Genomic DNA, 41,558 nt, shown 5'->3' on the forward strand with positions numbered 1-41,558 from the left:
CGCCAGCGCGTGGTTGACGGCCGCTTTCACCCTCGCCCCCACCTCTTGGGGTAAGTCTGCCTTGGGGCGGGGGCGGGCACCCCCGGTTGGGGGCCCGGCGCCCGGGGCCGCCGCCCGGGTCGGGGATGATGGTGCCCGTGACCTCACCCGGCCCCTTCTCCGCGCTGCCCCCGCAGGTCGACCTCCCCGCCCTGGAGCGCGGCATCCTGGAGCGCTGGGAGAGCGAGAAGGTCTTCGACCGGTCGCTGGAGGCCTCGCAGGGCCGCCCGCAGTGGAACTTCTACGAGGGCCCGCCGACGGCGAACGGCCGCCCCGGCACCCACCACATCGAGGCGCGCGCGTTCAAGGACGTCTTCCCGCGGTTCAAGACGATGCAGGGCTGGCACGTGCCCCGCCGGGCCGGGTGGGACTGCCACGGCCTGCCCGTGGAGATCGCGGTGGAGCAGGAGCTGGGCTTCGCCGGCAAGCCGGACATCGAGCGGTTCGGCATCGCCGAGTTCAACGCCCGCTGCCGGGCCTCGGTGGAGCGGCACGTCGACGCCTTCACCGAGCTGACCCGGCGCATGGGCTACTGGGTCGACATGTCCACCGCCTACTGGACGATGGACCCGGCGTACGTCCAGAGCGTCTGGTGGTCGCTCAAGCAGGTCTTCGAGAAGGGCCTGCTGGTCGAGGACCACCGGGTGGCCCCGTACTGCCCGCGCTGCGGCACCGGCCTCTCCGACCACGAGGTCGCCCAGGGGTACGAGACCATCACCGACCCGTCGGTGTACGTGCGGCTGCCGGTCCTCGACGGCGAGTGGGCCGGCCGGGCCGACCTGCTGATCTGGACGACGACGCCGTGGACGCTCCCCAGCAACACCGCCGTCGCCGTGCACCCGGAGGTCACCTACGTCGTCGCCCGCGCCGCCGGTAGCGACGACGTGCCGGTCGTCGTGGCCGAGCCGCTGGTGGCCGCCGTCCTCGGTGAGGACGTCGAGGTGCTCGGTAGCGCCCCCGGCCGCGACTGGGAGCGCACGCACTACCGGCGACCGTTCGAGCTGGTGGAGTTCCCCGACGGGGACGCCCACTACGTGGTGCTCGCCGACTACGTGACCACCGACGACGGCACCGGCCTGGTGCACCAGTCCCCCGCCTTCGGCGCCGACGACCTCGCGGTCTGCCGCGGCTACGGGCTGCCGGTGGTCAACCCGATCGACGCGACCGGGCACTTCCTGGCCGAGATCCCGCTGGTCGGCGGGCACTTCTTCAAGGCGGCCGACGCGGCGCTGGTCGAGGACCTGCAGGCCCGCGGCGTGCTGTTCCGGGAGATCCGGTACGAGCACAGCTATCCGCACTGCTGGCGCTGCCACACGCCGCTGATGTACTACGCCCAGCCGTCCTGGTACATCCGCACCAGCGCGATCAAGGACCAGCTGCTCGCCGAGAACGAGAAGACCCGCTGGTACCCCGAGAACATCAAGACCGGCCGCTACGGCGACTGGCTGAACAACAACGTCGACTGGGCGCTGTCGCGCGACCGGTACTGGGGCACCCCGCTGCCGGTGTGGCGCAACGACGAGGACCCGTCGCGCATCGTCGTCGTCGAGTCCCTGGCCGAGCTGTCGGAGCTGACCGGCCGTGACCTCTCCGACCTCGACCCGCACCGGCCGTTCATCGACGAGATCACCTTCACGCGGGAGGGCGAGGCGGGCACCTACCGGCGGGTGCCGCAGGTCATCGACGCCTGGTACGACTCCGGCTCGATGCCCTTCGCCCAGTGGGGGGCACCGCACCGCAACCAGGAGCGCTTCGAGGCCGCCTACCCGGCGCAGTTCATCGCCGAGGCCATCGACCAGACCCGCGGCTGGTTCTACTCGCTCATGGCCGTCGGCACGCTGGTGTTCGGGCAGAGCTCGTACGAGAACGTGCTGTGCCTGGGCCACATCCTGGCCGAGGACGGCCGCAAGATGAGCAAGCACCTGGGCAACATCCTCGAGCCGATCCCGCTGATGGACCGGCACGGCGCCGACGCCGTCCGCTGGTTCATGCTGGCCGGCGGCTCGCCCTGGTCCGCCCGCCGGGTCGGCCACGAGACGCTGTCCGAGGTGGTCCGCAAGGTGCTGCTCACCTACTGGAACACCGCCAGCTTCTTCACGCTCTACGCCGAGACCAACGGCTGGGACCCCGCCACCGCGCCCGCGCCCGCCCGCGCCGAGCGCCCGCTGCTGGACCGGTGGGCCCTCGCGGAGCTGGCCGCGGTGACCCGCGACGTGACGGCGGCCCTGGAGGACTTCGACACCCAGGGCGCCGGCCGGCTCCTCGCCCAGTTCGTCGACGACCTCTCCAACTGGTACGTGCGGCGGTCGCGGCGCCGCTTCTGGGACGGCGACGCCTCCGCCCTGGGCACGCTGCACGAGGTGCTCGACGGCCTGACCCGCCTCATGGCCCCCTTCACGCCGTTCGTCACCGACGAGGTGTGGACCCGCGCCGTCGTCCCGGGCCTGGGCGGCTCGGAGGCGCCGGACTCGGTGCACCTGGCCTCCTGGCCGGCCGTCGACGAGGACGCGCTGGACGGCGCCCTGGTCGAGCAGATGGCACTGGTGCGCCGCCTGGTGGAGCAAGGGCGCTCGGCCCGGACCTCCGCCAGGGTTCGCACCCGGCAGCCGCTGGCCCGCGCCGTCGTGGCCGCGCCGGGGTGGGGGGCGCTCCCCCGCGACCTGGTCGCCGAGGTGGCCGACGAGCTCAACGTGGCGGAGGTGCTCGAGCTCGCCGCGGTCGGCGGCGACCTGGTCGACGTCAACGTCAAGATCGACTTCCGCGCCGTGGGGCGCCGCCTGGGCAAGCAGGTGCAGGCGGTGGCCAAGGCGGTCGCCGCTGCCGACGCCCCCAGCCTGGTGGCGGCCTACCGGGCCGGCACCGCGAGCGTGGAGGTCGACGGCTCCCCCGTGCCGCTCGAGGAGGGCGACCTGGTGGTCACCGAGACCCCGCGCGAGGGCTGGACCGTCGCCAGCGCCGGGGGTCTGACGGTGGCGCTGGACCTCACGCTCACCCCCGAGCTGGAGCGGGCCGGGCTGTTCCGTGAGGCGGTGCGGCTGGTGCAGGAGGCGCGCAAGGCCGGTGGGCTGGAGGTCAGCGACCGGATCGAGCTCTTCTGGACCGCCGACGGCGCCATGGCGCAGGCGCTCACCGAGCACGAGGAGCAGCTGGCCGGCGAGGTGCTCGCCGTCGCCGTGCACGCCGGCACCGCCGGGGCGGGCGAGGGCGTCGAAGGTCCGGAGGGCTCGCGCTTCTGGGTGGCCAGGGCCGGCTCGTAGCTGTCCGCCCCGCTCGCCGGGGAGCGGGCGGGGCAGCGGCTCAGGCGCCGCTGCCCCTGCGGGCGCGGGCCCGGTCGGCGAGCGTGCGGTCCGGGCGGCACGCCCCGCACGGGGTGAACCCGTCGGTGCGCGCCTCGTCCAACGGCAGCGGGATGGGCTCGTGGCCCTGGAGGTGGAGACAGCCGGGGACGTGGTACCGCGGGTGCTCGTCGACCACCAGGACGTCGTCGGTGAGGTCCACGACGATCAGCAGATCGGTGACCTCGACCTCCTCGACCGGCGGCTCCCCGGCCTCGGGTGCGGCACCCCGGGCGCGGCCCGCTCCCGACGGGGGCCGCTCGCTCCCCCCCGCCGGCTGCTCCCCGCCCGCCACCGGCTCGGCGACGGCCGACGGGTCCGCGGGCGGGACGGCGGTCGCGCCGGTCGAGAGGTCGGGCCCGGTCGCCGCCGGGGCGGCGTCGGCGGCGGCCGTGGTCGTGGGAGCCGTGGTCGTGGGAGCCGTGGTCGTGGGAGCCGTGGTCGTGGGAGCCGTGGTCGTGGGAGCCGTGGTCGTGGGAGCCGTGGTCGTGGGAGCCGTGGTCGTGGGAGCCGTGGTCGTGGGAGCCGTCCGCTCCGCGATCTGCCGCCGGGCCACGACCAGGACGCCCGCGGCCACGACGCAGGCGGCCACGCAGCCCCAGTACAGGGCGGTGGTGCCGGTGAGCAGCCCGCCGATGAAGAGCCCGAGGCCCAGCAGCAGGAGCACTGCGGCGATCACGATCACAGCTGGACTGTAGGGCGCGCCGTCCGACGGGCGCCCGCCGCGCGCCGTGCCGCGGGGGTCAGCCGGGGGCCTGGGTGACCCGCAGCCCGGTCTGTGCGGAGAAGAGGTGCGCCTCTCCCGGGCGGATCGCCACGTGCACGACGTCGCCCTTCTGCGGCGGGCGGCGGGGGTCGGCCCGGAGCACCACCTGCTCGTCGTCGCCGCCGGTCTGCCCCGTGGCGAGCCGGCCGTACGCGAAGGCGTCCGAGCCGAGCTCCTCCACGATGAGGACCTCGACCGGGATGCCCTCCCCGGCGCCCACGAACTCGACCGACTCCGGCCGGAAGCCCAGGGTGGCGGTGGTGCCGCCCTCGTGGGCGAGCGCCGACAGCGCCTCCCGGGGCAGCGGCACCGGGTGCTCGCCCACGCGGGCGCCGCCCTCGGTCAGCGTCACGGGCACGAGGTTCATGGCCGGTGAGCCGATGAAGCCCGCGACGAACACGTTGGCCGGCGCGTCGTACAGGTTGCGGGGGGTGTCGACCTGCTGGAGCACCCCCGCGTTGAGCACCGCGACCCGGTCGCCCATCGTCATGGCCTCGACCTGGTCGTGGGTGACGTAGACCGTGGTGACGCCGAGCCGGCGCTGGAGCGCGGCGATCTCGGTACGGGTCTGCACGCGCAGCTTGGCGTCGAGGTTGGACAGCGGCTCGTCCATGAGGAACACCTGCGGCTGGCGCACGATCGCCCGCCCCATCGCCACCCGCTGCCGCTGCCCGCCCGACAGCGCCTTGGGCTTCCGGTCGAGGTAGGGCTCGAGGTCGAGGATGCGCGCGGCCTCCTGGACCCGGGTCTGCCGCTCCTCCTTGGAGACGCCGGCGATCTTCAGGGCGAAGCCCATGTTCTCGGCGACCGTCATGTGCGGGTACAGCGCGTAGTTCTGGAACACCATCGCGATGTCCCGGTCCTTCGGCGGCAGGTGCGTGACGTCGCGGTCGCCGACCAGGATCCTGCCGTCGGTGACCTCCTCCAGCCCGGCCAGCATCCGCAGCGACGTCGACTTGCCGCAGCCCGACGGGCCGACCAGGACCAGGAACTCGCCGTCGGCGATCTGGAGGTCCAGCGCATCGACCGACGGGTGCTCCGCCCCGGGGTAGACGAGCGTGGCGTGGTCGTACGTGATGGCGGCCATGGGTCCCTTCCTGCGCCGAGCGGTGTCGTCACTCTGGCACGCCGGGGGCCGGTACGACCACCAGGCCCGCGCCGTCGTCCCCGTCCGGGTCACCCCCGGGGTCGCGATTCCTCCCCCGATCGTGCGCTGACGACGGGACAGCGTGGGAGCGCTCCCATATGCTCCCGGACACAGCACCGACGAACGGGCCACTACCGCTCGGAGGTTGCGCAACCGTTACGGGACCGTGGCCGCCGGGGGCTTGCCGCGCGGCTAGGGTCGCCGACGGATGTGAGCGGCCGCACCCGCCAGCGGGTGCCGGGCACGGAGTCACACGATGCGGCGACGAAGCCGCAGGAGTCTGGAGGGGACCACATGACCAAGCGTGCGAGAGGCCGCGGCGCAGCAGCCCTGGCCGGCGGGGTGGGGCTGACGCTCCTGCTCACCGGGTGCGGCGCCGACGAGACGTCCGGCGGAGGTGGCGGCGGCGGCAGCCAGGCCGCGGCCGACCTGGAGATCGACTGCGCGCCCTACGAGGAGTTCGGCGACCTGGAGGGTGAGACCGTCAGCGTCTACAGCTCCATCGTCGCCCCCGAGGACCAGCCGCACATCGACTCCTACGTGCCGTTCGAGGAGTGCACGGGCGTCGACGTGCAGTACGAGGGCTCGCGCGAGTTCGAGGCGCAGCTCGTCGTCCGCACCCAGAGCGGCAACGCCCCCGACCTGGCCTTCATCCCGCAGCCCGGCCTGCTGGCGAACCTGGTCGACTCCGGTGACGTGGTCGAGCCCCCGGCCCAGGTGGGGCAGAACGTCGACGAGTACTGGGACGAGAGCTGGAAGGAGTACGGCACCGTCGACGACACCTTCTACGCCGCTCCGCTCGGCGCCAACGCCAAGTCCTTCGTCTGGTACTCCCCCTCGATGTTCGAGGAGGCCGGGTACGAGATCCCCGAGACCTGGGACGAGATGATCACCCTCTCCGAGGAGATCGCCGCCACCGGCGCGAAGCCGTGGTGCGCGGGCATCGGCTCCGGCGAGGCCACCGGCTGGCCGGCCACCGACTGGTTGGAGGACGTCCTCCTCCGCACGGCCGGCCCCGAGGTCTACGACCAGTGGGTCAACCACGAGATCCCGTTCAACGACCCCGCGGTCGTCGAGGCGCTGGACACCGTCGGCGACATCCTGAAGAACGAGGAGTTCGTCAACGGCGGCTTCGGCGGGGTGCAGTCGATCGCCTCCACCGAGTGGACCGATGCGGGCAACCCGATCCTCGAGGGCACCTGCTGGATGCACCGCGCGGCGTCGTTCTACCAGGCCAACTGGCCCGAGGGCACCGAGATCGGTGAGGACGGCGACGTCTTCGCCTTCCCGCTGCCGCCCATCGACGGGGACTCGGCCCCGGTCCTGGGCGGTGGCGAGTTCGTCGCGGCCTTCAACGACCGCCCGGCCACCCAGGCCCTGCAGACCTACCTGTCGACGGCCGACTGGGCCAACGTCAAGGCCCAGGTCTCCGGTCCCGGCTGGGTCAGCGCCAACACCGGTCTGGAGATCGACAACCTGGAGTCGCCGATCGACCAGCTGTCGGCGGAGCTGTTCCAGGACCCCGAGTCGGTGTTCCGCTTCGACGGCTCGGACCTGCTGCCCGGCGAGATCGGTGCCGGCCGGCTCTGGACGGAGCTGACCAACTGGATCTCCAACGACAAGCCCACCGAGGCCGTCCTGACCGACGTCGAGAACGCCTGGCCGGCGTCCTGACGCACTCCACCACGGGGGCCGGTCGGCCGCACGGCTGACCGGCCCCCACCACCCCGGACGCCGGGGGATCGCAGTGCCCTGCGGTCCCCCGGCCTCCGCCGTCGCGGGAGAGGTCGCGCGCAGTGCAGTGGTTCCTCGACGCCACCACCACGGGGCACAAGTTCGCCCTGATGGCGGTCGCCATCGTCCTGTTCGTGCTCGTGATGGGCGGCATCCTCCTCGCCGTCGACCGGCCGAAGCGGGTGCCCACCTGGGTGGTCGTCGCCGGCTTCCTCGGCCCGACGCTCCTCATGCTCCTGGTCGGCCTCGTGTACCCGGCGGTGGAGACGATCCGCGCCTCCTTCTACAACCGGGACACCTCGCAGTTCGTCGGCTGGGACAACTACGTCACCGTCTTCACCGAGGACAACTTCCAGACGGTGCTGCGCAACACCGTCCTGTGGGTGGTCCTGGTGCCGCTGCTCACCACCGGCCTCGGGCTGGTCTACGCCTATCTGGTCGACCGCACCCGCTTCGAGTCGCTGGCCAAGGCGCTGGTCTTCCTGCCCATGGCGATCTCCATGGTCGGCGCCGGGGTGATCTGGAAGTTCATGTACGAGTTCCGCCCCGACCAGCCGGGGGTGAACCAGATCGGCCTGCTCAACCAGCTGCTGACGCTCGTGGGCATCGAACCGCAGCAGTTCCTGCTCAACCAGCCGTCCAACACCTTCTACCTGATCGCCGTCATGGTGTGGATCCAGGCCGGCTTCGCGATGACGGTGCTGTCGGCGGCGATCAAGGCCATCCCCGACGACGTGGTCGAGGCCGCGCGACTGGACGGGGTGACCGGGCTGCAGATGTTCCGTCACATCACGGTGCCGAGCATCCGGCCGGCGCTCGTCGTGGTGCTGACCACCGTCGCGATCGTCTCGCTCAAGGTCTTCGACGTGGTGCGCACGATGACCGGCGGCAACTTCGGCACCAGCGTGGTGGCCAACGAGTTCTACACGCAGTCCTTCCGCCAGTTCAACTTCGGCCTCGGGGCCGCGCTGGCGGTGCTGCTGTTCATCCTCGTGATCCCGATCATCGCCTACAACGTCCGCCAGCTGCGGCTGGCCGAGGAGATCCGATGACCACCACCGTGCCGGTGATGGCGCCCGCTCCGCCCGAGGACCGCAAGCTCGGCCGCCCGGGACGGCGCTCGGCCGCCGCGAAGAAGAAGCTGAGCTCCCCGGCGGCCTCGATCATCGCGATCGTGATCGCAGTGCTCTGGACGGTGCCGACGCTCGGGCTGCTGATCACCTCGTTCCGCCCGGAGATCGACATCCGCCGCTCCGGCTGGTGGACGGCGTTCAGCAACCCCGAGTTCACCCTCGACAACTACAACGAGGTCCTCTACGGGGGTAGCACCAACTTCGCCCAGCTCTTCGTCAACTCGGTCGTCATCACGCTGCCCGCCGTGGTGATCCCCATCAGCCTGGCGCTGCTGGCGTCCTACGCCTTCGCGTGGATCCCGTTCCGCGGCAGCAACATGCTCTTCGTCGCGGTGTTCGCCCTGCAGGTGGTTCCGCTGCAGGTGACCCTCATCCCGCTGCTGCGGCTCTTCGTCGACGCGGACATCGCCGGCTCGTTCTGGACCGTGTGGCTCGCCCACTCGATCTTCGCGCTCCCCCTGGCGATCTTCCTGCTGCACAACTTCATGAAGGAGATCCCGGCGTCGCTCGTCGAGGCGGCCCGGATGGACGGCGCCGGGCACGTGAAGATCTTCTTCCAGGTGCTGCTGCCGCTGCTCACGCCGGCCATCGCCGCGTTCGGCGTCTTCCAGTTCCTGTGGGTGTGGAACGACCTGCTGGTCGGCCTCACCTTCGCCGGCGGCAGCTCGGACGTGGCGCCGCTGACGGTGCGGGTGGCGGAGCTGGCGGGCTCCCGCGGCTCGGACTGGTTCCTGCTCGCGGCGGGCGCGTTCGTCTCGATGATCGTCCCGCTCATCGTGTTCCTCGCCCTGCAGCGCTACTTCGTCCGCGGCCTGCTGGCCGGGAGCGTCAAGGGCTGAGCCCCTCTCCCCCGCTGCACCGAGGGCCCCGGACCGGATCGGTCCGGGGCCCTCGCCGTGGGGCGAGGGCGACCGCGCGCTGCCGGCCGCGCGCCCCCGGACATGACGAAGGCCCCGGACCGTGGGGTCCGGGGCCTTCGACCCCCTCCCGGGTCCCGCCCCGAGCGTGCGAGGGGTGGGGAGGAGGGGGCCTTTCTCAGGCGCTGGCGTGCTGGTTCTGCCGGCCCGCGCTGGCGGGCTCAGCGGAGCCGCGGCTGTCGAGGTCGCGCAGGTGCGACTCGAGGTAGGACCGCAGCCGGGTGCGGTACTCGCGCTCGAACGTGCGCAGCTCCTCGATCTTGCGCTCCAGGCTGCTGCGCTTCTCCTCGAGGCTGCCCATGACCTCGATGTGCCGGCGCTCGGCGTCCTGGTCGAGCGCGGCGGCCTTGGCGCGGGCCTCCCGCTCGACCGTCTCCGCGCGGGTCCGCGCGTCGCCGATCATGGAGTCGGCGCGGTGCTTGGCCTCGGCGACCATCTGCTCGCTCTTGGCGCGCGCGTCGCTCATCAGCCGTTCGCTGTTGGTCTTGGCGCCGCTGAGCATCTGCTCGGCCTGGGTCTTGGCCTCGTTGACGTAGCGGTCAGCGGTCTCGGTGGCCAGCGCGAGCATGCGCGAGGCCCGGGCGCTGTCGTCCTCCCGGGGCTGCTGGACCGGCGGCGGCGCCGGGGCGGCCGGCGGTGCGGGGGCGGGAGCCGGCGGCTCGGGCCGCTCCTCCGCGCGGGCGCCGGCACGGCCCACGCTGGAGCGCAGCTCGTTGTTCTCCTCGATCAGGCGGGCCAGCTCGGCCTCCACGACGTCGAGGAACGCGTCGACCTCGTCCTCGTCGTAGCCCCGCTTGCCGATGGGCGGCTTCTTGAAGACGACGTTGTGCACGTCGGCAGGCGTGAGTGGCATCGCAGGTCACCTCAGGTCGGACGGCGGGAACAGGTACGTGGTGGGACCGGCGGCGGAGCGCCACCGTCCGACGGCACTGACCCGGGGGGTTTCAGCGGTCATGCGAGTGCGAGCGTGACGTTCCGGAGAACCACCACGGCGATCAGCAGCACCATAAACCCGAGGTCCAGTCGGATGGACCCCAGGTTCAGCGGCGGGATCACCTTCCGCACCGCCCGCAACGGCGGGTCGGTGGTGGAGTAGACGATCTCGAGTCCGGCCGCGACGGCGCCCGAGGGCCGCCAGCTGCGCGCCAGCACCATCACCCAGTCGACGACGAAGCGCGCGAAGAGCAGGATGAGGAAGACGAGCAGCACCGACGAGACGATCTGCCAGAAAAGAGACACGGGCCCCGCTCGATCAGGGCACCCCCGGGTGCCGACTCCACTCCACGCCGCTCAGGACTTGTCGGAGAACCCGCCCTCGCGGATCTTCGCCTTGTCCTCAGCGGTGACGGCGACATCCTGCGGACTGAGCAGGAAGACCTTCGCCGTGACGCGCTCGATACTACCGCGCAGTCCGAAGCTCAGGCCCGCAGCGAAGTCGACGAGCCGCTTGGCGTCGGCGTCGTCCATCTCGGTCAGGTTCATGATGACCGGCATGCCGTCGCGGAAGCGCTCCCCGATGGTGCGCGCCTCGTTGTACGTGCGCGGGTGCAGCGTGACGACCTGGTAGCTCTTGGCCGCGGGTGCGGGCGCCGCCTCCGGCTCGGGCTCGGGGGCCGCCACCGGCTCGCGGACGGCCAGGCCGGCCGCGGCGACGGGGCCGCTGGTGGTGCTCAGCGCGCGGGCGCCGGTCGACCCGGACCCGGCGCCGACCGGCGCGAGGCCGAGCGGGCGGGCCTGGATGCGGCGCACCGAGATGGGCTCGGGGTCGCGGGCCGCGGGGACCTCGGCGGGAGCGGGCTCGTCGTCGGCGTACCCGTCGGCGTAGTCGTCGTCATCGGCGTAGCCGCGATCGGCGTAGCCCTCGCCGTAGCGGTCCTCCTCGTAGCGGCCGTAGCGACGGTCGCGGTCGAGCTCGTCCGACGGGCGGGCGTCGTACCGGCCGTAGCCGCGGGGGTCGTCGTCCTCGACGAGCCCCAGGTAGATCCCCATCCTCCGCATGGTTCCGGCCATCGGACCTCCCCCTCTGCTGGTGTCCTCAGCGTCGCGTCTGCACGGTCGTCGTCACATCGTCCCCGTCCGCCCGGTGCTCGAGCGGCTCGTGTGACTGCTGTGACTCGCGTGGCTGGTGTTCCTCGAACTCACCGCAGGGTAGGGGGCGGGCACCGAACAAGGCGGTTCCGACACGCACGATCGTCGCGCCCGCCGCGACCGCCTCCTCCAGGTCGGCGCTCATGCCCGCGGAGACCTCCACCGCCTGCGGGTGGTCGGCGCGCAGGCGGTCGGCCAGGGCGGCCAGCCGGGCGAACGCGGGGGCCGGTCGCTCGCCCCGGGGAGCCACGGCCATGAGCCCGCGCAGCCGCAGCCCCGGCGCCGACGCGACGAGGTCGGCGAGCGCGGGGACCTCCTCCGGGCGCGCCCCGCCACGCGCGGCGAGCCGGCCCTCGGGCCCGCCGAGGTCCACCTGCACGAGCACGTCCACCGGCCGGCCGGTCTCCTGGCCGGCGCGGTCCAGCGTCGCGGCCAGGGCGGCTCGGTCCAGCGAGTGGACGACCGCCCCGGTCCGGGCCACCGCGGCGGCCTTGTTGCGCTGCAGCTGGCCGACGACGTGCCACCGCAGCTCCACGTCGGCGAGCGCCGCGGCCTTCCCCAGCAGCTCCTGCACGCGGTTCTCGCCGAAGTCCCGCTGGCCGAGCGCGGCCAGCGCGCGCACGTCGTCCGCGGGCCAGGTCTTGCTCACCGCGAGGAGGGAGACGGTCGCGGGGTCGCGCCCGGCGGCCCGGGCGGCGCGGTCGATGCGGGCGCGCACCGCGCGCAGGTTCTCAGCGAGCGAGCTCACGTCCTGGAGTGTCCTCCCAGCGACCGGCCCCCGCGCAGGGGCCCGCCGCGAGCCGGCGAGCGACGGGGGGCACGGGGGTCCTCATGCCAGCCAGACCAGCCCGGCCTGGCGGCCGGTGACGCCGTCGCGCCGGTGGGAGAAGAGGGTGGGGTCCTCGACGGTGCAGCGCGGGTCCTGCACCACCTCCGGGATTCCGGCGCGGCGGAGGACCTCCTCCACCCCGGCCCGGAGATCGAGCCCGGGGGTGCCCGAGCGGGTGCGGACCGCGGCCGCCGGTGCGACCCGCGCGACGTCGGCCTGCATCGCCTCGGGCACCTCGTAGCAGGCACCGCAGACCGCGGGGCCGAGCAGGGCGGTCACGTGCCGGGCACGGGCGCCCAGGCTCGCCATCGCCGACAGCGCCGCGGGCAGCACCCCCTGCCGGACGCCCTCGCGGCCGGCGTGCACGGCCGCGACGACACCCGTCTCGTGGTCGGCCAGCAGCACGGGCACGCAGTCGGCGGCCAGCACGGCGAGCACCAGCCCCGGGGTGGCGGTGACCAGGGCGTCGGTGGCGGCGACCGGCCGGTCCTGCGGCCCGTCGACGACGGCCACGCCGCTGCCGTGGACCTGGTCCATCCACACCAGGTGGCCCTGCGGCACGCCGAGTTCCCGGGCCACGCGGGCCCGGTTGGCCGCGACGTCCCCGGGATCGTCACCGACGTGGGACCCCAGGTTGAAGGAGTCGTACGGAGAACGGGAACGGCCGCCCCGCCGGTCGGTGACGACCCTGCGGGGTCGCACCGCCGACGGAGCGGCCGGATTCGTATCCATGTAGGCGAAGCCTACGAGGTGACGCGCCGGAACGGCCCCCCTGTCGGGGGGGGCCGGGGGGGTCCTTCAGCCCTTGAGGAACTCCGGGATGTCCAGCTCCTCCTCGAAGTCCTCGTTGGACAGCGGCCGACGGCCGTTCGCGGCCGGCCCCGGGATGGGCGGCAGCGGCGGCACGGTCAGCCCGCCCCCCGCAGCCGGCCGGCCCGCGGAGCCCGACGGCGCCTGCTGGGCGAGCCGCTCACCGGTGGCCGGCGGGGCGGCCGGGGCCGGGGCGGGTGCCGGCGCCGCGGCGGGCGGCGGGGCGCTGGCGACCGGCGGGGCAGCCACCGGCCGACGGGGCGCCGCGAACGGCGAGGCGCCGCCGGTGGACACCGGTGCCTGGACCGCACTGGTCACCGCGGCCCCGTCCGAGCGCGTGTTGGGCCGGCCGCCGTCGAAGCCCGCGGCGATCACGGTGACCCGGACCTCGTCCCCGAGCGCGTCGTCGATGACCGCGCCGAAGATGATGTTGGCGTCCGGGTGCGCGGCATCGGAGACCAGCGAGGCGGCCTCGTTGATCTCGAACAGACCGAGGTCCGACCCGCCCGAGATCGACAGCAGGACGCCGTGGGCGCCCTCCATCGACGCCTCCAGCAGCGGCGAGGCGATCGCCTGTTCCGCCGCCAGCAGGGCGCGGTTGTCACCGCGTGCGCTGCCGATCCCCATGAGCGCCGAGCCCGCGCCGGACATGACCGACTTGACGTCGGCGAAGTCCAGGTTGATCAGGCCGGGCGTGGTGATCAGGTCGGTGATGCCCTGGACACCGGAGAGCAGCACCTGGTCGGCGGTGCGGAAGGCGTCCATGACGCTCACGTTCCGGTCGCCCAGCTGCAGCAGCCGGTCGTTCGGGATGACGATGAGCGTGTCGCACTCGTTGCGCAGCTCCTCGATGCCCGACTCGGCCTGCACGGCGCGACGCTTGCCCTCGAACGCGAAGGGACGGGTCACGACGCCGATCGTCAGCGCACCGAGCTTGCGGGCGATCGAGGCGACGACGGGCGCGCCACCGGTGCCGGTGCCGCCGCCCTCCCCCGCGGTCACGAAGACCATGTCGGCGCCCTTGAGGACCTCCTCGATCTCCTCGCGGTGGTCCTCGGCGGCCTGCCGGCCGACGTCGGGCTGCGCGCCCGCGCCGAGCCCGCGGGTGAGCTCGCGGCCGACGTCGAGCTTGACGTCGGCGTCGCTCATCAGCAGCGCCTGCGCATCGGTGTTGATCGCGATGAATTCGACCCCCTTGAGGCCGACTTCGATCATGCGATTGACCGCGTTCACCCCGCCGCCGCCGATGCCGACGACCTTGATGACCGCTAGATAGTTGTGCGGAGGTGTCATGCGGCGCTCCCCAACTGGACCCTCATCCTCAAGTTCAGCCTTACAGTTATGTCAACTCGGTCGACGGGGATGAAGTTAGGTGTGTGCCGAACGGCGCTACAAGCACCCTCTCCGGGTCGGCGTGTCGGCGGTGCCGAATCGCACCGAACCCTCGGGACTCACTGGTCACATTCTCACCACGAGGTGTGACGACTCGCCCCGGATCCGTCTCATCCCGGGCTGCAGGCCCCACCGGCCGGGGTGAGCAGAAAGATCCGGGGCCGGAGCGCGTGTCGGGCGTGTCGCACCGACCGGCGTGTCGCCCGGACGGCTCAGCCGAGCCGCTGCGCAGCCACCTGGCGACGGTCCGCCACGGGCGGCCGCACGGTCAGCGCAGGACGACGGCGTCCGGCGCGCTGACGTCGATCAGCTCCGCCGGTGGGAGCTCGCCGTCAGCGATCCGGTCCAGCAGCGCGACGAGCACCTCGCCCTTGGTCGCCGACTCCTCGGCACCGCCCCAGGCCACCACCGTGCCGTCGGTCAGCGCGAGGCTGATCGACTCCGCGTCGGGGGCGGCGACCTCGACGACGTCCTCGCGCAGCCGGCCGGGCAGCGCGCCGATCGCGGCCAGCCCGGCCCGGGTCGCGGCGTCGTCCGGTCCCGGATCGGTCACGACCAGCGGCACCACCCCGCGCGGCGCGGGGCCGGTGAGGCTGTCGAACAGGACCCCGTCCGCGTCGACCAGCGACCGCCGGCCGGGCGGGCCGACGACGGCCACCGGCACCCGCTCGGCGACGGTGACGACGATCCGGTCGGGCCATCCGCGCGCCGCCTGGACGTCGCGGACCTGCGGCAGCCGGGACACGCGGTCCTCGACGGCGCCCAGGTCGACCCGCAGCAGCGGTACGCCGTCGGGCACCCGCGCCACCTCGCGTACCTGGTCGGCCGACAGCGTCGCCGTCCCGTCCACCTGCACCGTGCGGACCGCCAGCACCGGGCCCAGCCACAGCAGCCAGCAGAGCCCGGCCACGACCGTCACCGCCGTCGCGACCTGCAGGGAACGCCGCCGGCGGGTGCTCCGCCGCGACGGACGCCGATCGGGCAGCGGGGTGACCCGGGCGCCGCGGCGGTCGGCAGGCCTGCGGTCGGCCGGCGGGCGGTCGGCCCGGCCACGGCTGCGCCGCGTCCGATCGCGGGTGGTGCTGCCGGTCCTGTTCACCGACCGGTGTCCGCCGTGTCGCCCTCCCCGGCCGTCCCCTCCGCGGCGCGCAGCGCGTCGAGCACCTCGGGCCCCACCATGGAGACGTCCCCGGCGCCCATCGTCATGACCAGGTCCCCGGGACGGGCCCGGGCCGCCAGCGCCGGCCCGGCGGCCGACCAGGACGGTTCGAAGTGCACCTGCTCGGCCGGCAGCGGCACGGCGTCGGCCACCATCGCCCCGGTCACGCCCGGCACCGGGTCCTCCCGGGCGCCGTAGACGTCCATGACCACGACCTCGTCGGCGAGGCCCAGCGCCGCGCCGAAGCCCTCGGCGAACTCCTGGGTCCGGCTGTAGAGGTGCGGCTGGAAGGCCACCACCAGGCGCCCCTCCCCCGCCACCGCCCGGGCGGCGCGGAGCTGCGCGGCGACCTCGGTCGGGTGGTGGGCGTAGTCGTCATAGACCCGCACGCCCCCGGCGGTCCCCTTGAGCTCGAACCTGCGGTGCACGCCGCCGAACCGGCCCAGCCCCTCGATCAGGCCCTCCGCCGGCAGCCCCAGCTCCAGGCCGGCGAGCAGCGCCGCCGCGCTGTTGCGCGCCATGTGCTCGCCGGGGACCCGGATCCGCACCCGGCCGAGCTCGGTGCCGCCCAGGAGCGCCGTGTACGTGGTGTGCTCGCGGCCGACCGCAAGGTCGACCAGCCGCAGGTCGGCGTCCTCGGCCGTGCCGTAGGTGCGCACCCGCGCCGGGGCGGGCACCGTCCGCAACCGCGCGGCGCCCGGGTCGTCGGCGCAGAGCACCACGAAACCGCCGGGGTCGACCGTCTGCAGGAACTGGTCGAACGCGGTCTCCACGGCCGCCAGGTCGCCGTAGTTGTCCAGGTGGTCGGCCTCGACGTTGGTGACGATCGCGGCGAAGGGCGACAGGAGGAGGAACGAGCGGTCGCTCTCGTCGGCCTCGGCGACGAAGACGTCGCCCTCCCCCGCGTGCGCGTTGCTGCCCGACTCGTTCAGGTTGCCGCCGATCGCGAAGGAGGCGTCGACCCCGCAGGCCTGGGCGGCGACGGTGAGCATCGAGGTGGTCGAGGTCTTCCCGTGCGTGCCGGCGACGGCGACGCTGCGCCGCCCGGCCATCACCGCGGCCAGGGCGACCGCCCGGGGGAGGATGCGCAGGCCCTGCTCCCGGGCGGCGGCGAGCTCGGGGTTGTCCGCCCGGATCGCCGTGGAGACGACGACCGTGTCGGCCTCGCCGACGTGCGCGCCGTCGTGCCCCAGCTCCACCCGCGCACCGAGGGCCCGCAGCGCCAGGAGGGTGGGGCTGTCCCGCCGGTCGGAGCCGGAGACCGGGACCCCGCGGGCGAGCAGGATCCGGGCGATCCCGCTCATGCCGGCCCCTCCGATCCCGATGAAGTGCACGGCCCCCAGCTCGGGGAGGGACGGGACCGGCCCGGTCCAGGCCGCGACGGAGTGGGCAGTCATGCGCTCGCCACCTCGCAGACGATGTCGGCCAGCCGCTCGTCGGCGTCGGGCACGCCGGCCGCGGCGGCGTGCCGGGCGAGCCCGGCCAGGGCGGTCGGGTCGGTGAGCAGCGGCAGCAGGGTGCCGGTGATCCACTCGGGGCCGAGGTCGGCGTCCTCCACCAGGAGCCCGCCGCCGGCCTCGATCACCGGCAGCGCGTTGCGCCGCTGCTCGCCGTTGCCGATGGGCAGCGGGACGAACGCCGCGGGCAGCCCGACGGCCGAGAGTTCGGCCACGGTGACCGCGCCGGAGCGGCACAGCGCCAGGTCGGCGGCGGCGTAGGCGAGGTCCATGCGCTCCAGGTAGTCGACGACGACGTACGGCGCCTGCCCCACAGCGCGGGCGGGGACGGTGACGTCGGTGTTCTTGGGCCCGCGGGCGTGCAGTACCTGCACCCCTGCGCCGGTCAGCGCGTCGGCCGCGGCGACTGCGGCGCGGTTGAGCGACGCGGCGCCCTGCGAGCCGCCGAACACCAGCAGGGTCGGCCGGTCGGGGTCCAGCCCGAACTCCGCCCGCGCCTCCGCCCGGAGGGCGGCCCGGTCGAGCGAGGAGATGGCCCGGCGCAGGGGCATGCCGACGTGCTCGCCCCGGTGCAGCGGCGTGCCGGGCACCGTGACCGCCACGCGGGCGGCGATGCGGGCTCCGACGCGGTTGGCCAGCCCCGGCAGGGCGTTCTGCTCGTGCACGACCACCGGCACCTTGCCCCGGCGGGCGGCCAGGTAGGCCGGGAGGGCCACGTAGCCGCCGAAGCCCACCACCACGTCGGCGGCCAGCTCGTCGAGCAGCGCACGGGTCTGCGACACCGACCGGACCACCCGGCCCGGCACGCGCAGCAGGTCGGGCGTGGGCTTGCGCGGCAGCGGCACGGGCGGGATGAGGCGCAGATCGTAACCGCGGGCGGGCACCAGCCGGGTCTCCATCCCGCGCGCCGTGCCGAGGCAGGTGAGGCGCAGGCCGCCGTCCCGCCGCCGGAGCGCGTCGGCGAGGGCCAGCATCGGCTCGATGTGCCCGCCAGTGCCGCCCCCCGCCAGGACGACCGACCGGACCGCGGTCATCGGTCGCTTCCCGGGCGGCCGCCGCGCGGCGCGACCGGTCGCTGCCGCGGGGCGGCGGCGCGCACGGGCTCCCGCGCCGCTGCCGGGGTGCGCACCGCGGCACGCGGGCGCCCCGCCGCACCGGGACGCCCGGCCGGCGCCGGCGACCGCCGGGGCTCGGCCCCGCGCGCGTGCAGGAGCGTGCGGGCGCCGCCCACCACCGGCCGCTCGGGGAGGTCGCCCGCGGCGGAGCGCCGCGGGCGCACCTGGTCCACGGCCACGGTCGGGGCGGGCGCGAGCAGGCGGGCCAGGCGGCCGCGCTCGGCGGTCCGCAGGGCCTCGATGGCGGCCGGCTCGGACCGGGCGAACCGGGCGAGCAGGCCGACGATGAAGAGGGTCAGGATCAAGGAGGTGCCGCCCGCCGAGATCAGCGGGAGCGTCACCCCGGTCACCGGCAGGAGTCCGACCACGTACCCCATGTTCATGGTCGCCTGCCCGATGAGCCACACGGTGATCGCGACGCAGGCCAGCTGGACGAACCGATCGGCCGAGCGCCGGGCGATGCGGAAACCGGCGTAGGCCAGGACCCCGTAGAGCGTCACGACCACCAGGCACCCGAGGAAGCCCAGCTCCTCGCCGATGATCGCGAAGATGTAGTCGGACTCGGCCTCCGGGAGGATGTTCCACTTCATCGCGCTGTTGCCCAGGCCGACGCCCCAGAGGCCGCCGGTCGCCAGCGCGTACATGCCGCGGATCGCCTGGAAGCCGGTGTGGTCGGGATCGGCGAACGGGTCGAGGAACGCGGTGATGCGGGCCATGCGGTACGGCGCCGCCTTCACCATGACCACGATCGCCACCAGCGCGACGCCGGCGAATGCGGCGAACCAGCGCATCGGCATCCCGCCGGCCCACAGCAGGCCGACGAGCACCAGGCCCAGGCTCACCACCCCGCCGAAGTCGGGCTCGAGGATGAGCAGGAAGGCCAGCAGGGCGAACACCGGGACCACCGGGACGAGGAGCGACTTCGTCGTCAGGTAGCGCTCGCGGAGCGCGATCACGTGCGCGCCCCACAGCGCGAAGACCAGCTTGCCCGCCTCCGACGGCTGGAAGTCGGTGACGCCCAGCGGGATCCACTGCCGGGCCCCGTTGCGCTCCAGCCCGATGCCCGGGATCAGCACGAGGACCAGCAGGCCGATCACCACGAGCAGCGCGATGGGTGACCAGCGGCGCACCAGTCCCACGGGCAGCCGCATCGCGACCACCATCGCGCCCAGGCCGATGCACGCCAGCACCAGTTGCTTGACGCCGGGCGCCCACGCCGGCTGGTCCGCCAGCGCCGCCTCGATCGCGGAGGCGGAGAAGACCATGACCAGGCCGATGAGCAGGAGCAGCCCGGCGGCGCCCAGCACGAGGTGGCAGCTGGTCAGCGGACCGTCGAGCCAGGCGGGGCCGGTCCAGCGACGCGGCGGGGTGCGGGGCGCCGAGGCTCGGGCGCGACCGCGGGCCGGCCGCGGGGTCCGCACCGGGCGTTCGGTCGTCGTCATCGCCCGGCCGCCAGCCCGCGCACCGCGTCGGCGAAGGCGCGCCCGCGGTGGCCGTAGTCCCGGAAGACGTCCATGGAGGCGGCGGCCGGGGCCAGCAGCACGGTGTCCCCCGGCTGCGCCAGCCCGCGGGCCGCGGCGACGACGCGGGCCATCGTCGCCTCTGCCGTCACACCAGTCCCACCCACCCCGTCATCGTCGCCGCTCGGGACCTCGACGACGGGGACCGACGGGGCGTGTCGCGCCAGCGAGGTGGCCACCTGCGCGCGGTCGCGGCCCAGCAGGACCACTCCCGCGAGCCGGGGCGCGACCGCCGCGACGAGCGGGTCGACGTCGGCGCCCTTGAGCAGGCCGCCGGCGACCCAGACCACCCGGGGGTAGGCCGCCAGCGATGCTCCGGCGGCGTGCGGGTTGGTCGCCTTGCTGTCGTCGACGTAGTCGACGCCGTCGACGGTGGCGACCAGCACGTTGCGGTGCGCGCCGCCCCGGAAGCGGGCGAGCCCTCGGGCGACCGCCTCGGCCGGCACCCCGATCGCGCGGGCCAGCGCCGCGGCGGCCAGGGCGTTGACCGTGTTGTGCGGCCCCGGTACCGGTAGGTCCCCGCGCGTGAGCAGGTGCTCCCCCGCCGCGTCGACGGCGAACGCCCGGTCGACCAGCGCGCCGGCGCGCACGCCGAGCTGGCCCGGCGCCGGCTCGCCCAGGGTCACGGTGACCGGGCGGGGATGGGCGGCCACGAGTGCGGCGGCCACCGCGTTGCCGGCGTCGGCGACGGCGACCGGGGCGCGCTCGAGGATGCGGGCCTTCGCGTCGCGGTAGGCGGCGAAGGAGCCGTGCCAGTCGGTGTGGTCGTCGGCGACGTTGAGCACGGCAGCGGCGGCGGGTGCGAGCGACGAGGACCAGTGCAGCTGGAAGCTGGAGAGCTCCACGGCGATGACGTCGTAGGCGGGGGCGCCGTCGGCGTCCCGCGCGGTGACCACCTCGACCAGCGGACGCCCGACGTTGCCGGCCGCCACGGCGCGGTGGCCGGCGGCGATGAGGATCGCCTCCAGCATGGTGACCGTCGTCGTCTTGCCGTTGGTGCCGGTGACGGCGAGCCACGGTGCCGGTTCCCCGCCCGGGCCGGCGATGCGCAGCCGCCAGGCCAGCTCCGGCTCGCCGATCACCTCGACCCCGCGAGCCGCGGCGTCGACCAGCAGCGGGGCGTCCGGCCGCCAGCCCGGGGAGGTGACGACGAGGTCGACGCCCCCGGGCAGCGCCTCGGTGGCGCCGAGCCACTCCGCGCCGGCGCCGGTCAGCTCGTCGACCACCTCCGGCCGGGCGGCGTCGGCGAGCAGCACCCGGGTGCCGGAGCGCAGCAGCACCCGCGCGGCTGCGGCGCCCGAGACGCCCAGCCCGGCGACGAGGACGGTGCGGCCGGCAACCGCCGGGGCAGCCACGCTCACAGGCCCACGAAGTTCAGCCAGTCGGCGTAGAACAGCCCGAGACCGAAGGCGACCGCCATGCCGGTGACCAGCCAGAACCGCACGATCACGGTGTTCTCGGTCCAGCCGGCGAGCTCGAAGTGGTGGTGCAGCGGTGCCATGCGGAAGACCCGCCGCCGGGTGGCCCGGAAGAAGGCCACCTGGATGATCACCGACAGCGTCACCGCGACGAACAGCCCGCCGAGGACGACGAGGAGCAGCTCGGTGCGGGTGACGATCGCCAGGCCCGAGAGGAGCCCACCGAGGGCGAGCGAGCCGGTGTCGCCCATGAAGATGCGGGCCGGGCTGGTGTTCCACCACAGGAAGCCCAGGCACGCCCCCATGCCCGCCGCGGCCACGAGGGTCACGTCGAGCGGATCCCGGACGGTGTAGCAGCCCTCGATCAGCTCGTTGGCGCAGTCGTGGGTGAACTGCCAGAACGAGATGACGATGTAGGACGCCAGCACCATCGCCGAGGCGCCGGCGGCCAGCCCGTCCAGCCCGTCGGTCAGGTTCACCGCGTTGGAGAACCCGGCGATGAACAGGTAGGCCAGGATCACGAACGCGATCGGCCCGAGGGCCAGCGGCGCGATGTCGCGGACGTAGGAGACGACCGTCGACGCCGGGGTGACGTCGTTCCCGTCCGGGAAGTTGATCGCCAGCACCGCGAAGGTGACACCGACGACGAGCTGCCCCACCAGCTTGGCCGTCTTGTTCAGCCCCAGGCTGCGCCGGTGCCGGATCTTCAGGTAGTCGTCGAGGAATCCGACGGTGCCCATGCCGACCATGAGGAACAGCAGCAGCAGCCCGGTGGCGCTGAAGCCCCAGCCGGACTCGCCGACGAACACCAGGTGGGCGGCGACGTAGCCGACCACGGTGGCACCCACGATGACGGTGCCGCCCATCGTGGGCGTGCCCTTCTTCGACAGGTGGCTCTCGGGGCCGTCGTCGCGGATCTCCTGACCCAGGCCCTGCCGGCGGAAGGCCCGGATGGCCAGCGGCGTCAGGAGGATCGAGATGATCAGACCGACGGCCGCGGCGATGAGGACGCTCCTCACTGCGCGGCACCGCCCAGCAGATCGGCCGCGAGCAGCTCCAGGCCGTAGGAGCGACTGGCCTTCACGAGGACGACGTCCCCCGGGCGCAGCACCTCCGTGAGCCACGCGAGGGCAGCGCCCCGGTCCGGCACGTGCACCGACTCCTCCCCTGCGCGCCGCCCTGCGGCGGCCGCGCCTTCCGCTATGCCTACCGCATCGGCGCCGACGGCAACGACCAGGTCGACCCCTGCCGCGGCCGCGTCGCGGCCCAGCCGCTCGTGCTCGGCGGCGGCGTCCGGCCCCAGCTCGGCCATGCCCCCCAGGACGGCGATGCGCCGCTCCCCCGGCAGCCCGGTCAGCGCCGCCAGCGCCGCGCGCATCGACTCGGGGTTGGCGTTGTAGGCGTCGTTGACGACGGTGACGCCGTCGGCCCGCCGGTCGACCTCCATGCGCCATCGGCTGCGGCTCTCCGCTGCCGACAGCGCCGCGGCGACGGCGGCCGGGGCGAGGCCCACGGCCAGCGCGGCGCCGGCCGCCGACAGCGCGTTGGCGACCTGGTGCTCGCCGACCACCCGCAGCGCCACCGGGTGGCGCTCGCCCCCGGCGACCAGCGTGAAGCGGGCGCGGGCGTTCTCGTCCAGCCCCACGTCGACGGCGCGGACCGCGGCCTGCGCGGCGCGGCCCGTGGTCAGCACCCGGGCGCGCGTGCGGCCGGCCATGCCGAGCACCCGCGCGTCGTCGGCGTTGAGGACGGCGGTCCCCTCGGGGGGCAGCGCCTCCACGAGCTCCCCCTTGGCCTGCGCGATGCCGTCGGCGCTGCCGAACTCGCCCAGGTGGGCCGAGCCCACGTTGAGGACGATTCCGACCTCGGGCCGGGCCACCCGGCACAGGCGGGCGATGTGCCCCGGCCCGCGCGCGCCCATCTCGAGCACGAGGAACCGGGTCGTGACGTCGGCGGAGAGCACGGTCAGCGGCAGGCCGATGTCGTTGTTGTAGGAGCCCGGCGGGCTCACCGTGGGGCCGGCCGAGGCGAGGACCTGGCCGAGGAGGTCCTTGGTGGAGGTCTTCCCCGACGAGCCGGTGATGGCCAGCGTGCGCACGCCCGCGGCGGTCAGCCGCACGTGGACGCCGGCGGCGAGGCGGCCGAGCGCGTCGACCGGGTCGTCGACGACGACGCACGGGAGGGCCGGATCCGGGCGCGTGGCGAGCGCGGCGACCGCGCCGGCGGCCGCCGCCGCCCCCAGGAAGTCGTGACCGTCGGCCCGCTCCCCCACCACGGCGACGAAGAGGTCGCCCGCGGCGACCGCGCGGGAGTCCAGGGTCACCTTCCCGGTGACCGCGCCGTCGGACGGGACCGACAGCCGTCCTCCGGTCAGCTCCGCCACCTCGGCCAGCGACAGCCGGATCATGCCGGCGTCCCCGAGCCGGCGAGCACCTCGAGCAGCTGCGTGCGGTCGTCGAACGGGTGCACCGTGCCGGCCACCTCCTGGCCCGTCTCGTGCCCCTTGCCGGCGACCAGCAGGGTGTCGCCGGCCTCCGCCAGCCGCACCGCCGTCGCCAGGGCGGCGCGGCGGTCCCCCACCTCGAGCACCTCCGCGCGACGGTCGGCCGGCACCTCCCGGGCCCCGGCGAGCATCGCGGCGCGGATGCCGGCCGGGTCCTCCGACCGCGGGTTGTCGTCGGTGACCACCAGCACGTCGCTGCCCTCGGCGGCCACCCGGCCCATCTCCGGGCGCTTGCCCGGGTCCCGGTCACCACCGCACCCGAGCACGGTGATCAGCCGCCCGGGGGTGGCGCCCCGCAGGGCCGCGAGCGCGGTGCGCACGGCGTCGGGGGTGTGCGCGTAGTCGACGACGGCGACGAAGGGCTGGCCGGCCTCCACCGGCTCCATGCGCCCCGGGACCACGGTCGCGGCGAGCCCGGTGAGCGCGTCCTCGACGGCGACGCCGATGCCGTCCAGCAGGGCCACCGCCAGCACCGCGTTGGCCACGTTGAACCTGCCGGGCAGCCGCAGCCGCGCCGGCCAACTCCGGCCCCCGGGCCCGTGCAGCGTGAAGGTCGAGCCACCTCCGGGCGCCGTGGCCACGTCCGAGGCGGTCCAGTCGGCCACCGCCCCCTCGCTGCTGGCGACGGTGACCGGCCGCGGGCGGTCGGCCCGGGCCGCCAGCCGGCGGCCGTAGGCGTCGTCGACGTCGACGACCTCCACGTCGGCCCGGCCGTCGAACAGCAGCGCCTTGGCCTGGAAGTAGTCCTCCATGTCGTGGTGGAAGTCCAGGTGGTCCCGGCCCAGGTTGGTGAACCCGGCCGCGGCGAACCGCACACCGCCCACCCGCCCCTGGACCAGCGCGTGGCTGGAGACCTCCATGACGACGGCGGACACCCCGGCGTCGGCCATGCCGGCGAGCAGCGCGTGCAGGGCGGGCGCCTCCGGGGTGGTGCGGACGCTCGGGAGGGCGCTGACGGTGCCGTCCGCGGAGCGGGTCCGGGTCTGGACCGTGCCGATCAGGCCGGTGGCCCGCCCGGCGGCGGTCAGCCCCGCCTCGACCAGGTAGCTCGTCGTCGTCTTGCCGTTGGTGCCGGTGATCCCCAGGACGGTGAGCCGGCGGCTGGGCTCCCCGTAGACGCGGTCGGCGACGGCCCCGAGCACCTGCCGTGGGTCGTCGACGACGCACACCGGCAGGCCGGTCGCCAGCGCGTCGGCCCGGCCGGCCGGGTCCGTGAGCAGCGCCACGGCGCCCCGGGCGGCGGCGTCGGCCGCGTAGCGCACGCCGTGCGTGCGGGCGCCGGGAAGGGCGGCGTACAGGAAGCCGGGGCGCACCTCGCCGGACGCCAGCGTGAGCCCGGAGACGGCGACGTCGGCGGCGGAGCCCTCGGGCGCGCCGATCAGGTCGGCCAGCCGGGCGAGGGACAGCGGGCGGTTCCCCGTCGGCCGCGGGGCCGTCCCGGGGTCGGTCGGGGTCACGGGACTCCAATCTACCGGCGGCGGATGTCCGCACGGCGTCACCGCGCCCGGGCGCCGCTGCAGGGCCCCGCCACGAGCTCGCGAGCGGTGGGGGGCAGCGGGGTCCTTCCTCAGGGCGCGCCGGTCAGGGTGAACTCGGGGCGCGCGGTGCCCGACGGCACGACACCGTCGGCCATGAGCGCGGCCCGCATGATGTCGGCGAACACGGGCGCGGCCACCTGGCCGCCCTCGGCCGAGCTGGTGGGTCGCTCCAGGTCCACCGCGACGACGTACTGCGGGTCGTCCGCCGGGGCGAACCCGACGAACGTGGTCACGTAGCCGCCGCCGGCGTAGCAGTTGCACTCGGGGTTGGCGCGCTGCGCGGTGCCGGTCTTGCCGGCCACCCGGAAGCCCTCGACCTGGGCCAGCGGCGCGGTGCCGCCCGTGCCGACGACGGCCTCGAGCATGTAGGCCATCTGCTCGGCGGTGGACTCGCTGACGACGCGCGTCCGGGCCGGCTCCCCGGGCGACGTGGGGCGGCCGTCGGCGCCGGTCACCGACGACACGATCCGGGGCTCCACCCGCACGCCGCCGTTGGCGATCGCCTGGTAGACCGAGGCCATCTGCAGCGTGGTGACCGAGACGCCCTGGCCGATGGCCACGTTGGCGGCCCGCACCTCGCTCCACTCGCCCGATTCCTGGAGGATGCCGCGGCTCTCGCCGGGCAGCTCGATGCCGGTCTTCTCACCGACGCCGAACGCCCGCAGGTACTCCTCGAGCTTCTCGTCACCGACCTCGCGGGCCAGCATGATCGTGCCGACGTTGCTGGACTTGGCCAGGATGCCGGTGACGGTCCAGTCGACGGGGTCGTGGTTGTGCGCGTCCTTGACGACGCGGTCGCCGGCCTCGATCTGGCCGTCGACGGTCAGCACCCGGTCGGGCGTCGCGACGCCCTCCTCGACGGCGGCCGCGAGCGTCACCGCCTTCATGACCGAGCCGGGCTCGAACACGTCGGAGACCACGGGGTTGCCCAGCAGGGCGGGGTCGGTCGTGGCGTAGCTGCCCGGGTCGTACCCGGGGCAGGAGCCCATGGCCGCGACGCGTCCGGTCGCCACCTCCAGGACCACCGCCGAGGCCCGGGTGGTCGCGCCGTCGGCACAGGCCTGCCCCAGCCGCTCCTCGGTGACGAACTGCAGGTCCTGGTGGAGGGTGAGGGTGACGTCCCGGCCGTCGACGGCCTCGGTGACCTCGTCGATGCCCGAGGGGATCGGGTGACCGCCGCTGCCGACCTCCACGGTCCGCTCCCCCGGCGAACCGGAGAGCTGGTCCTCGAAGACCTGCTCGATGCCGGCCAGGCCGTTGCCCTCGCGTCCGACGAAGCCGACGACCTGGCCGCCCACCGCCCCGGACGGGTAGAGCCGCACCGGGTCGTCCCGGAGGTAGACGCCGGCGAGCTCCAGCTCCGCGACCGCGTCGGCCGTCTCCGGGGCGATCTGGGTGGCCAGGACCACGTACCGGCTGTCGGCGGAGAGCTTCTCGGTGAGCTCGGGCACCGGGACGTCGAGCAGCGTGGTGAGGGCGAGCGCGGTGCGCGCCGGGTCCCGGACCACGGTCGGGTCCGCCACGACCTTCGAGGCGTCGACGGTGTAGGCGAGCGGGTCGCCGTCCCGGTCGAGGATCTGGCCGCGGATCGCCGCCAGCGGGATGGTGCGCAGCCGGTCCTGCTCCGCCGCGCTGGCGTAGGAGCCGCCGTCGATGCCCTGGAGCACCACCAGCCGTCCGACGACGACGACGAGGAGGGTGATCAGGACGGCCAGCCCCCACCGGTTGCGGCGGCCGCGCTGCTCGACCGACAGCCCGGCACCGCTGCGCCGGGTACCGGGGATGCGACGGGGGACGAACGGCCCGGTCTCCCCCCGGCCGGCCGGGGACGGGCGGGGGGCGCGGGCGCCGGGTCCGCGGACGCTGCTCGGCACGGGTCAGTTCCCGCCCGGCGGCGCGGGCTCGGGCTCAGGCTCGGGCGCGGGCTCGGGAGCGGGAGCGGGCTCGGGTGCACCGCGCAGCGTCGTGGTGCCGTCGGGGCCGAGCACCAGGTAGCCGGCGACCCCGGCCGGGACCAGCCCGGCCTCCACCGCCGCCCGCGCGACGTCCGCAGGGGTGTTGCCGGCCACCACGAGCTGCTCCAGCCGCTGCACCTCCTGGGCACGCGCGGCGTTCTCGCCGCGCATCTGGGTCGCCTTCAGGCTGTCCACCGCGATGGCGGTGTTGAGCACCAGCAGCCCGAGGGTGGTGAGCGCGAGGAGCGCGACGACCAGGAGGACGAACGGCGCCTTGCGGGAACGCGCGGCGCTCCGCACCCTCCGGCGCGGCCGGGCGGCGGCACCGGTCGGTACCAGCCGCAGCTCCGGGCGGGGCGTGGCGCGGCCGGTGCCGCGCGCACCCGACGGCGAGGTGCGCGGAGCCGGACCGGTGGCCCGGGAGGGAGCGGTGCGGGCGTGGGGGGTGCGGGGAGCCGTGGCGCGCGGCAGGGGCGTGCGCACGGCGGCGGCCCGGGTCATGCCGCCCGCCGGATGCGCTCGGCCGCCCGCACCCGGGCCGACGCCGCCCGGGAGTTGCCGGCCGTCTCCTCCGGCCCGGGGGCCTCGCCACCGCGGGTGAGCAGGCGCAGCACCGGCCCGTGCTCCGGGAGCGGCACCGGCAGCTCCGGCGGGGTGCGGTCCGCGGCTCCCGCGGCCAGGGTCTGCTTCACGATCCGGTCCTCCAAGGAGTGGAAGGTGATGACGGCGACGCGACCGCCCACGGCGAGGGCGTCGATCGCGGCAGGGAGGGCACGCTCCAGCGCGCCGAGCTCGTCGTTGACCTCGATGCGCAGGGCCTGGAACGTCCGCTTCGCGGGGTGGCCACCGGTCCGCCGGGTGGCCGCGGGGATGGACTCGCGGACGAGCTCGGCCAGCCGGGCGGTGCCCGTGAACGGCTCGCGGGCCCGCTCGCGGTCGATGGCGGCGGCGATCCGCGAGGCGAACCGCTCCTCGCCGTAGACCCGCAGTACGCGCGCGAGGTCCTTCGGCGGGTAGGTGTTCACGACGTCGGCTGCCGTCCGGGGCGCGCCCGGGTCCATGCGCATGTCGAGCGGGGCGTCGGTGGAGTAGCTGAACCCCCGGTCGGGCCGGTCCAGCTGGAGCGAGGAGACCCCGAGGTCGAACAGGACGCCCTGGACCTCGTCGATGCCGAGCCGGTCGAGCACCTCGGGGAGCTCGTCGAAGACGGCGGGCACGACCGTCACGCGCCCGGCGTGCCCGGCGGCCTCGATCCGTCGGGTGGCCTCGGCGCGGGCGTCCGGGTCGCGGTCCAGCCCGACGACCCGCAACCCCGGGTGCGCCTCGAGCATCGCGAGGGTGTGGCCGGCCAGCCCCAGCGTCGCGTCGACCATCACGGCACCGTCGGCGGCGCACGCCGGGCCGAGGAGCTCGAGGACCCGGTCCAGCAGCACCGGCACGTGCACCGGGGGCTGCCCGGGCCCCGGGGCCGCGGCAGGTCCGGTGCTGCTCATCGTCTGCTGCCTCTCGAGTGGTCCTGACGGGTCCCGCGATGGTGCCGCGCCGCGGGCGGCCGCTGGGGGACGCGGAAGCGGGGGCGTGCGGGATCGGGCGGGTGGGGGGCAGGAGGTGGGTGGGGCGCGGTGGGGTGGGTGGGGCGCAGTGGGGCCGGTGGAGCGCAGTGGGGCGGCGGGAGGCCGGATCCGGGGGGGGTGTCCGGCCCCGCGGCTCCGCCTGGCGTCGGGGAAGAGCGTCAGGTGGGGTTCCGCGGGGCCGGTGGGTCACCCCCTGCCGGCGAGGGGCCGGCCCGCTGATCCGTGCGGTCCTCCTCGTGGGACCGAGCCGCGGGGAAGGCGGCTGGGGCCCGGTCCGGTCGAGCCGCGGGGAAGGCGGCTCGAACGGGTGCGTCGCGGAGGCCGGTGGGAGCGGGTGGGGCGATCCCGGGATCACGACAGCGTCGGCATCCCCTCGCTCTCCATGTCGGCGAAGGCGGCCTCCTGCTCGGCCACGTAGGCGTCCCAGGTCGCGGAGTCCCAGATCTCGAAGCGGGTGTCCACGCCGACGACGACGACGTCGCGGTCCAGGTGGGCGTACTCGCGCAGGCTCGCGGGGATGGTGATGCGGCCCGTCTTGTCCGGCTCCAGCTCCACCATCGAGCCGAAGCTCATGCGGGCGCGCATGCGCGCCGCGGCGGTGTCGGAGGGTGCCATGGCGGCCATCGCGGCGCTCTGCTCGGCGACCCGGGCCATCGTCAGCCCGTAGATGCAGCGCTCCTGGCCCTTCTTGATCACCATGCCGTCGGCCACCTGGTCGCGGAAGCGGACGGGGAGGGCGAGCCGGCCCTTTTCGTCGAGGCGCAACTGGTAGCTGCCGACGAACACCGGATCACCCCCTGCATCGGTCCTCCCATGGCTCTGCAGCTCCCCCGGACGGGACCCTGCCTCCCCACCAGGCGACACAGTAACCCACTGGCCCCCACTGGACACCACCTGAGGCCGTGTCGTGACCCACCGCCCCCACCTCGCGGAACGCCCTCGCGACCGGGGTCGCGGAGCACCGTGATCCGCGCCCGGGACGGGGGGTCGACTGCGCACGTACGGTGGAGCGGTGACGGAGGCGACACGGTCCGCCGACGGGACGGCCGACGCGTCGGTCGACGTCGCCGCGGAGGGCGCACGCATCGCGGCCGCGGTCAGCCGCGTCGTCCAGGGCAAGGAGGACGTCGTCCGGCTGGCACTGGTCGTGCTGCTGGCCGAGGGCCACCTGCTGATCGAGGACGTGCCCGGGGTCGGCAAGACCACGCTGGCCAAGGCGCTGGCCGGCGCCGTCGACGCCAGCGTCCGGCGCATCCAGTTCACGCCCGACCTGCTGCCGAGCGACGTGACGGGGGTGGCTGTCTACGACCAGGAGACCCGGGCGTTCGAGTTCAAGCCGGGGGCGATCTTCGCCAACCTGGTCGTGGCCGACGAGATCAACCGCGCCTCCCCCAAGACCCAGTCGGCGCTACTGGAGTGCATGGAGGAGCGGCAGGTCACCGTCGACGGCGTGAGCTACCAGCTGGCCCGCCCGTTCCTGGTCATGGCCACGCAGAACCCGCTGGAGATGGAGGGCACCTACCCCCTCCCCGAGGCCCAGCGCGACCGGTTCACCGCCCGCGTGTCCATGGGGTATCCCGATCCGGCCGCGGAGCTGGCCATGCTCGACGACCGCTCCACCGCCGACCCGCTGACCGCCCTGCGCCCGGTGGCCGACGCCACCCTCGTCCGGTCCCTGGTCGCCGCCGTGGGCCGGGTGCACGTCGCCGAGGCCGTCCGCCGGTACGTCGTCGCCCTGGTCGAGGCCACCCGCCGGTCACCCGACCTGCGCCTGGGCGCCTCCCCGCGCGCCGGCCTGCAGCTCCTGCGGGCCGCCCGCGCCTCCGCCGCCCTCGACGGGCGTGACCACGTGCTGCCCGACGACGTTCAGGCCCTCGCCGTGCCGGTGCTGGCCCACCGCCTCCTGCTCAGCGGGGAGGCCGTGGTCGGCCGGCGCAGCGCCGAGCAGGTGGTGGCCTCGCTGGTGGCCTCCGTGCCGGTCTTCCGCGGGCGCTGAGCGTGCGCGGCGTTCCCGGCCGGTCCGTCGGGGCCCTCACGACCCGCGGCCGCTGCCTCCTCGCCGGGGGCCTGACGCTCGGGCTGGTGGGGGCGGTGCTCGGCGAGCGGTCGCTGGTGCAGCTGGCCGCCTTCGTCCTGGTCCTGCCGCTGCTCGCCGCCGTCAGCGTGGCGCGGGGGCGGTTCCGGGTCACCACCCGGCGCACCGTCACCCCGCAACGGGTGCCGCGCGGCACGCCGGCCGAGGTCGAGCTGCAGCTGCAGAACGCCGACGCGCGGCGCGGCGGGCTCTGGCTGCTGACCGAGCAGCTGCCGGCGGCGCTGGGCCGCTCGCACCGGTTCACGGTGGCCGGCCTGGCCCCGGGCGCCGGCACCACCGTCAGGTACCGGCTGGTCGGTCGGCACCGCGGCCGCTACCAGCTGGGGCCGCTGCGGCTGCGGGTCGTCGACCCGTTCGGCCTGGTCGAGCGCACCGCCGTCGGCTCCGACACCGCTCCCCTGGTCGTGGTGCCCCGCGTCCGACCGCTGGGGCGCGGTGGCCCGGGTGGCGGCCGGGGTGGCGACGACGGCACGCACCGCGCGTTCGCCGTCCACGGCGACGACGACGTCAGCGTCCGCGAGTACCGGCGCGGTGACGACCTGCGCAGGGTGCACTGGCGGGCGAGCGCGCGCACCGGCGAGCTCATGGTGCGGCTCGAGGAGCAACCGTGGCGCGCCCAGGGCACCCTGCTGCTGGACACCCGGGCGCGCGCGCACCTGCTGGCTCCGGCGTGGGACGCCTCCCGGCGCGCTCCGGGGCCGCCGGGCGACGACCAGCCACCCGCCGACAGCCTGGAGTGGCTGGTCGAGGCGGCGGCCAGCATCGGGGTCGCGCTGGCCCGGCGCGGCGCCCGGCTGCGGGTCGTGACCAGCACCGGGGAGCTGACGCCCGATCCCGGCGCCGCGGCGCTCGGCGCCGAGGAGCTCCTGGACCGGCTGGCCGTCGTCGGGGCCTCCCGGGTCGGCGACCTGTCCGACGCCGCGTCGGCCGCGTGCCGCGCCGCCGGCGACGGGCCGCTGATCTGCCTGCTGGGCGCGGTCGGACCCGACGACGTGGCCGACCTCGTGCGGCTGCGCCAGGGACCGGTGCCCGGCCTCGCCGTGCTGCTGGACGTGGCGACCTGGGGCGAGCCGGGCCGCGGCCGGCGCAGCGCGACCGGTGCCGCGCTGGACGCGCTCTCGACCCAGCGCGACCAGGCCGTCGCCGCCCTCGCCGCGGCCGGCTGGCGGGTGACCACCGCGTCGGCCGGGCAGGACGTCGGCGAGGCGTGGGCCGCGCTGACCGGGACTCCCGTCGGGGCGCCGGCATGACCGCGACGGACGTCCGCACCCCGGTCGCCGCCGCGGCAGCGACCCTGCTCGGCGCGCTGGCGCTCTCCCCCGTCTTCACCAGCCGGGCGTGGGTGCCACCGGTGGTGACGGTCGTCGTCGCCGTGCTGGCCGGCGGCCTGGCGCTGCGCGCGGCGGTCGCCCGGCTCGCCGGCGACCGCACACGCTCGTGGCCGGTCGAGGCGCTGGGCCCCGTGGTGGTGCCGGTCGGTCAGCTCGTCCTCGTCGTCTGCGTGCTCACGGCCGTGTTCGTGCCGGATGCCGCGCCGGCCGGGGTGCTGCCCACGCCGGCCGCGCTGGCCCGGCTCGCCGAGGTCTTCGGGGCGGGGGCGGCCGAGATCCAGGAGCAGGCCACGCCCGCGCTCCCGCTGACCGGCCTGCTCGCCCTCACCACCTTGTTCGTCGGGCTGGTGGCCGTCGCGGTGGACCTGCTGGCGGTCACCGTGCGGCAGGCGGCGGTGGCCGGGGCCGCGCTGCTCCCCCTGGTGTGCGTGCCCGTGGCGACGGTGACCGGCGGCATCGGGCTGGTGGCGCTGGTCGGGCCGGCCGCCGGCTTCGCCGTGCTCCTGTGGGCCGACCAGCGCCGCTCCCTGGAGGGACCCACCGGCGGTGGCACCGCCGTGCGCATCGGCGTGGTCGCGGTGGCGGCGGGCGCCGTCCTGGGCACCGCGGTGCCCACCCTCCCCGAGGGCTCGTTCGCCACCGGGCTCGGCGGCGGGGCGGGGTCGGCCACGGGGACCTCCCTGGACCCGGCGGCGGAGCTGCGGGGGCAGCTGACCCTGCCCGAGCCGATCGAGCTGCTGCGCGTGGACACCTCGGTGGAGGACCCCGGCTACCTGCGCGCGGTGGCGCTCGACGAGTACGACCCGGTGGAGGGCTGGTCGCTGAGCAACCTCGACGGCGAGGTCTCGGTCGCCGAGGACGACCTCCTCGCTCCGCCGCCGGCCCGCCAGCCGGCCCGCCAGGTGGTCGCCGAGGTGCAGGTGCTGGACCACGACGACCGGTTCCTCCCCGTGCCGACCTCCCCCCTCTCGGTCCGCACCGACGGCGAGGACGGCGCGTGGCGCTTCGACGACGCGACCGGGACCGTGTTCGGCCGCGGGATCACCACCGCTGGGCTGACGTACCGGGTGACCGCGATCGAGCCGCGCCCGTCCGACGAGCTGCTCGCGCGCGCGGCCCCGCTCCCCGCGGACGACCCCCTGCAGCAGCGCTTCGGCGCGCTGCCCGAGCTGGACCCGGCGATCACCGACCTGGTCGCCGGGCTGACCGAGGGCGCAGGCACCCCGTACGAGCGCGTGCTGCGCATCCAGGCGTACCTGACCGACCGGTCCAACGGGTTCGTCTACAGCCTCTCCACCGCCCCCGGCACCAGCGGCGACGACCTGGTGGACTTCCTGCGGCTCAAGCGCGGCTACTGCGAGCAGTACGCCGGCGCCATGGCGGTGCTGGTCCGCCAGACGGGGCTGCCCGCCCGCGTGGCGCTGGGGTACACGCCCGGCGACGTCTCGCCCGACGGAACCCGGCTGGTCACCAGCGACGACGCCCACGCCTGGGTGGAGGTCTGGTTCCAGGGGATCGGGTGGGTGCCCTTCGACCCCACGCCGCTGGCCGCCGACCGGCAGGTGGAGCTCCCCTGGTCGCCGCGGACCACGGCGCAGGAGCGGCTGGACGCCGCACCGGCCGTCCCCGCGCCGTCGGTGGCGCCTCCGCCGGCGGCCCCCCGGACGGACCGCCTCCCGCAGGCGGCGCCCCAGGTCGCCGCCCCGACGCAGACCGGGGCCGACCGGGGTCCGCTGCTGATCGGCGCGGGACTGCTGGCGCTCGGCGCCGTCGTCCTGGCCGCCCCGGGCTCCGCGCGTGCCCTGCAGCGCCGCCGCCGGCTGGCCGGGGGCGGGACGTGGGCGGAGCTGCGCGCCACCGCCACGGACCTGGGCGTGCACCTGCATCCCTCGTGGACCCCGCGCCGGGTGGCCGACGCGCTGGCTCTCACCCTGACCCGGGGGCCCGGCGGACCGTCGGTGGAGTCGTCGGTGGCGGCCGTGCGCCGGCTGGCCCGCGCCGAGGAGGCAGCCAGCTACGGGCGGCCGGGCAGCGCGCGACCGGACGCCGAGCTGCAGGCGGCGCTGCGGACGGCCCGCCGGGGGCTGCTCGGGGCGCGCCCGCGGGCGGTGCGGGTGCGGGCGCTGCTGTGGCCGGCGTCACTGGTGGCCGAGATCCGGGAACGGGGCGCCCGGTGGGCCCGGTACGGCTCCGGCCGCCGTCCGGGGCGGACGGCGGCCGGGAGGTCGGTGCGCGAGGGCTACTGGTCGTAGCGGCGGCGGAAGCGCTCCTCGAGCCGGTTCTTCATCGGCTGCCGCCCGCGCTTGCCACCGCGGCCGGCGGCCGAGGAGCCGCGCGGCCCGGCGGGCCCGGCGGCCTCGACCGCACCGGTGGCCCCCCGGTAGTGCAGCACCCCGAGGGCGGCACCGCCGAAGGCGACCAGGAATCCCAGGACGCCGAGCGGGACGGACTCGGCGACCGCGCCGGCGACCAGGACGGCGAGGCCGACCAGCACCAGCAGGGCACCGAGTTGCAGTTTGCGGCGAGCCTTCTGACGGCGATCGCCGGTGCGGACCGAGGATGCGAACTTCGGGTCGTCATCGACGAGGGCGCGCTCGATCTGCTCCAGCAGACGCTGCTCGTGCTCGGAGAGCGGCACGTCGACCTCCAAATGGGCGGAGCCAGTTCCGTCGGAGGCTCCCGCCGACGGTATCTCCGAGGATACGAGCCGATTGGACGCGGCGAAAGGCGACGCCACGGTGACCGGCCCGACGCGCCGGCCGATCACTCCTCCGGGTGCAGCCCGCGGCGCGTCGTGCCTGGTCAGCGAGCCGCCCGCCCGACCGGCCCCGAGGAGCCCAGCAGCGTCGCCGGCCGGACCGCTCCCGCTCCGAAGCGCCGGGCGGCGCGATCGGCGGCCAGTTCCGCCTCCCGGCGGCCGTGCTCGCGCGCGCCGAGCTCCAGCTGCCGGGGGGCGGAACCCGCCTCGACGAGCCGTTCGGCCCGGACGCCGACCAGCCGGATGCGGGTCCGGTCCAGGCCCAGGGCGTCGTAGAGGGCGCGGGCCGTGTCGTAGAGCTCCTGCCCCACGTCGGTGGGCGCGGCCAGCGTGCGACTGCGGGTGATCGTGGTGAAGTCGGCGAAGCGGACCTTGATGCTGACCGTGCGGGCCAGGCAGCCGGTCGAGCGCAGCCGCCCGGCCGTCCGCTCCGCCAGCCGCAGCAGCTCGCGGTGGACCACCCTGGGGTCGTCGACGTCGGCGGCGAAGGTCTCCTCCGCGCCGGTGGAGCGCTCGGGCTCGTCGGGGACGACCCGCCGGGGGTCGCGCCCCCACGCGAGTTCGTGCAGGTGGGCGCCCGCGGCGGCACCCAGCGCCCGCTGGAGGGTCTTCGCCGGCACGTGGGCCAGGTCGCCCACGGTCCGCAGCCCGAGCCGCAGGAGCGTCTCCTCCGTCTTCGGACCCACTCCCCAGAGCGCACCCACCGGCAGCGGGTGCAGGAAACCCATGACCTCCGGGGGGCGGACGACGAGCAGCCCGTCGGGCTTGGCCCGGGTGGAGGCGAGCTTCGCCACGAACTTGGTGCCGGCGACCCCGACCGAGCAGGTGATGCCCTGCTCGTCGAACACCCGGGCGCGGAGGTACTCGCCGATGGCCACGGGGTCACCCAGCCGCCGGCCGGCGCCCGAGACGTCCAGGAACGCCTCGTCCAGGCTCAGCGGCTCGACCAGCGGGGTGATCGACCGGAACAGCGCCATGACCGCCCGGGACACCTCGGCGTAGAGCGCCATGTCCCCCGGCAGCACCGTCGCCGTCGGGCACAGCCGCAGCGCGCGGGCGGTGGGCATGGCCGCGTGCACCCCGTACCTGCGGGCCTCGTAGGTGGCCGAGGTGACCACGCCGCGGTTCCCGGCCCCGCCGACGATCACCGGCGTGCCGACCAGCTCCGGGCGCCGGCGCACCTCGACGCTGGCGAAGAAGGCGTCCATGTCGATGTGCAGGACGGTGCACCCGTCCGCCCGTCCGACGCCGCCCGCCACCGCCACCTCCCGCACGTCCCCGTGGATCGAACATGCGTTCGACCCACGGGAACGATAACGGTCCGGCGCCGGGGCGGCCGACCGGCGCGCCCCGGCCCGCCGAGGTCAGCGGGCGACGACCTCGGTGTCCTGCTTGCCCGGCCACATCTTGGCGCCGATCACCCCGCCGAGCGCGGAGGCGATGATCGACAGACCCAGCCCGAGGACCGCCCAGCTGGCGGCCGAGCGCGCCGTCTCGGCGGCCTGGCCGGCCTGGATGTCGGGCAGGTTGGCCTGCTGGATGCCGGCGACGTCGGTGACCACGCCGGCCAGGGAACCCAGCAGGGCACCGCCACCGAACAGCGTCAGCAGCACGATGGTGACCACGGTCAGCGCCCACACCAGGATGCCGTGGAGCAGCCCCTCGCTGACCCCACGCCACAGCGCGGTCGCCCCGGCGGTGAGACCACCCAGGAAGAGGGCGAGCAGCCCGTTGATGCCGCTGATCAGGTCGGCGTTGTTCCCGTCACCACCTCCCATGTCCCACCAGCCCAGGGCCAGCGTGGCCAGCTGCAGCAGCAGGAAGGTGGGCACCGCGACGATCAGGCCGGCCCAGACCGGGCCCCAGCGGACGCGGTCCCGGCGCGTGGGCGGCGTCTGGTGGTGCGTGTCCCGGAGGCCTACGCGGCTCGCCCCTTCGTCCCTGGCCGGGTCCAGCCGGCCACCCGACGTCTCCTGGGTCACGTCGGCGCTCGCGCCTGTCTGCGTACGACCCTCTGTCATGACATCTCCTCCTCGTGCGTCGTCTCGTGCCTCTGACCCCTCAGAGGTGCCCCTCAGGGGTGGACCCACACGAGATGCCCGCCAGGAAGGAGACGACTGCACCGGACGCCGAGCCGTCACGCGATCGTGACCCTCCCCGCACAGCGGAAACCGCTGGCCGGACGGCAGGTGTCAGACCCGGGTGAGGGAGGTAAGCAGCGACGCAGGGACGGCCGGCCGGCCGCCCCTGATCGACCTGGACGGAGATGCCATGGCGCTCGACGACGACGACATGACCAGCACGGAGGGCCCGGCCGACGGCGGCGCCTCGGGCACCCCGGGCGCCCATGACGGTGGCGCGGACGGCGGTGCCGACAGCGGCGCGGACGGTGGCGCGGACGGTGGCGCCGACGGCGGTGCCGACGGCGGCGCGGACGGCGGTGCGGACGGCGGTGCCGACGGCGGCGCGGACGGCGGTGCCGACAGCGGCGCGGACGGTGGCGCCGACGGCGGTGCCGACGGTGGCGCGGACGGTTCGGCCTGAACGAGCACCCGACCCCGCAGGGCCGGACGGAGCCACAGCTCCGCCCGGCCCTGCGGCGGTGCACGAACATGGCCCCCGAGCAGTTCGCCCGGGAGCACTGGGCGCGGCGCCCGCTCCTGACCCGCGCCGAGGACACCGGCAACTCCTTCACCGACCTGCTCGACCTGCCGGCGGTCGACGAGCTGCTCTCCCGACGCGGCCTGCGCACACCGTTCCTGCGGATCGCCAAGGACGGCGCGGTCGTCGACGCGAAGCGGTTCACCACGTCGGGCGGGGCCGGCGCGGAGATCGCCGACCAGGTCTCCTCGGACGCGGTGCTGCGGCTGTTCGCCGACGGGAGCACCGTCGTCCTCCAGGGGCTGCACCGGCTCTGGCCGCCGCTGATCGAGTTCGCCGACCAGCTGGCCGCCGACCTCGGCCACCCGACGCAGGTCAACGCCTACGTCACCCCGCCGTCGTCGCAGGGCTTCAGCCCGCACTACGACGTGCACGACGTCTTCGTGCTCCAGGTGGCCGGTGAGAAGCACTGGACCATCCACGAGCCGGTGCTGCCCGATCCGCTGCGCACCCAGCCGTGGAACGACCGCGCTGCCGAGGTGGCCGCGGCCGCCGAGCGGGCACCGGTGATCGACGCGGTGCTGCGGCCCGGCGACGCCCTCTACCTGCCGCGTGGGTTCCTGCACTCGGCGAAGGCCCTCGGCGAGATCAGCGCGCACCTGACCGTCGGCATCCACTCGGTGACCCGCTGGGCGGCGGCCGAGTCGGTGCTGGACCTGGTGCGCACGCTGGCGGCCGAGGACCGCGCGCTGCGGAGCTCGTTGCCCCTCGGCGTCGACCTGTCCGATCCCGACGCCCTGGCCGACGACGTCGCCGCCGTCGTCGAGGGACTGCGGGAGTGGCTGGGCCGGGTGGACCCGGCCGACGTCGCCGACCGCCTGCGGGCCCGGACCTGGGCGCAGGTGCGGCCGGAACCGGTCGCACCCCTGGCGCAGTCCGTCGCCGCGGCCGCGCTGGACCCGGGGACGGTGCTGCGACTGCGCCGCCACCTGCGGTGCACCCTGCGCGACGCCGACGACGGCCGGGTGACCCTCGTGGCGGGCCGGCGCACCCACTCCTTCCCGGAGGACGCCCGGGCCGCGCTGACCGAGCTGCTGGCCGCCGGCGAGCTGAAGGTGGGCGACCTGCCCGGCCTCGACCCGGCGGACCCCCTGACGCTGGCCCGCCGGCTGGTGACCGAGTCGATCGCCACCGTGCCCGACGCGACCCTGCCCGCCACCGGGCACGGCGGGCGGGGGGCGGCGTCCGGGGAACCCCGGTGACCCGGTGGAGGGCGTGACCGCACCGGACCCGGCGGGGAAGGACGACTTCTGCCGCACGGAGGTCCCCGCCCGCCCGCCGGGCCGGCTCGACGCCGGCCGCTGCTCGGTGCAGGCGCTCGAGCGCGGCGACTCGGGGGTGGCGACGGCCTCACCGGTGTCCCGCTGGCTGCTGGTCGAGCAGCCGGGGCCGTGGGGACGGCAGGCGCTGCTCCAGTCGAGGTTCGACGCACGCGTGGCCCGGTTGCTCGCCGAGCGGGCCGAGCGGGAGGGGGTCCGGGTCCTGCTGGTCCGCCGGCCCGGCGACCGGCTGGCCGACTCCGGCCGGCGCTGGGCCTACGCCGACAGCCGGCTGGGCCGGGAGGGGCTGTGGTGGTCGGTGCGCTCGACCGACGCCGACCTGCTCAGCGCGCCGTGGGACGGGTCGGTCGGCGAGCCGGCGTCCGGGCCGGCCTACCTGGTGTGCACGCACGGCGGCCACGACGCCTGCTGCGCGCTGCGCGGCCGTCCGCTGGCCCGTGCCCTGCCCGCGCCCGGCCCGACCGACGTGTGGGAGTGCAGCCACCTCGGGGGCGACCGGTTCGCGGCGAACGTGCTGGTGCTGCCGCACGGCTTCTACTACGGGCAGGTCCCCGGGGACGGCGGGCTGGTCGTCGCCGCGCACGACCGGGGGCAGGTGGCTCTGCCGTGGTTGCGCGGACGGGCAGGGCTGCCCGCACCGGTGCAGGCCGCCCAGCACTACGCGCGCGAGGAGCTCGGCGTCCTCGGCGTCGACGAGCTGCCGCCGGTCCGCTCGACCCGGCGGGAAGCGGCGGACCCGGGCGCGGAGCGGTGGGAGGTCATCCTGACCGGCCCGGCGGGGCCGGTCAGCGTCACCGTGGAGAGCCGGCCGTCACCGGAGACGGTGCACCTCACCTGCTCCGCCACCACGGCCGGCCGGGTGCGCACCTGGCACCACCTGTCGCTGTCGGCACCGCCGGGCTGACCCGCCCGGCTCAGCGGAGCGCGCGTCCCCGGGCGGCGAGCAGCGGGATCGCCAGCTCCGTCGCGGTCAACGACCCGTGGTAGGCGGCCAGCCGGCTCGGCCCCGGCTCCAGCCGGGGGCTGATCAGCGCCCAGCTACCGCGGGCCAGCGCCACGACGTCCCCGATGCGGGCCGCCAGCGCGTCGTCCACCGGCCCGAAGACCCCGCTGGCGACGGCCTCGTCGCGCCCCACCACCCACGCCCGGTCGCCGAGGACCCCGCGCCAGCGGGCCAGCACGTCGGCCTCCGCCCCGGGCTCGGTGTGCACGTACCGGGCGCGGGGTTCACCGGCGAGCACCCGCACCCCGTCGGCGAGGTCGGGCTCGTCGTCGAGGTCCAGCCGCGTCGCGGCGGGGACGTCGAGCATCCCGTGGTCGGCGGTGACCAGCAGCGCGGCGTCGTCGGGCAGGCCGTCGACCAGCTGCGCGACGACGCGGTCGACCAGGGCGAGCTGCGCGCGCCAGCTGGGCGAGTCGACCCCGCGGACGTGGCCGGTGAGGTCGAGCTCGGCCATGTAGCCGTAGACCAGGGACCGCCGGCCCGCCTCCAGGCCCGAGCGCATGAGCGCGGTGAGGTCCCCGGGCCCCACCGCCCCGGTGTACTCGGCCCCGCGGTAGGCGGCCACGGTGAGGCCCGATCCCGCATAGGCCCACGGCCCGACGGCGGTGACCGCCACCCCGTCGGCGGCGGCGCGCTCGAAGACGGTGGGCTGCGCCTGCCAGTCGGCGGGGTCGGGGTCGTCGGTCCACTGGGTGTGGTTGAGGGTGCGCCCCTCCCCCGGCACCTCGGTGACGAAGCCCAGGATCCCGTGGCTGCCCGGGGGCAGTCCGGTGCCGATGGTGGTGAGGCTGACCGGGGTGGTGCTGGGACAGGGCGCCTGCAGGGTTCCGGCCGGGCTGCTCATGCCGGCCAGCGTGGGCGCCAGGTCGGCGTGCGCCCGGACGAGGTCGGCGCCCAGGCCGTCCACGAGCAGGACCGCCACGCGGCGGGCCCCGTGCAGCGCGTCGGCCAGGCCCAGCGGGTCGGCGGGCAGGTCCCCCCGGGGCACCGGCGTCCCCAGCGCCGCCGCGACGCCGGGCAGCACGTCGGCGAGGGTGGCGACGCCGTAGGCGGGCCGGTGCAGGTCGGGCGGCAGCACGCCGTCGCCCTCCCCGGTCACGCGCGGGTCGCCAGCAGGTGGAGGCCTGCGGCGACCTCGCGGTAGGGCGAGGTCTCGGCGAGCGCCAGCTCGAGGTCCCGGACGGCGGCTGGATCGGCCCCGGAGGCGGAGTCGAGCAGGTCGGCGACGACGGAGACCCCGCGCCAGGCGCCGGGGGTCAGACCGGCACCGCCGACGAGCGCCAGGAGCTCGTCGGGGCTGAACCGGCGGCGGAGCGGCCGGCCGGGGTGGGCGTCCTGGTCCCGGAGCTGGGCCAGCGCCTCCGCGGGGTGGCCGCCGACGGCTCGGGCGAGGACCGCGCCGGCCCGGTTGGCGACGGCGAGGCTCACCCGGCCGCCGGGCCGCAGCGCGCCGGCGATCTCGGCCAGCGTGACCCCGGGGTCGTCGACCACCTCGAGCACCGAGTGGCACAGCGCGAGGTCGTACCCGCCCTCGTCGTCGGCGAGGACCTCGTGCAGCAGGTCGCCGTCCCCCTGGACACCGCGCACCCGCCCGCCGACACCCGCCGTCTCGGCACGCCGGCGCAGGGTGGCCAGGGCGTCGGCGCTGGGATCGACGACGGTGACGGTGTGCCCCAGGCGGGCCAGCGGGACGGCGAACATCCCGCTCCCCCCGCCGACGTCGAGCACGCGCAGCGCGTCACCGGCGTCGACCAGCGGGTCGAGCGCGGCCCACACGGCGGCGGTGCGGGCGGGCAGCTGCTCCGCGGTCGGCGGAGCGGGAACGGTCGGCACCCACCGGAGCCTAGTGGCGGAGCGGGGGGGGGGGGGGGGGGGGGGGGCGGGGGGCGGGGGGCGGGGGGGGGGGGGGGGGGGGGGGGGGGGGGGGGGGGGGGGGGGGGGGGGGGGGGGGGGGGGGGGGGGGGGGGGGGGGGGGGGGGGGGGGGGGGGGGGCGGGGGGGG

Annotated in this window: 35 protein-coding genes; 10 read left to right on the plus strand and 25 right to left on the minus strand. The window is 75.6% G+C overall.

Annotated features, from left to right (window positions below; translation table 11 throughout):
* Positions 1 to 128 precede the first annotated feature (128 nt).
* Entirely contained in the window at positions 129 to 3,296 is a 3,168-nt protein-coding gene (ileS, locus tag ACI79Q_RS18650) for an isoleucine--tRNA ligase (protein WP_456589562.1), read from the plus strand.
* 40 nt (positions 3,297 to 3,336) lie between these two features.
* Here the strand turns inward: ileS and ACI79Q_RS18655 are convergent, their stop codons facing one another.
* Both ACI79Q_RS18655 and ACI79Q_RS18660 read right to left on the minus strand, forming a co-directional pair.
* A complete protein-coding gene (locus ACI79Q_RS18655) occupies positions 3,337 to 4,059 on the minus strand; it encodes a hypothetical protein (RefSeq protein ID WP_456615161.1) in 723 nt (240 codons plus the stop codon).
* A 58-nt stretch (positions 4,060 to 4,117) separates the two neighbouring features.
* Positions 4,118 to 5,227: an ABC transporter ATP-binding protein gene (locus tag ACI79Q_RS18660; protein WP_456589451.1), complete on the minus strand. Its 1,110-nt coding sequence runs from the start codon at positions 5,225 to 5,227 to the stop codon at positions 4,118 to 4,120.
* A gap of 354 nt (positions 5,228 to 5,581) precedes the next feature.
* On the opposite strand from ACI79Q_RS18660, the gene ACI79Q_RS18665 reads away from it, so the two are divergent.
* The 3 genes from ACI79Q_RS18665 (at position 5,582) to ACI79Q_RS18675 (ending at position 8,993) form a co-directional block, all read left to right on the plus strand.
* The gene (locus ACI79Q_RS18665) at positions 5,582 to 6,961 is read left to right on the plus strand and encodes an ABC transporter substrate-binding protein (protein WP_456615162.1); all 1,380 of its coding nucleotides are present in this window, start codon (positions 5,582 to 5,584) and stop codon (positions 6,959 to 6,961) included.
* Between the two features lie 122 nt (positions 6,962 to 7,083).
* Positions 7,084 to 8,073, plus strand: coding sequence for a carbohydrate ABC transporter permease (locus ACI79Q_RS18670; RefSeq protein ID WP_456589453.1), 990 nt, complete (start codon positions 7,084 to 7,086; stop codon positions 8,071 to 8,073).
* Entirely contained in the window at positions 8,070 to 8,993 is a 924-nt protein-coding gene (locus tag ACI79Q_RS18675) for a carbohydrate ABC transporter permease (RefSeq protein ID WP_456589454.1), read from the plus strand. Before ACI79Q_RS18670 ends, ACI79Q_RS18675 begins: the two co-directional genes overlap by 4 nt.
* A 196-nt stretch (positions 8,994 to 9,189) precedes the next feature.
* Here ACI79Q_RS18675 and wag31 read toward each other — a convergent pair whose 3' ends face one another.
* The 18 genes from wag31 to mraZ all read right to left on the minus strand — a co-directional run bounded on the left by wag31 (position 9,190) and on the right by mraZ (position 29,215).
* Positions 9,190 to 9,924, minus strand: a complete 735-nt coding sequence (wag31, locus tag ACI79Q_RS18680; RefSeq protein WP_456589455.1) for a DivIVA-like cell division protein Wag31 — start codon at positions 9,922 to 9,924, stop codon at positions 9,190 to 9,192.
* 98 nt (positions 9,925 to 10,022) lie between these two features.
* Entirely contained in the window at positions 10,023 to 10,310 is a 288-nt protein-coding gene (locus ACI79Q_RS18685) for a YggT family protein (protein ID WP_456589456.1), read from the minus strand.
* A gap of 51 nt (positions 10,311 to 10,361) precedes the next feature.
* Positions 10,362 to 11,081 (minus strand): cell division protein SepF, encoded by a 720-nt coding sequence (locus ACI79Q_RS18690; protein WP_456589457.1) that lies wholly within the window; start codon positions 11,079 to 11,081, stop codon positions 10,362 to 10,364.
* A 25-nt stretch (positions 11,082 to 11,106) separates the two neighbouring features.
* The gene (locus ACI79Q_RS18695; RefSeq protein ID WP_456589458.1) at positions 11,107 to 11,907 is read right to left on the minus strand and encodes a YggS family pyridoxal phosphate-dependent enzyme; all 801 of its coding nucleotides are present in this window, start codon (positions 11,905 to 11,907) and stop codon (positions 11,107 to 11,109) included.
* An 81-nt stretch (positions 11,908 to 11,988) separates the two neighbouring features.
* Positions 11,989 to 12,720 carry a peptidoglycan editing factor PgeF gene (gene pgeF / locus ACI79Q_RS18700; protein WP_456615163.1) on the minus strand — a complete coding sequence of 244 codons (732 nt, stop codon included), beginning with the start codon at positions 12,718 to 12,720 and terminating at the stop codon, positions 11,989 to 11,991.
* Positions 12,721 to 12,786: 66 nt separating this feature from the next.
* Positions 12,787 to 14,091, minus strand: a complete 1,305-nt coding sequence (ftsZ, locus tag ACI79Q_RS18705) for a cell division protein FtsZ (RefSeq protein ID WP_456589460.1) — start codon at positions 14,089 to 14,091, stop codon at positions 12,787 to 12,789.
* A 367-nt stretch (positions 14,092 to 14,458) separates the two neighbouring features.
* Positions 14,459 to 15,289: a cell division protein FtsQ/DivIB gene (locus ACI79Q_RS18710; RefSeq protein ID WP_456589461.1), complete on the minus strand. Its 831-nt coding sequence runs from the start codon at positions 15,287 to 15,289 to the stop codon at positions 14,459 to 14,461.
* The gene (gene murC, locus ACI79Q_RS18715) at positions 15,286 to 16,746 is read right to left on the minus strand and encodes a UDP-N-acetylmuramate--L-alanine ligase (RefSeq protein WP_456589462.1); all 1,461 of its coding nucleotides are present in this window, start codon (positions 16,744 to 16,746) and stop codon (positions 15,286 to 15,288) included. The genes ACI79Q_RS18710 and murC overlap by 4 nt, the downstream gene beginning before the upstream one ends.
* The gene (gene murG / locus ACI79Q_RS18720) at positions 16,743 to 17,840 is read right to left on the minus strand and encodes an undecaprenyldiphospho-muramoylpentapeptide beta-N-acetylglucosaminyltransferase (RefSeq protein ID WP_456589463.1); all 1,098 of its coding nucleotides are present in this window, start codon (positions 17,838 to 17,840) and stop codon (positions 16,743 to 16,745) included. The genes murC and murG overlap by 4 nt, the downstream gene beginning before the upstream one ends.
* Positions 17,837 to 19,363 carry a putative lipid II flippase FtsW gene (ftsW, locus tag ACI79Q_RS18725; RefSeq protein WP_456589464.1) on the minus strand — a complete coding sequence of 509 codons (1,527 nt, stop codon included), beginning with the start codon at positions 19,361 to 19,363 and terminating at the stop codon, positions 17,837 to 17,839. The genes murG and ftsW overlap by 4 nt, the downstream gene beginning before the upstream one ends.
* Entirely contained in the window at positions 19,360 to 20,802 is a 1,443-nt protein-coding gene (gene murD / locus ACI79Q_RS18730) for a UDP-N-acetylmuramoyl-L-alanine--D-glutamate ligase (protein WP_456589465.1), read from the minus strand. The genes ftsW and murD overlap by 4 nt, the downstream gene beginning before the upstream one ends.
* The gene (mraY, locus tag ACI79Q_RS18735; protein WP_456589466.1) at positions 20,799 to 21,878 is read right to left on the minus strand and encodes a phospho-N-acetylmuramoyl-pentapeptide-transferase; all 1,080 of its coding nucleotides are present in this window, start codon (positions 21,876 to 21,878) and stop codon (positions 20,799 to 20,801) included. Before mraY ends, murD begins: the two co-directional genes overlap by 4 nt.
* Positions 21,875 to 23,266: a UDP-N-acetylmuramoyl-tripeptide--D-alanyl-D-alanine ligase gene (locus ACI79Q_RS18740; RefSeq protein WP_456599782.1), complete on the minus strand. Its 1,392-nt coding sequence runs from the start codon at positions 23,264 to 23,266 to the stop codon at positions 21,875 to 21,877. The genes mraY and ACI79Q_RS18740 overlap by 4 nt, the downstream gene beginning before the upstream one ends.
* Positions 23,263 to 24,819: a UDP-N-acetylmuramoyl-L-alanyl-D-glutamate--2,6-diaminopimelate ligase gene (locus tag ACI79Q_RS18745; RefSeq protein WP_456615164.1), complete on the minus strand. Its 1,557-nt coding sequence runs from the start codon at positions 24,817 to 24,819 to the stop codon at positions 23,263 to 23,265. The genes ACI79Q_RS18740 and ACI79Q_RS18745 overlap by 4 nt, the downstream gene beginning before the upstream one ends.
* Positions 24,820 to 24,929: 110 nt before the next feature.
* Positions 24,930 to 26,774 carry a peptidoglycan D,D-transpeptidase FtsI family protein gene (locus ACI79Q_RS18750; RefSeq protein ID WP_456615165.1) on the minus strand — a complete coding sequence of 615 codons (1,845 nt, stop codon included), beginning with the start codon at positions 26,772 to 26,774 and terminating at the stop codon, positions 24,930 to 24,932.
* 3 nt (positions 26,775 to 26,777) lie between these two features.
* Positions 26,778 to 27,356: a hypothetical protein gene (locus ACI79Q_RS18755; RefSeq protein ID WP_456589470.1), complete on the minus strand. Its 579-nt coding sequence runs from the start codon at positions 27,354 to 27,356 to the stop codon at positions 26,778 to 26,780.
* Positions 27,353 to 28,348, minus strand: a complete 996-nt coding sequence (gene rsmH, locus ACI79Q_RS18760) for a 16S rRNA (cytosine(1402)-N(4))-methyltransferase RsmH (RefSeq protein WP_456597249.1) — start codon at positions 28,346 to 28,348, stop codon at positions 27,353 to 27,355. The genes ACI79Q_RS18755 and rsmH overlap by 4 nt, the downstream gene beginning before the upstream one ends.
* 432 nt (positions 28,349 to 28,780) lie before the next feature.
* Positions 28,781 to 29,215 (minus strand): division/cell wall cluster transcriptional repressor MraZ, encoded by a 435-nt coding sequence (mraZ, locus tag ACI79Q_RS18765; RefSeq protein ID WP_456589472.1) that lies wholly within the window; start codon positions 29,213 to 29,215, stop codon positions 28,781 to 28,783.
* Between the two features lie 226 nt (positions 29,216 to 29,441).
* Here mraZ and ACI79Q_RS18770 point away from each other — a divergent pair, with 226 nt between their 5' ends.
* Genes ACI79Q_RS18770 through ACI79Q_RS18780 form a run of 3 tightly spaced genes read left to right on the plus strand, consistent with a single transcriptional unit; the run spans position 29,442 to position 34,107 of the window.
* The gene (locus ACI79Q_RS18770; RefSeq protein WP_456589473.1) at positions 29,442 to 30,425 is read left to right on the plus strand and encodes an AAA family ATPase; all 984 of its coding nucleotides are present in this window, start codon (positions 29,442 to 29,444) and stop codon (positions 30,423 to 30,425) included.
* 2 nt (positions 30,426 to 30,427) lie between these two features.
* Positions 30,428 to 31,774: a DUF58 domain-containing protein gene (locus ACI79Q_RS18775; protein ID WP_456599778.1), complete on the plus strand. Its 1,347-nt coding sequence runs from the start codon at positions 30,428 to 30,430 to the stop codon at positions 31,772 to 31,774.
* Complete coding sequence (locus ACI79Q_RS18780; RefSeq protein WP_456615166.1) at positions 31,771 to 34,107, plus strand: transglutaminase family protein; 2,337 nt, start codon at positions 31,771 to 31,773, stop codon at positions 34,105 to 34,107. The genes ACI79Q_RS18775 and ACI79Q_RS18780 overlap by 4 nt, the downstream gene beginning before the upstream one ends.
* On the opposite strand, the gene ACI79Q_RS18785 is transcribed toward ACI79Q_RS18780, so the two are convergent.
* From ACI79Q_RS18785 to ACI79Q_RS18795, 3 genes are all read right to left on the minus strand, one after another.
* Positions 34,095 to 34,493, minus strand: coding sequence for a DUF3040 domain-containing protein (locus tag ACI79Q_RS18785; RefSeq protein ID WP_456589476.1), 399 nt, complete (start codon positions 34,491 to 34,493; stop codon positions 34,095 to 34,097). The two genes, ACI79Q_RS18780 and ACI79Q_RS18785, sit on opposite strands and share 13 nt — an antisense overlap.
* Positions 34,494 to 34,657: 164 nt before the next feature.
* Complete coding sequence (gene dinB, locus ACI79Q_RS18790) at positions 34,658 to 35,887, minus strand: DNA polymerase IV (RefSeq protein WP_456615167.1); 1,230 nt, start codon at positions 35,885 to 35,887, stop codon at positions 34,658 to 34,660.
* A 90-nt stretch (positions 35,888 to 35,977) separates the two neighbouring features.
* A complete protein-coding gene (locus ACI79Q_RS18795; protein ID WP_456589478.1) occupies positions 35,978 to 36,634 on the minus strand; it encodes a permease in 657 nt (218 codons plus the stop codon).
* A gap of 250 nt (positions 36,635 to 36,884) precedes the next feature.
* On the opposite strand from ACI79Q_RS18795, the gene ACI79Q_RS18800 reads away from it, so the two are divergent.
* The 3 genes from ACI79Q_RS18800 to ACI79Q_RS18810 all read left to right on the plus strand — a co-directional run bounded on the left by ACI79Q_RS18800 (position 36,885) and on the right by ACI79Q_RS18810 (position 39,458).
* Entirely contained in the window at positions 36,885 to 37,157 is a 273-nt protein-coding gene (locus tag ACI79Q_RS18800) for a BatC protein (RefSeq protein ID WP_456615168.1), read from the plus strand.
* Positions 37,158 to 37,225: 68 nt separating this feature from the next.
* On the plus strand, positions 37,226 to 38,476 hold the full coding sequence (locus tag ACI79Q_RS18805; RefSeq protein ID WP_456615169.1) for a cupin domain-containing protein: 1,251 nt from the start codon (positions 37,226 to 37,228) through the stop codon (positions 38,474 to 38,476).
* A 13-nt stretch (positions 38,477 to 38,489) separates the two neighbouring features.
* Complete coding sequence (locus ACI79Q_RS18810; RefSeq protein WP_456615170.1) at positions 38,490 to 39,458, plus strand: sucrase ferredoxin; 969 nt, start codon at positions 38,490 to 38,492, stop codon at positions 39,456 to 39,458.
* A gap of 10 nt (positions 39,459 to 39,468) precedes the next feature.
* Here the strand turns inward: ACI79Q_RS18810 and ACI79Q_RS18815 are convergent, their stop codons facing one another.
* Both ACI79Q_RS18815 and ACI79Q_RS18820 read right to left on the minus strand, forming a co-directional pair.
* Positions 39,469 to 40,656, minus strand: coding sequence for an alkaline phosphatase family protein (locus ACI79Q_RS18815; RefSeq protein WP_456599774.1), 1,188 nt, complete (start codon positions 40,654 to 40,656; stop codon positions 39,469 to 39,471).
* A complete protein-coding gene (locus ACI79Q_RS18820; protein WP_456599773.1) occupies positions 40,653 to 41,390 on the minus strand; it encodes a class I SAM-dependent methyltransferase in 738 nt (245 codons plus the stop codon). Before ACI79Q_RS18820 ends, ACI79Q_RS18815 begins: the two co-directional genes overlap by 4 nt.
* Between the last annotated feature and the right edge of the window lie 168 nt (positions 41,391 to 41,558).

The organism is Blastococcus sp. SYSU DS0828 (assembly GCF_054050975.1).

Excerpts from the sequence above, each read along its gene's own strand:
- ftsW (WP_456589464.1), bottom strand. The coding sequence starts at position 19,363 with ATGACGACGACCGAACGCCCGGTGCGGACCCCGCGGCCGGCCCGCGGT.
- ACI79Q_RS18690 (WP_456589457.1), bottom strand. The coding sequence starts at position 11,081 with ATGGCCGGAACCATGCGGAGGATGGGGATCTACCTGGGGCTCGTCGAG.
- ACI79Q_RS18740 (WP_456599782.1), bottom strand. The coding sequence starts at position 23,266 with ATGATCCGGCTGTCGCTGGCCGAGGTGGCGGAGCTGACCGGAGGACGG.
- murG (WP_456589463.1), bottom strand. The coding sequence starts at position 17,840 with ATGACCGCGGTCCGGTCGGTCGTCCTGGCGGGGGGCGGCACTGGCGGG.
- ACI79Q_RS18795 (WP_456589478.1), bottom strand. The coding sequence starts at position 36,634 with ATGACAGAGGGTCGTACGCAGACAGGCGCGAGCGCCGACGTGACCCAG.
- ACI79Q_RS18665 (WP_456615162.1), top strand. The coding sequence starts at position 5,582 with ATGACCAAGCGTGCGAGAGGCCGCGGCGCAGCAGCCCTGGCCGGCGGG.
- ileS (WP_456589562.1), top strand. The coding sequence starts at position 129 with ATGGTGCCCGTGACCTCACCCGGCCCCTTCTCCGCGCTGCCCCCGCAG.
- wag31 (WP_456589455.1), bottom strand. The coding sequence starts at position 9,924 with ATGCCACTCACGCCTGCCGACGTGCACAACGTCGTCTTCAAGAAGCCG.
- ACI79Q_RS18675 (WP_456589454.1), top strand. The coding sequence starts at position 8,070 with ATGACCACCACCGTGCCGGTGATGGCGCCCGCTCCGCCCGAGGACCGC.
- ACI79Q_RS18660 (WP_456589451.1), bottom strand. The coding sequence starts at position 5,227 with ATGGCCGCCATCACGTACGACCACGCCACGCTCGTCTACCCCGGGGCG.
- ACI79Q_RS18800 (WP_456615168.1), top strand. The coding sequence starts at position 36,885 with ATGGCGCTCGACGACGACGACATGACCAGCACGGAGGGCCCGGCCGAC.
- ACI79Q_RS18780 (WP_456615166.1), top strand. The coding sequence starts at position 31,771 with ATGACCGCGACGGACGTCCGCACCCCGGTCGCCGCCGCGGCAGCGACC.
- ACI79Q_RS18755 (WP_456589470.1), bottom strand. The coding sequence starts at position 27,356 with ATGACCCGGGCCGCCGCCGTGCGCACGCCCCTGCCGCGCGCCACGGCT.
- rsmH (WP_456597249.1), bottom strand. The coding sequence starts at position 28,348 with ATGAGCAGCACCGGACCTGCCGCGGCCCCGGGGCCCGGGCAGCCCCCG.
- ftsZ (WP_456589460.1), bottom strand. The coding sequence starts at position 14,091 with ATGACACCTCCGCACAACTATCTAGCGGTCATCAAGGTCGTCGGCATC.
- pgeF (WP_456615163.1), bottom strand. The coding sequence starts at position 12,720 with ATGGATACGAATCCGGCCGCTCCGTCGGCGGTGCGACCCCGCAGGGTC.
- ACI79Q_RS18805 (WP_456615169.1), top strand. The coding sequence starts at position 37,226 with ATGGCCCCCGAGCAGTTCGCCCGGGAGCACTGGGCGCGGCGCCCGCTC.
- murC (WP_456589462.1), bottom strand. The coding sequence starts at position 16,746 with ATGACTGCCCACTCCGTCGCGGCCTGGACCGGGCCGGTCCCGTCCCTC.